The organism is Xanthomonas sp. NCPPB 1068 (assembly GCF_041479385.2).
GTDB classification, from domain to species: domain Bacteria; phylum Pseudomonadota; class Gammaproteobacteria; order Xanthomonadales; family Xanthomonadaceae; genus Xanthomonas; species Xanthomonas cannabis.
Map to the genome: position 1 here is coordinate 2,865,103 of NZ_CM192986.1, position 57,671 is coordinate 2,922,773.

At 59.8% G+C, this 57,671-nt stretch carries 41 protein-coding genes, 2 tRNA genes and 3 pseudogenes (2 of these 46 only partly in view); 5 read left to right on the forward strand and 41 right to left on the reverse strand.

The window, feature by feature from the left end:
• Together infC and thrS are read right to left on the reverse strand one after the other, a co-directional pair.
• Nucleotides 1-478 carry the 5' portion of a translation initiation factor IF-3 gene (gene infC / locus ACCQ12_RS12160; protein WP_070690874.1) on the reverse strand. 65 nt of this gene lie to the left of the window's left edge, so the window shows 478 of its 543 coding nt (coding positions 1-478); its start codon is at nucleotides 476-478; its stop codon lies off the left edge, out of view.
• A 48-nt stretch (nucleotides 479-526) separates the two neighbouring features.
• Nucleotides 527-2,431, reverse strand: coding sequence for a threonine--tRNA ligase (gene thrS / locus ACCQ12_RS12165; RefSeq protein WP_228333674.1), 1,905 nt, complete (start codon nucleotides 2,429-2,431; stop codon nucleotides 527-529).
• A gap of 322 nt (nucleotides 2,432-2,753) precedes the next feature.
• On the opposite strand from thrS, the gene ACCQ12_RS12170 reads away from it, so the two are divergent.
• Entirely contained in the window at nucleotides 2,754-3,875 is a 1,122-nt protein-coding gene (locus ACCQ12_RS12170; protein ID WP_166748838.1) for a LacI family DNA-binding transcriptional regulator, read from the forward strand.
• A 151-nt stretch (nucleotides 3,876-4,026) separates the two neighbouring features.
• On the opposite strand, the gene ACCQ12_RS12175 is transcribed toward ACCQ12_RS12170, so the two are convergent.
• The 3 genes from ACCQ12_RS12175 to ACCQ12_RS12185 are packed head-to-tail and all read right to left on the reverse strand — an operon-like array spanning nucleotide 4,027 to nucleotide 9,364.
• Nucleotides 4,027-5,652 carry an alpha-amylase family glycosyl hydrolase gene (locus ACCQ12_RS12175; protein WP_372383607.1) on the reverse strand — a complete coding sequence of 542 codons (1,626 nt, stop codon included), beginning with the start codon at nucleotides 5,650-5,652 and terminating at the stop codon, nucleotides 4,027-4,029.
• 47 nt (nucleotides 5,653-5,699) lie between these two features.
• A complete protein-coding gene (locus tag ACCQ12_RS12180; protein ID WP_372381823.1) occupies nucleotides 5,700-7,181 on the reverse strand; it encodes an MFS transporter in 1,482 nt (493 codons plus the stop codon).
• Entirely contained in the window at nucleotides 7,178-9,364 is a 2,187-nt protein-coding gene (locus tag ACCQ12_RS12185; protein ID WP_372381824.1) for a glucosidase family protein, read from the reverse strand. Before ACCQ12_RS12185 ends, ACCQ12_RS12180 begins: the two co-directional genes overlap by 4 nt.
• 242 nt (nucleotides 9,365-9,606) lie before the next feature.
• Between ACCQ12_RS12185 and ACCQ12_RS12190 the strand changes: the two genes are divergently transcribed.
• Together ACCQ12_RS12190 and ACCQ12_RS12195 are read left to right on the forward strand one after the other, a co-directional pair.
• On the forward strand, nucleotides 9,607-11,688 hold the full coding sequence (locus ACCQ12_RS12190) for a glycoside hydrolase family 97 protein (protein WP_372381825.1): 2,082 nt from the start codon (nucleotides 9,607-9,609) through the stop codon (nucleotides 11,686-11,688).
• A 309-nt stretch (nucleotides 11,689-11,997) separates the two neighbouring features.
• The gene (locus ACCQ12_RS12195; RefSeq protein ID WP_372381826.1) at nucleotides 11,998-14,772 is read left to right on the forward strand and encodes a TonB-dependent receptor; all 2,775 of its coding nucleotides are present in this window, start codon (nucleotides 11,998-12,000) and stop codon (nucleotides 14,770-14,772) included.
• Between the two features lie 854 nt (nucleotides 14,773-15,626).
• Here ACCQ12_RS12195 and ACCQ12_RS12200 read toward each other — a convergent pair.
• Nucleotides 15,627-17,243 (reverse strand): alpha-glucosidase, encoded by a 1,617-nt coding sequence (locus tag ACCQ12_RS12200; RefSeq protein ID WP_372381827.1) that lies wholly within the window; start codon nucleotides 17,241-17,243, stop codon nucleotides 15,627-15,629.
• Nucleotides 17,244-17,558: 315 nt separating this feature from the next.
• A pseudogene (locus ACCQ12_RS12205) lies at nucleotides 17,559-18,233 on the reverse strand (XVIPCD domain-containing protein); the annotation flags it as partial.
• A 119-nt stretch (nucleotides 18,234-18,352) separates the two neighbouring features.
• Here ACCQ12_RS12205 and ACCQ12_RS12210 point away from each other — a divergent pair.
• Nucleotides 18,353-19,440, forward strand: a protein-coding gene (locus tag ACCQ12_RS12210; RefSeq protein ID WP_372381828.1) for an IS3-like element ISXcd1 family transposase whose coding sequence is annotated in 2 segments (ribosomal slippage) — nucleotides 18,353-18,605 and nucleotides 18,605-19,440 — 1,089 coding nt in all. Because the reading frame shifts where the segments join, the coding sequence is not laid out codon by codon here.
• Nucleotides 19,441-19,504: 64 nt separating this feature from the next.
• Here ACCQ12_RS12210 and ACCQ12_RS12215 read toward each other — a convergent pair.
• From ACCQ12_RS12215 to uvrB, 25 genes and pseudogenes are all read right to left on the reverse strand, one after another.
• Nucleotides 19,505-19,942, reverse strand: a pseudogene (locus ACCQ12_RS12215) (VirB4 family type IV secretion/conjugal transfer ATPase); the annotation flags it as partial.
• 66 nt (nucleotides 19,943-20,008) lie between these two features.
• Entirely contained in the window at nucleotides 20,009-21,352 is a 1,344-nt protein-coding gene (locus ACCQ12_RS12220; protein WP_372381829.1) for a VgrG-related protein, read from the reverse strand.
• A 28-nt stretch (nucleotides 21,353-21,380) separates the two neighbouring features.
• Nucleotides 21,381-22,016 (reverse strand): lysozyme inhibitor LprI family protein, encoded by a 636-nt coding sequence (locus tag ACCQ12_RS12225; RefSeq protein WP_372381830.1) that lies wholly within the window; start codon nucleotides 22,014-22,016, stop codon nucleotides 21,381-21,383.
• Nucleotides 22,017-22,053: 37 nt separating this feature from the next.
• Nucleotides 22,054-22,455 (reverse strand): DUF4189 domain-containing protein, encoded by a 402-nt coding sequence (locus ACCQ12_RS12230; protein WP_372381831.1) that lies wholly within the window; start codon nucleotides 22,453-22,455, stop codon nucleotides 22,054-22,056.
• A gap of 117 nt (nucleotides 22,456-22,572) precedes the next feature.
• Nucleotides 22,573-23,652: a TrbL/VirB6 family protein gene (locus ACCQ12_RS12235; RefSeq protein ID WP_372381832.1), complete on the reverse strand. Its 1,080-nt coding sequence runs from the start codon at nucleotides 23,650-23,652 to the stop codon at nucleotides 22,573-22,575.
• 95 nt (nucleotides 23,653-23,747) lie between these two features.
• The gene (locus ACCQ12_RS12240; RefSeq protein WP_218841662.1) at nucleotides 23,748-24,572 is read right to left on the reverse strand and encodes a hypothetical protein; all 825 of its coding nucleotides are present in this window, start codon (nucleotides 24,570-24,572) and stop codon (nucleotides 23,748-23,750) included.
• Nucleotides 24,565-26,511: pseudogene (locus ACCQ12_RS12245) on the reverse strand (VirB4 family type IV secretion/conjugal transfer ATPase); the annotation flags it as partial. The pseudogene ACCQ12_RS12245 and the gene ACCQ12_RS12240, both read right to left, overlap by 8 nt.
• A gap of 127 nt (nucleotides 26,512-26,638) precedes the next feature.
• On the reverse strand, nucleotides 26,639-27,952 hold the full coding sequence (locus ACCQ12_RS12250) for an XVIPCD domain-containing protein (protein ID WP_372381833.1): 1,314 nt from the start codon (nucleotides 27,950-27,952) through the stop codon (nucleotides 26,639-26,641).
• A 104-nt stretch (nucleotides 27,953-28,056) separates the two neighbouring features.
• Nucleotides 28,057-28,860: an XAC2610-related protein gene (locus ACCQ12_RS12255; RefSeq protein WP_372381834.1), complete on the reverse strand. Its 804-nt coding sequence runs from the start codon at nucleotides 28,858-28,860 to the stop codon at nucleotides 28,057-28,059.
• A 108-nt stretch (nucleotides 28,861-28,968) separates the two neighbouring features.
• Nucleotides 28,969-29,457 carry a DUF4189 domain-containing protein gene (locus ACCQ12_RS12260; RefSeq protein WP_372381835.1) on the reverse strand — a complete coding sequence of 163 codons (489 nt, stop codon included), beginning with the start codon at nucleotides 29,455-29,457 and terminating at the stop codon, nucleotides 28,969-28,971.
• Nucleotide 29,458: 1 nt separating this feature from the next.
• Nucleotides 29,459-30,538: a TrbL/VirB6 family protein gene (locus ACCQ12_RS12265; protein WP_372381836.1), complete on the reverse strand. Its 1,080-nt coding sequence runs from the start codon at nucleotides 30,536-30,538 to the stop codon at nucleotides 29,459-29,461.
• Between the two features lie 88 nt (nucleotides 30,539-30,626).
• On the reverse strand, nucleotides 30,627-31,376 hold the full coding sequence (locus tag ACCQ12_RS12270) for a hypothetical protein (RefSeq protein ID WP_372381837.1): 750 nt from the start codon (nucleotides 31,374-31,376) through the stop codon (nucleotides 30,627-30,629).
• A 64-nt stretch (nucleotides 31,377-31,440) separates the two neighbouring features.
• The gene (locus tag ACCQ12_RS12275; RefSeq protein WP_372381838.1) at nucleotides 31,441-33,894 is read right to left on the reverse strand and encodes a VirB4 family type IV secretion/conjugal transfer ATPase; all 2,454 of its coding nucleotides are present in this window, start codon (nucleotides 33,892-33,894) and stop codon (nucleotides 31,441-31,443) included.
• Between the two features lie 98 nt (nucleotides 33,895-33,992).
• A complete protein-coding gene (locus tag ACCQ12_RS12280; RefSeq protein WP_052076964.1) occupies nucleotides 33,993-34,304 on the reverse strand; it encodes a VirB3 family type IV secretion system protein in 312 nt (103 codons plus the stop codon).
• On the reverse strand, nucleotides 34,297-34,707 hold the full coding sequence (locus ACCQ12_RS12285; protein WP_104580450.1) for a TrbC/VirB2 family protein: 411 nt from the start codon (nucleotides 34,705-34,707) through the stop codon (nucleotides 34,297-34,299). The genes ACCQ12_RS12280 and ACCQ12_RS12285 overlap by 8 nt, the downstream gene beginning before the upstream one ends.
• Nucleotides 34,708-34,765: 58 nt before the next feature.
• Nucleotides 34,766-35,590: a lytic transglycosylase domain-containing protein gene (locus ACCQ12_RS12290; protein ID WP_372383608.1), complete on the reverse strand. Its 825-nt coding sequence runs from the start codon at nucleotides 35,588-35,590 to the stop codon at nucleotides 34,766-34,768.
• Between the two features lie 60 nt (nucleotides 35,591-35,650).
• The gene (gene virB11, locus ACCQ12_RS12295; protein WP_040942284.1) at nucleotides 35,651-36,691 is read right to left on the reverse strand and encodes a P-type DNA transfer ATPase VirB11; all 1,041 of its coding nucleotides are present in this window, start codon (nucleotides 36,689-36,691) and stop codon (nucleotides 35,651-35,653) included.
• A 14-nt stretch (nucleotides 36,692-36,705) separates the two neighbouring features.
• Nucleotides 36,706-37,875 carry a TraB/TrbI/VirB10 family type IV secretion system protein gene (locus tag ACCQ12_RS12300; RefSeq protein ID WP_372381839.1) on the reverse strand — a complete coding sequence of 390 codons (1,170 nt, stop codon included), beginning with the start codon at nucleotides 37,873-37,875 and terminating at the stop codon, nucleotides 36,706-36,708.
• Nucleotides 37,872-38,639 (reverse strand): TrbG/VirB9 family P-type conjugative transfer protein, encoded by a 768-nt coding sequence (locus tag ACCQ12_RS12305; protein WP_047693135.1) that lies wholly within the window; start codon nucleotides 38,637-38,639, stop codon nucleotides 37,872-37,874. The genes ACCQ12_RS12300 and ACCQ12_RS12305 overlap by 4 nt, the downstream gene beginning before the upstream one ends.
• Nucleotides 38,636-39,655: a VirB8 family type IV secretion system protein gene (locus ACCQ12_RS12310; protein ID WP_372381840.1), complete on the reverse strand. Its 1,020-nt coding sequence runs from the start codon at nucleotides 39,653-39,655 to the stop codon at nucleotides 38,636-38,638. The genes ACCQ12_RS12305 and ACCQ12_RS12310 overlap by 4 nt, the downstream gene beginning before the upstream one ends.
• 125 nt (nucleotides 39,656-39,780) lie before the next feature.
• Entirely contained in the window at nucleotides 39,781-40,191 is a 411-nt protein-coding gene (locus ACCQ12_RS12315) for a TcpQ domain-containing protein (RefSeq protein WP_047693136.1), read from the reverse strand.
• A gap of 332 nt (nucleotides 40,192-40,523) precedes the next feature.
• Nucleotides 40,524-42,197 carry a type IV secretory system conjugative DNA transfer family protein gene (locus ACCQ12_RS12320; protein ID WP_372381841.1) on the reverse strand — a complete coding sequence of 558 codons (1,674 nt, stop codon included), beginning with the start codon at nucleotides 42,195-42,197 and terminating at the stop codon, nucleotides 40,524-40,526.
• A 34-nt stretch (nucleotides 42,198-42,231) separates the two neighbouring features.
• Nucleotides 42,232-42,474, reverse strand: a complete 243-nt coding sequence (locus ACCQ12_RS12325; RefSeq protein ID WP_372381842.1) for a hypothetical protein — start codon at nucleotides 42,472-42,474, stop codon at nucleotides 42,232-42,234.
• A 625-nt stretch (nucleotides 42,475-43,099) separates the two neighbouring features.
• Nucleotides 43,100-43,174, reverse strand: a tRNA-Val gene (locus ACCQ12_RS12330).
• Between the two features lie 95 nt (nucleotides 43,175-43,269).
• Nucleotides 43,270-45,291, reverse strand: coding sequence for an excinuclease ABC subunit UvrB (gene uvrB, locus ACCQ12_RS12335; protein WP_166745151.1), 2,022 nt, complete (start codon nucleotides 45,289-45,291; stop codon nucleotides 43,270-43,272).
• Between the two features lie 182 nt (nucleotides 45,292-45,473).
• Between uvrB and ACCQ12_RS12340 the strand changes: the two genes are divergently transcribed.
• Nucleotides 45,474-45,974: a GspH/FimT family pseudopilin gene (locus tag ACCQ12_RS12340; protein ID WP_372381843.1), complete on the forward strand. Its 501-nt coding sequence runs from the start codon at nucleotides 45,474-45,476 to the stop codon at nucleotides 45,972-45,974.
• Between the two features lie 47 nt (nucleotides 45,975-46,021).
• On the opposite strand, the gene ACCQ12_RS12345 is transcribed toward ACCQ12_RS12340, so the two are convergent.
• The 9 genes from ACCQ12_RS12345 to ACCQ12_RS12385 form a co-directional block, all read right to left on the reverse strand.
• Nucleotides 46,022-46,098, reverse strand: a tRNA-Asn gene (locus ACCQ12_RS12345).
• A gap of 59 nt (nucleotides 46,099-46,157) precedes the next feature.
• The gene (locus ACCQ12_RS12350) at nucleotides 46,158-46,589 is read right to left on the reverse strand and encodes a type IV pilin protein (RefSeq protein WP_372381844.1); all 432 of its coding nucleotides are present in this window, start codon (nucleotides 46,587-46,589) and stop codon (nucleotides 46,158-46,160) included.
• Nucleotides 46,590-46,594: 5 nt separating this feature from the next.
• Nucleotides 46,595-51,622, reverse strand: a complete 5,028-nt coding sequence (locus ACCQ12_RS12355; RefSeq protein WP_372381845.1) for a PilC/PilY family type IV pilus protein — start codon at nucleotides 51,620-51,622, stop codon at nucleotides 46,595-46,597.
• A 2-nt stretch (nucleotides 51,623-51,624) separates the two neighbouring features.
• Nucleotides 51,625-52,098: a pilus assembly PilX family protein gene (locus tag ACCQ12_RS12360; RefSeq protein WP_047693142.1), complete on the reverse strand. Its 474-nt coding sequence runs from the start codon at nucleotides 52,096-52,098 to the stop codon at nucleotides 51,625-51,627.
• A 2-nt stretch (nucleotides 52,099-52,100) separates the two neighbouring features.
• Complete coding sequence (locus tag ACCQ12_RS12365) at nucleotides 52,101-53,357, reverse strand: PilW family protein (protein ID WP_372381847.1); 1,257 nt, start codon at nucleotides 53,355-53,357, stop codon at nucleotides 52,101-52,103.
• Nucleotides 53,354-53,833, reverse strand: a complete 480-nt coding sequence (gene pilV / locus ACCQ12_RS12370; protein WP_372381848.1) for a type IV pilus modification protein PilV — start codon at nucleotides 53,831-53,833, stop codon at nucleotides 53,354-53,356. Before pilV ends, ACCQ12_RS12365 begins: the two co-directional genes overlap by 4 nt.
• Nucleotides 53,833-54,348, reverse strand: coding sequence for a GspH/FimT family pseudopilin (locus tag ACCQ12_RS12375; protein ID WP_047693146.1), 516 nt, complete (start codon nucleotides 54,346-54,348; stop codon nucleotides 53,833-53,835). Before ACCQ12_RS12375 ends, pilV begins: the two co-directional genes overlap by 1 nt.
• A gap of 289 nt (nucleotides 54,349-54,637) precedes the next feature.
• A complete protein-coding gene (gene ppnN, locus ACCQ12_RS12380) occupies nucleotides 54,638-56,023 on the reverse strand; it encodes a nucleotide 5'-monophosphate nucleosidase PpnN (protein WP_372381849.1) in 1,386 nt (461 codons plus the stop codon).
• Nucleotides 56,024-56,129: 106 nt separating this feature from the next.
• On the reverse strand, nucleotides 56,130-57,671 hold the 3' portion of the coding sequence (locus ACCQ12_RS12385) for a TonB-dependent receptor (protein ID WP_166745160.1). It continues 1,704 nt past the right edge of the window; the window shows 1,542 of its 3,246 coding nt (coding positions 1,705-3,246); the start codon falls outside the window, past its right edge — the gene reads right to left on this strand; its stop codon occupies nucleotides 56,130-56,132.

The window sequence follows — 57,671 nt, forward strand, 5'->3', positions numbered from 1 at the left end:
CGATGACGATGTCTTCGCCCAGGTCGGCCTCGATCCGCGCCGCCATCTCGCGGCCGAGCTCCTGGTGGCTCATTTCGCGGCCACGGAAGCGGATGTTGACCTTGACCTTGTCGCCCTCTTCCAGGAAGCGACGCATGTTGCGCAGCTTGATCTGGTAGTCGCCCTCGTCGGTGACCGGACGGAACTTGAGTTCCTTGATCTCGACCTGCTTGGTCTTCTTCTTGGCCTCGTTGGCCTTTTTCTGCTGCTCGAACTTGAACTTGCCGAAATCCATGATCTTGCAGACCGGCGGATCGGCCTGCGGCTGGATTTCGACCAGATCCAGGCCTTCTTCTTCGGCCTTGGCGAGCGCTTCGTCGCGCGACAACACGCCGACCATCTCACCGTCGCTGCCGATCACGCGAACGCGCGGCACACGGATTTCTTGGTTCTTGCGGTTCTGTTTGTTGTCAGGGGTACTGATATTGCAATCTCCCAGAGGAATCGAACCGGCGCATCCGGATCATCCAGACCGGCCGGGGTTGGCTCACGCTGCCTGCTCTGCCTGCAGGCGTTCGATAAAGGCCGAGACCGTCATGGTCCCGAGGTCCTCTCCCGAACGCGTCCGCACGGCGACAGCGCCATTTTCCTTCTCACGGTCGCCGACCACGAGCAGATATGGCACGCGTTGCAGCGTATGCTCGCGAATCTTATAACCGATCTTCTCGTTACGCAAATCGGCGCTGACACGGAAGCCTTGATTTGCAAGGGTTTTCCTAACCGAGTCGACATATTCAGCCTGAGCGTCGGTGATGTTGGCGACAACGACCTGCACCGGGGCCAGCCAGGACGGGAAGGCGCCGGCATGGTGTTCGATCAAAATGCCGATAAACCGCTCCATCGAGCCGACGATGGCCCGGTGCAGCATGACCGGATGCTTCTTCTGGCTGTTTTCGTCCACATACTCGGCGCCGAGGCGGCCCGGCATCATGAAATCGACCTGCATGGTGCCCAGCTGCCAGGTGCGGCCGATGGCGTCCTTGAGGTGGTACTCGATCTTGGGGCCATAGAAGGCGCCCTCGCCCGGCAGCTCCTGCCATTCCACTCCGCAGACGCCCAGCGCGCTGCGCAGCGCGGCTTCGGCCTTGTCCCAGGTGGCGTCGTCGCCCAGGCGCTTTTCCGGACGCAGCGCGATCTTGATCTGGATGTCGTCGAAGCCGAACGCGGCGTAGACCGCCAGCGCCTGCTGGTGGAAGGCGGTCACTTCGGATTCGATCTGCGATTCCAGGCAGAACACGTGGCCGTCGTCCTGGGTGAAGCCGCGCACGCGCAGGATGCCGTGCAACGCGCCGGAGGGTTCGTTGCGGTGGCAGGCGCCGAACTCGCCGTAGCGGATCGGCAGGTCGCGGTAGCTGTGCAGGCCCTGGTTGAACACCTGCACGTGGCCGGGGCAGTTCATCGGCTTGACCGCGTAGGTGCGCTTCTCCGATTCGGTGAAGAACATCGCGTCCTGGTAGTTGTCCCAGTGGCCGGATTTCTGCCACAGCGAGACATCCAGGATCTGCGGGCAACGCACTTCGCCGTAGCCGCTGTCGCGGTAGACCTTGCGCATGTACTGCTCGACCACCTGCCACAGCGACCAGCCCTTGGGGTGCCAGAACACCAGGCCGGGCGCTTCTTCCTGCAGGTGGAACAGGTCCTGCGCCTTGCCGATGCGGCGGTGGTCGCGCTTGTCGGCTTCTTCCATGCGCAGGATGTAGGCGTCCAGCTGCTTCTTGTCGGCCCAGGCGGTGCCGTAGATGCGCTGCAGCTGCTCGTTCTTGGCATCGCCGCGCCAGTAGGCGCCGGAAATGCGGGTCAGCTTGAACGCCTTGAGGAAGCGCGTATTGGGCACGTGCGGGCCGCGGCACATGTCCACGTATTCCTGGTGGTAGTACAGGCCCATCGCGGTGATGTCCTCGGACATGTCCTCGATCAGGCGCAGCTTGTACTCCTCGCCGCGCTGGGCGAACACCTCGATCACCTCGGCGCGCGGGGTGACCTTCTTGATGACGTCGTAGTCCTGCGCGATCAATTCCTGCATGCGCTGCTCGATCGCCGCCATGTCTTCGGGCGTGAACGGGCGCTCGCTGTAGATGTCGTAATAGAAGCCTTCGGCGATGACCGGACCGATCACCATCTTGACCTCGGGGTAGAGCTGCTTGACCGCATGCCCGACCAGATGCGCGCAGGAGTGGCGGATGATCTCCACGCCCTCGGCATCCTTGGCGGTGATGATGCGCAGGCTGGCGTCATGGTCGATGACGTCGCTGGCATCGACCAGCTGGCCGTCGACCTGGCCGGCGATGGTGGCCTTGGCCAAGCCGGCGCCGATCGACTGGGCGACCTGCATCACCGAGACGGGGGATTCGAATTCGCGGCGGCTGCCGTCGGGGAGCGTGATGTTGATCATGGGCAAGAATGAGGTCTGGTCTGGCTGCAGCGGTCGGCTGCCATGGGAGATCTGGCCATTGCTGGGCAGGCTCGGGGAGAAGCAGGAAAGGTCATGCGAAAGACCGCGTCGCGTGCGCCACGGAAATGGGCGCCGGTCGGGATCAACGGTGGGCGGTGGTAGTGCTCATGTCGCACGCTGGGCCGGCGCTGGGCGCGGGCCACCTTCTCGCAAGGGGTCTTGGGCGTGAATGGTAAACCAATCAGCCGGCCGTTGCGTGCGGCGGCACGGCACCGGCGGGCGCATGGCATGATGCCGGCCACTTGTCCTGCCGTTGCCGACCATGACCATCAAGGGTAAAGCCACCTCGCTGGATATCGCCTACCTGGCCGGCGTCTCGCAGCCGACCGTGTCGCGCGCCCTGCGCGGCAGCCCGATGGTCAACGAGGAAACCCGCCAACGCATCCTGCGCATTGCCCGCGAGCTGAACTACAAGGTCGACAAGAACGCGTCTTCGCTGCGGCTGCGCAATGCGGGCACGCTGGCACTGCTGTTCTTCGAAGACCCCACCGCCGACGATTCGCTGATCAACCCGTTCTTTCATTCCATGCTGGGCTCGATCACCCGTGCCTGCGCGCTGCAGGGCTACGACCTGCTGGTGTCGTTCCAGCAGTTGTCCAAGGACTGGCAGGCCGACTACGAAGACAGCAACAAGGCCGATGGCATCATCCTGCTGGGCTATGGCGACTACCAGGAGTCGCGGCAGCGGCTGCAGTTGCTGGTGGAGCAAGGCACGCACTTCGTGCGCTGGGGTGCTGCATTGCCGGGGCAGCCGGGCATCTCGATCGGCAGCGACAACTATCAGGGCGGACTGGACATCACCGAGCATTTATTGGCTCAGGGCTGCCGGCGCATTGCGTTTCTGGGCCATGCCTCCAATCACTACCCCGAATTCGAGGAACGCTACCGCGGCCACGTTGCCGCACTGGCGCAGCAGGGTCTGGTTGCCGATGCAGCGCTGCAGTTCGATGCGATCACCACCGAATCGTCCGGCCACGCCGCCTGCCTGGCCTTGCTCGACAGCGGCAAGGCGTTCGATGCGGTGTGCGCAGCCAGCGACCTGATCGCCATCGGCGCGATGCGCGCACTGCGCGAACGCGGCCTGCGCGTGCCGCAGGACGTGGCGGTCAGCGGCTTCGACGACATCGCGCTGGCCGCATCGGTGGCGCCGGCGTTGTCCACCGTGCAACAGGACACCAAGCAGGCCGGCACGTTGCTGGTGGAAAGCCTGGTGGCGCTGATCCGCGGCGAAGCGGCGCAGAGCCGTACGATTCCGGTGCGGCTGGCGTTACGCGACTCGTCGCGGAGCAGCGGCTTGCAGCCGCCGCTGGGGTGGACCCCGTCCGGCGCAGACACTGGCGAGGCGGTGGCGGGCCGGGCGGCGGAAGGGGCCGTCAGGCGCTGAATCGGGAATCGGGATTCGGGGTCGGGGTTCGATTCGGGACAGCATGCACGTCAGGTTACGAGATCCGCCGCGGCCGCTAAGCGCTGCGTAGGAGCGCACCCGGGCGCGACGGGGCATTACCGGCGATGCCTCATCGTGCCCAGCCACGCTTCTACCTATCGCGGGCGTCGCGTGCGGCTTGTTCGGCCATCTGCGCATCGAGTTGCTTGCGCAATGCCGGATCGGTGACCGGCGCATCCGATAGCAATACCCGCACGCCATGCGCCGGCACCTGTGTCAGTAACCGCCCCCGCACCTGCACCTGCTCGCCGCTGACCGCATCGCGCCACGTGCCAGATTGCAGGAAGCGGCTCACCGTGATCGCGGCTGCCGCATCGCCCTTGTTGAGCAGCACGAGCGCCATCTGGCTGGTTCCGGCGTGCTGGTACACGCGCAGGAAGGCCGCCTGCTCGCCGCGCAGGGCAATATCGACCTGCACGCCACGCTGCAGCGCCGGCGTGTCGCGGCGTACACGTGCGATCTGTTGCAGCGGGCCGAAGATGGGGCTCTGCGGTGCATCGCGGATGCGCTCGATGCCGAAGTAGTTGCGATTGCCGGCGTGCTCGGCGCGCCCACGCATGAAGCCGATCTCCGAGCCGTAGTAGATCACCGGAATGCCGCGCGCAGTGAACAACCAGTTGTGCGCATCGATAAAGCCGGTATCGCTGGCATCCAGCCGCGCCATGTCGTGGTTGTCGTAAAAGCTCATCAGCTCGTAGGGGTTCGCATACGGCCCCTGACGCAGGAACAGCGGCGTGGCGAGCGTCTCGAAGCCGGCCTGCGCATGACCGAAAACCGCGGAAAGCTGCTGCTTCAGCGGAAAATCCAGCACGCTGACGCCGGCATTGCGCGCCCAGGTATGCCCGGCAATCTTGTTGGCGTCGTAATCGAAGGCTTCACCGAACATGAAAAAGCCCGGGCGCCGCTCACGGATGCGCGCAACAAACGCATGCCAAAAGCGATCGGGCATCCAACCGATCGTATCGATACGGAAGGCATCGGCGCCCTGCTCCATCCATTGCAGATATGCGCCCGTCAGGTAGTCGAGCACCGCCGGATTGTTTTCGTTGAGGTCGGACAGTTCCGCCAGGCCACCCCCGGTGTTGTAGAACGCATGCAACGGGTTGTGCTGCGGGTCCAGCTGGGCCGGCGACAGGTTCTGGTGATCGGCCACCAAGCGCCCCTGTGCGTCGTAGAGCTTGCCGAAACCCGGCTGCGCCACCGGCATGGTGTAGGCGGGTGAGCCGTGGTTGCCCACGATGTCCAGCACGACCTTCAATTTGTTGGCGTGCATGGCGCGGGTGAAGCCGGCAAAATCCAGGCCCGGGCTGGGAAGATGCTCGTCGAGCTTGTAGAAGTTGACGCCCCAGTAGCCGTGATACCCGGTCTTGCCGTGGTCACTGAGCGTGCTGCCGCAGGTGATCGGCTTGCCGCCGGTAAACGCCTGATCGGGGTTGTCGACGATCGGGGTGATCCACACCGCACCGAACCCCAGGCCGCGAATGTAGTCGGCATGCTCGACGATGCCTTTGAAGTCGCCACCCAGGTAACCGATGTTGTCCTCGCTGCCATCGGCGCACGGTGTTGGCACGTCGAACGTGCGATGCGCCCCGCCCTGGTCGCGATGATCGTTGCCGGTGTCGCCGTTGACGAAGCGGTCGGTGACCACGAAATACACCGCATCCGCAGCGAACGGTTCCAGGGTGCCGTAATAGTCCTTGGCAGCAGGCGCCGCGATTGCCGCGCCTGCGTACATCGTCAACGCCACATACATCGCACTGCGCATCACTGCCCTCCCGAGGCCACTGGAACCCGCACCACGCACACGCCTGCAATCAACAGGCTGAGCCCGCCGATGGCCAGCGCGTAGATCGGTTGGCCGCCCAGCCATGCGCGAAGCACGAAGCCCAATGCGCTGGCCGCCACCAATTGCGGAATCACGATAAAGAAATTGAAGATGCCCATGTACACGCCCATCTTGGCGGCGGGCACGCTGTCGGACAGCAAGGCGTACGGCAGCGACAGAATCGAGGCCCAGGCAAAACCGATGCCCAGCATCGACAGCAACAACCATTGCGGATCGCGGATCACCAGCATCGACAGCAGCCCTGCAGCGCCCAGCCACAGATTGCACAGGTGACTCCAACGCAGGCCGATCGCCCGTACCAGCAACGGAATGACCAAGGCGGCCAGCGCAGCAAACCCGTTGTAGGCACCGAACAGCACGCCCACCCAGTTGGCGCCTTCGTTGTAGGCGGCCGATGCGGTGTCGTCACCGGCACCGAAGTGCACCTGGGTGACTGCGGCGGTGGTGTAGATCCACATCGCAAACAGCGCAAACCACGAGAAGAACTGCACCCACGCCAACCGCCGCATCGTTGTCGGCATGCTGCGCACGTCCTGCACGATGACCACCAGCATGTTGGTCGACGGCAAGGCACGTGCCAGCGCGAGCAGTGCGCCATAGGCGATGCACAGGCCGGCCAGGACGTACAGCATACGATCGCCATGCTGCCAGGCAATGGCTGCGGCAAGCAGCACGCCGGCGACACACCACCGGGCGCTCGCTAGACGCGAGGGCAGGATGCCGGTATTAGCCGGAGTCGCGGCAGGCGCATGTGCGTCATCGAACGCGGCCATCTGCGCGGGGCTGTATTCGCGCGTGCGCAACACCGTCCAGGCGATCGAAAGGAACAGCACCGCCGCGCCGAGATAAAACGCGTACCGCACGCTGTCGGGCAGCTGGCCCGGCGCGGCGGTATTGGCAACGCCCCAATGCGTCAGCAGCCATGGCAGAAAGCTCGCCACGATCGCCCCGACACCGATGAAGAAGCTCTGCATCGCATAGCCGGTCGGCCGCTGCGAGGGTGGCAACTGATCGCCGACCAGGGCACGGAACGGCTCCATCGAAATATTGATCGAGGCATCCAGCACCCACAGCGTGCCGGCGGCGATCCACAGCAGTGGTGCGTTCGGCATCACCACCAGTGCAAGCGTGGTGAACAGCGCGCCCACCATGAAATACGGACGCCTGCGGCCCCAGGGGGTCCAGGTGCGGTCGGACAGGTACCCGATGATGGGCTGCACGATCAGCCCGGTCAGCGGCGCAGCAATCCACAGCCCTGGCACGTCATCGACCTGCGCACCCAGGGTCTGGAAGATGCGGCTGGCATTGGCGTTCTGCAGTGCGAACCCGAACTGGATGCCCAGAAAACCGAAGCACATGTTCCAGATGTGCCAGAAGCTCAAGCGCGGTTTGGCCGTCATTGCACGCCCTCCGCCGCTGCGGCGGGGCCGATCAGCAACGCACTCACCTGCGCGTTGTTGACCACACCGTCGCGGCCACCCCGGCCGCCGTTGTACTGCGCGAAGTGCGCCAGCGCACTCATGTTGAAGCCATCCTCCAGCCGCAACGTACACGACTGCCCGGCCACCACATCGAAGCTCACTTGCGTGGACAGCTGCTCGCCCACGCTATGCGGCATGACGATGACCTGCGACTGCATGGGCTTGCCCGGGCAGTCGAGCAGCAACCGTTTCACTGCCGCAGTGACACCGGTGTTGATCGGGCCAGTGTCGTTGCGATAGCGCAGCGCGACGCGATGCTGGCCGGTGCGTTGGGACCGCCACTGCCAGGACTGCTCGCCTTGCAGTTCCTGCACCGGCCCAAGCGTCAGTGCAGGACTGTGCAGTGATTCGAGCCCATTCCTGCGTCGGGTCAGGCTGAGCACGTGCAGCAGGCCATCATCGGGCAGATCCCAGGCCCCGGTCGCCTCCAGCGCGCGGCCATCCAGATGCAGCGTGGTGCCGGCCGGAATGCCGATGCGAGACCCATTGCCGCGACGTTGCGCAATCGGAGCAGCCGGGGTTTCCGGTGCGAACACCTGGCTGGGTTGCGGCGGAGCGGTCGGATCGGCCTTGCGTCCAACCAGCTGCACGTGGGTGGTCTGGCCGTGCCGGGTGACCGTACCGGCGACCAGCAACTCGCCGTCTGCACCAGCCGGGCGCTGCAGCACATACCGCTGTGCGCCCTGCTCCAGCACGATCTGTTGGCGCTCGCCAAACACCAACGGCATCAGGCGACGCGGCAACTTGGGGGCCACGCTGCCATCGGCCGCAACGCCAAACACGCCGTCCAGTATCGCAGACAGATAGCCTGCAACCGACCACAGCTGGCGTGGCGAATTGACCACCGGGCCGCTGCGTGCGCCCTCCTCCAGATGCACCGCCAGGCTCTGCATCTCGTAGTTTTCCATGTTGGACCCTGCCAGTGCAGCGCCGCGCATCAACGACTGCAGTTCCATCGCAATACGCGGTGCGTCGTCCAGCGCGCGTGCCGCACGCAAGGCATAGGCACTGACGAATGGCCAGACAGCGCGGTTGTGGTAGATCGGCTGCGCAGCCTCCTGCGGCCACACCACCGGGCTGCCACCGGCCACCATGGGGTAGTTGCGCAATGCCAGGCGTGCCCGCTCGGTGGGAAAGACATCGGCCAGCACCCCCAGCGACACGCCCAGCAGATCGACCTTGGCATAGCGCACCGGATGCGCCGCATTGCCGAGATAGCTCACGTACTGGTTGCTGCCCGCATCCCAGAAGCGCGCATCGATGGATTGGCGCAGCGCATCGGCCCATTGCGCGTAGTGCGCGGCGCGTGCATCGCCATGCTGGCGTGCGAGCTGTTCGGCCAGGCGTAGCGCCTGGTAATGCAGCACATTGGTGGAGAGCGCGAAGGATTCGGCGATGAAGCGCACGTCCTGGCGCGTCCACTCCGGGTAGGTCTGCTCGCGCCAATCCAGAAACGAGGTTTCGCCGCGATACAGACCGATGCGCGCATCGAACACTGCAGTGCGATCCTGCGCGATCGTTGCCTGCAATGCCTGCCAGACCTGGTCGGCAAACGGTTGGTCGTCCAGCAGCCCACGCGCGGCCAGAAACCACACCACCCGGTCGCTGCTGACCGGCCAGCTACCGCCGGAGCCGGTGTCCTGCGCAACGAACAGGCCGGGCGTGCGGCCGTCGCGCGCGCTCGACAGCTTGAACCGCAAGGCATTGCGCGTGCGTTCCGGCTCCAGCCGCGCCAATGCCAGATCGGCGGCGAAACTGACATCGCGGGTCCATACGTAGGGCCAGCGTTCGCCGGTCTCGAAGCACCGGCAGGGCACCGGCTTGCCGTCGTTGAATGCCGGATCGCGGATTGCATCGACGCGGTCGTCGGCCATTTCCTGCTGCGCCAGCGCAAACAAGGCGTCGAACATCGGGCTGGCGGTGTGCGAGCGCATCGGTTGTGCAGCGATGCGGCGCTCGCCTTGCGGCCAACGCAACACGAAACCACCATCGTCCAGCGCCTGCGCTTGTGCCCGGCGCCCCTGAAATTCCAGCACGTCGGCCAATGCCGGCGAGCTTGCCGCCACGCCAAGCGTGGCGGCCATGCAGATCATCTTCAGCATCGATGCGGCAAGACGGCTCGCACCGTCGGCCTTCCTCCCTCGTTGCACGCGTTATGGTGCGCGGCACTGTCGTGCCACGGGCGCGGACCCTCCCAGGTGCCGTGGCGCCATGGTAGACGCGCGCCCTGCCCCGACGCATCACTGCATACGTATTCATGGCTATCGACAGCACGCAGCGCGGCCCAGCAGCTGCAGGCGGCTGCATAGTCGCCACTTGTGCAACGGTTGCCTTGGGAGGGGATATGCCGCTGTCTTCACGTCGAGCACGCTCGACACTTGGCTCCGCCTGGATCGCGCGGTTGCTGGTGCTGAGCTGCCTTGGCAGTCTTGCGCCATTGGCCCACGCCGAGGTGACTGCCATTGAGGTGCACTCACCCGGCAACGTCTTGCAGGTCAGCCTGGAGCTGGACGGCGGCACGCCGTACTACCGCGTGCAACGCCTCGGCCAGCCGGTGCTGCAGCGCTCGCGGCTGGGCTTCAACCTGCGCGACGGGCGCCTGGACCGCGGATTGGTGGTGCTCTCGCAGGCACGTCAGGATCACGACGACACCTGGGAACAACCCTGGGGCGAAACGCGCCTGATCCGCAACCACTACGCCGAATTGCGCGTTCGGCTGGGCGAGCGCGACGGTGCTCGGCGCCGCTTCGATGTGATCTTTCGCGTCTACGACGATGGCGTCGGCTTGCGCTATCACTTTCCGCAACAAGCGGGATGGCGCGAAGCGATCATCGACGACGAACTGACCGAGTTCGCCATCGCGCAGCCGGCCCAGGCGTGGTGGATTCCGGCAGGCGAACCGATCCACTACGAATACCTGTACAACCGCACGCCGCTGAACCAGCTCACCCTGGCGCATACGCCGATGACGTTGCGCACCGACAGCGGGTTGCACATTGCGCTGCACGAAGCCGCCCTGGTGGACTACGCCGGGATGTGGCTGCGTCGAACCGACGATCAGCGCCTGCGCGCGCAACTATCGCCGGCCGCCGAAGGCTGGAAGGTACGGCGCAGCCTGCCCTTCGACACGCCGTGGCGCACGCTGCAGATCGCCGATCAGGCCACCGGCCTGGTGGAATCGAATCTGATCCTCAACCTCAACGAACCCAATGCGTTGGGGGCCGTGGACTGGGTCAAGCCGTCGAAGTACGTCGGGGTGTGGTGGTCGATGCATCTCAACCAGCAGACCTGGGCCACCGGCCCCACGCATGCCGCCACCACCGCCACCACCCGGCGCTACATCGATTTTGCCGCCGCGCACGGATTTCGCGGCGTGCTGGTCGAAGGCTGGAACCCGGGCTGGGACGGCGAATGGTTCGGCAATGGCGGCAGTTTCGATTTCACCCGGCCAACGCCGGATTTCGACCTTCCCGCACTGAGCAAGTACGCCGCGACCAAGGGCGTGCATCTGATCGGCCATCACGAAACGGGGTGCGCAGTGGACCATTACGAAGACCAGATCGCCGAGGCGATGGACCTGTATGCACGCTTCGGCGTGGACTCGGTGAAGACCGGTTATGTCTGCGACGACGGCCAGGTGGAGCGCCGCAATCCTGCCGGCGGCACGCCGCTGCGCGAATGGCACGACGGCCAATGGATGGCGCGCCACCATCTGCACGTGGTGCAGGAAGCAGCGCAGCGCCATATCGCCGTCAACGCACACGAGCCGATCAAGGACACCGGCTTGCGCCGCACCTACCCGAACTGGATCTCGCGCGAAGGCGCGCGCGGCATGGAATACAACGCCTGGGGCCAGCCGCCCAATCCACCCGAACACGAGGTCAACCTGGTGTTCACCCGGCTGCTCGCCGGGCCGATGGACTACACGCCCGGCATCGTCAGCCTGAAGGGCCGCAACGGCCAGGCCATCCCCAGCACGCTGGCGCGGCAGTTGGCGCTGTACGTGACGCTGTATAGCCCGATCCAGATGGCCGCCGACCTGCCCGAGCATTACCTGCAGCACCGCGAGGCGTTCCGCTTCATCGAAGACGTGGCGGTGGACTGGGATCAGACCCGGGCGCTGAATGGCGAGGTGGGCGATTACGTCACCATTGCACGCAAGGACCGACATAGCCGCGACTGGTTCCTGGGCAGCATCACCGACGAGCATGGCCGCCTGCTGCAGGTGCCGCTGGGCTTCCTGGAACCCGGCGTGCGCTACACCGCGCAGATCTATCGCGATGGCGACGACGCGGATTACGTCAGCAAGCCGTTCGCCTTCGTGCGCGAAGAGCGCCTGGTGAGCAGCAGCGACACCCTGGAGCTGCGTCTGGCGCCGGGCGGCGGCCAGGCGATTCGCTTTGTTCCGCTGGAGGCCAAGCGCTGAGCGATACCGCTACGGGGCTGCCGCCAGCGCCTGCAAGGCCAACGCGCGCACCACAGCGGCGCCGCGACGGCGTGAGCGCCGCGCCCGCATGGCGGATCGGCAGCCACCGCGGCGCATTGCGTGAACAGCGTGCGTGGAATCGATTTCATCGCCATCAGCACGGTTGAATACGTATGCAGCCCGCGTTTGCACACGGGCTCGGTGTCTACCATACGTTGCCGTCGTGACGTCCGTCCGGGCGTGCGACGCATGACATCCAGGCTCTGCCGGATCAAAAATCAAAGAACAACATGTACCTGGGAGGGGAAAATGTTGAAGCACAAGCGCTCCGCGCTGAGTATCGCCCTGGCCGTTGCCATGGCACCGACGTTGGCTGCCGCGCAATCGGCAACGCCAGCACAGACCGGCAGCACCGAACAATCCGCTACCGAACAACCCGCCGGCGCCGTCACCGAATTGGACAAGGTCCAGGTCACCGGCCTGCGCCGCGCCATCGAGGGTGCCATTTCGGTCAAGCGCGACTCCACCTCGATCGTGGAAGCCATTTCGGCCGAAGACATCGGCCGCCTGCCGGACGTGAGCATCGCAGAATCGCTGGCACGCCTGCCCGGCCTGGCTGCGCAACGCGTTGCCGGCCGTGCGCAGGTCATCAGCGTGCGCGGCCTGTCACCGGACTTTTCCACCACGCTGCTCAACGGTCGCGAAGTGGTCAGCACCGGCGACAACCGCAGCGTGGAATTCGACCAATACCCGTCCGAGCTGGTCAGCGGCGTCACCGTCTACAAGACGCCCGACGCCGGCTTGGTCGGCCAGGGCCTTTCCGGCACCGTCGACATGCAGACCGCACGCCCGCTCAGTTACAACGAGCGTGTGATCGCCATCGGTGGCCGCTATCAGCGCAATTCGCTGGGCAAGGCCGCCAACGTCGACCCGTACGGCAACCGCTTCAACGTCAGCTATATCGACCAGTTCGCCGACCGCACCATCGGTCTGACCATCGGCTACGCGCACACCGACATGCCGATCCAGGAAAACCAGGTGGGTCTGTACGAACCCTGGCAGCAGGTCAACGCGCAACGTCAACGCCCCGGCGTGGCCGATGGCGTGTATTTCTCCGATGGCATCAAGGCGTTGCGGCGTACCGGCAACCAGAAGCGCGACGGCGTGATGGCCACGCTGCAGTACCGCCCTTCCAACGCCTGGACCAGCACGTTCGATGCGTTTCATACCGAAGCCGAGCAAATCGACACCGCCAACCAGTTCGAGCTCAACCTGAGCAACTACAACGGCGGCTACACGCCGGGCTTGAACATCACCGACGTGCGCGTCAACGATAACGGCAGCTTCGTCGGCGGCACCGCCAGCGGCGTCTATCCGCTGGTCCGCGGCATGTACAACAAGCGCGAAGACAAGATCGAGGCCTTCGGCTGGAACAACGAAATCACCGCCGGCGCGGTCAAGATCATCGCCGACCTGAACTACTCCAAGGCCACCCGCGACGAGTTGAACCTGGAGAACAATCTCCAGCGTGCCCCCATGCCGCAGTTGGACACCGTGGGCGTGTCGGTCGTCGGCAACGGCTTCTCGCAGCTGTCGCCGGGCATGAATTATTCCAATCCCGATGAGCTGTTCCTCACCAACACCATCTACGGCTCCGGCTACGGCAAGGTGCCGCGCGTGGAAGACGTGCTCAAGGGCGCTCGCCTGCAGGCCAGCTTCCCGATGCCCGAGGCGCTGAGCTGGTTCTCGGACCTGGATGTCGGCGTCAATTACGCCAACCGCGAAAAGCAGAAGACCCAGCCGGAAGGCAACATCACCCTTGGCGCACAGGGCGAAGCCACCGTCGGTGCGGACCTGCAATATGCTCCGGTCAATCTCGGCTTTGCCGGTCTCGGCTCGCTGCCTGCATGGAATGTACCGGCGGCCGTGTCGCGCTACATGCTGTTCAATCCCAGCGACGATGCCTCGTTCTTGGTCTCCAAGGCCTGGACGGTCGAAGAAAAGATCACCACCGCCTGGCTGCGCGCCAACATCGATACCGAATGGGGCCAGGTGGGCGTGCGCGGCAATATCGGCGTGCAGCTGCAAAGCGCCGACCAATCGTCACAGGCCAATTATTGGGATGCCTCGCAGCCGGCTGGCAGCGAAGTGCGGCCCATCGACGATGGCAAGACCTACCGCGACTGGCTGCCCAGCCTGAACCTGGCCTTCCAGTTCCCGTACGAGCAGACCCTGCGTTTTGCGATGGCCAAGCAGGTCGCACGCCCGCGCGTGGATCAACTGCGTGCCTCGCTGGAATTCGGCGTCGACACTTCCACCGGCCGCCCCGGCGCCAGCGGCGGCAACCCGATGCTCGACCCGTGGCGTGCCAACGCCCTGGATATTTCCTACGAGAAATATTTTGCCGATCGCGCGTATGTAGCCGCGGCGTTCTTCTACAAGGACCTGAAGAGCTACATCTACACCCAGAGCCGCGACAACTACGACTTCTCTGCACTGGTCGCCGGCTACGTGCCGCCACCGGGCTCTGCGCCGGTGCTGACCACCGGCACCTTCAGCGCCCCGTTCAACGGCAAGGGCGGCACCCTGCGCGGCGCCGAACTCACCGCCTCATTGCCGCTGGACCTGATCTTCGCCCCGCTGGAAGGCTTCGGCATCCAGGCCAGCGCCACCTTCAACGACAGCGACGTCAAGATCCGCGACCCGGAAAGCGCCTCCAGCGTGGGCGACGGTGAAATCAGCCTGCCCGGCCTGTCCAAGCGCGTCTACAACCTGACCGCCTACTACGAGCACAAGGGCTTCGAAGCGCGTGTGAGCCAGCGCCGGCGCTCGGACTTCATCGGCGAGATCGGCAACTTCAACGGCAACCGCACGTTGCGCTACGTGGTCGGCGAAAACATCACCGACGCGCAAATCAGCTACAACTTCAGCGAAGCCAGCAGCCTGTCCGGCCTGACCCTGCTGCTGCAGGCCAGCAACCTCAGCAACTCGCCGTATCGCACCTACGCAGAAACCAAGGACCGCCCGCTGGAATACATCGAATGGGGCCGCACCTTTGTGTTGGGTGTGAACTACAAGTTCTGACGTGAAGTGAACCGGAAGTTTCGATGTGAAGTGAACTGGAAGTTCTGATGTGAAGTGAACTGGAAATTTTGATGTGACGTGAACTGGCAGTTCTGATGTAACGCGGACTGGAAGTTCTGATGTAATGCGGACTGGAAGTTCTGATGTAATGCGAACTGGAAGTTCTGCACCGATTGACCAGTGAACCACTGACCAGCGATGCACTACTTCCCTGACGTCACCCCTCGCCACTCGAGGCGCCAAAGCCCCTCTCCCACCGGGAGAGGGGTTGGGGTGAGGGTACGGCGTCCAATGAAACAGAATCATCGCCCTAGATGCACTGCGTCACCCGCCTGTAATATCTCGGCAGGAGCATTGAACTACTAATGCAATGCAATCATGGGCGCATCGGCCCAGACGTTGAAAATTTCGTTCTAAGAAAAGCCGCCGTTTAGAAAACGGCGGCTTTTCTTTGCGAGAGCAACATCGCAATTCGGGCAAACGGGATCGCCACAGGCCAGACGGACTCAGCGCCAAGCAGACATGTGTATGTCCCACTACCTGTCACCTAAACGCAAAACAGGCTGCAAGACAGGAGTCACTGCGCTGACTGGCAGGGCCGCCAGTTGCAGTCAGCTTGATCGGGCAACCATTTGAAGCACTTTGATCAGGCCAAAATTAGACCGGTTCAACAGAGATGCATCACCGTCGCCTGCAACAGCAGCGGCATGTGACGCATCTTGAACCACTTGCCACGCAAGCAGCCCTGCGTGCGCGCCGTTTCGCAACCTGACGACCCATAAACGAAGCGAGGCATCCCAATGGAATGCCTCGCTGGTATCACTCAATCGCGTCCACACCTGCACGCGATGGCGTCACTCCCCGCCCGTCGCGCAAACCACCGCATGCCCAGGCAAGCCCATGCGGCCATGCTCGATCACGCCGCGCTCCACCCCCGGCACATCGATCTGGCTCCACGCACCTGCAGGCAGCGCAAGCTCGGCAACGTCGGAAGACAAGTTGAAAGCCAACAGCATGACCTGCCCTGCATGCTCACGCCGGAACATCAGCACCGGCTCTGCCGTGTCGTAAAACGTGATCGCGCCTTCGCGCAGCGCTGGCAAGCGCTTACGCCAGGCAAGGAACGCCTGCACGGCGCTCAGCACGGAGTGTGCATCGTCCTGCTGCACGCTCACCGCCGCGAGCCGATGCGGCTCGGACAACGGCAGCCACGGCTTGCCGCTGGTGAAGCCCGCAGACGGCGCGTCGGTCCACGGCATCGGCGTACGGCACCCATCGCGCCCCTTGAAGGTCGGCCAGAACGTGATGCCGTAAGGATCCTGCAGATCCTCGAACGCCACGTCCGCCTCGCCCAACCCCAGCTCCTCGCCTTGATAAAGACAGATTGAACCACGCAGCGAACACAGCAACGCCACCACCATCCGCGCAAAGACCGGCGACGCATCGGCGCCGCCCCACCGCGTCACAGCGCGCACCACATCGTGATTGGAAATCGCCCAGCACGGCCACCCTTCCAGCATGGTCGCCTCGAGCCGGCTCACCGTCTCGCGGATGTAGGCCGCACTGTAATCCTGCACCAACAATTCGAAGCTGTAGCCCATGTGCAAGCGGCCGTGGGCGGTGTACTCCGCCGTGGTCGCGAGTGAATCTTCGGAAGAGATCTCGCCCAGGCTCACCGCATTCGGGTAGCGATCGAGCAACGCGCGAAGACGCTCCAGGAACACCAGATTCTCCGGCTGCGTGTTGTTGAAGTAGTGATACTGGTACGCGTACGGATTGTCCGCACTGAAACCACGCCCTACCCGCTTGTCCGCCGGCTTGGCCGGGTTGTCGCGCAGCTGCGCATCATGGAAGCAGAAGTTGATCGCATCCAGCCGGAAACCATCCACTCCGCGATCCAGCCAGAACCGCACATTGTCCAGGGTCGCCTGCTGCACCTCGGCATTGTGGAAATTGAGATCGGGCTGATTCACCAGGAAATTGTGCAGATAGTACTGCTCGCGCCGCGGCTCCCACTGCCACGCCACACCGCCGAACAGCGACAGCCAGTTATTGGGCGGCGTACCGTCCTCACGCGGATCGGCCCACACGTACCAATCCGCCTTCGCGTTGGTTTTATCCTGACGGCTTTCCTGAAACCACGCGTGTTCGATCGAGGTGTGGCTCAGCACCTGGTCGATCATCACTTTCAGCCCGAGCGCATGCGCCTTGTCGAGCAGGCGATCAAAGTCCTCCAGCGTGCCGAACAACGGGTCCACCGCGCGATAGTCCGCGATGTCGTAACCGAAATCGGCCATCGGCGACTTGAAGAACGGTGAGATCCAGATCGCATCCACACCTAGCCCAGCGATGTAGTCGAGCTTGGCAATGATGCCAGGCAGGTCGCCTACCCCATCACCGTTGGAATCCAGAAAACTACGCGGATAGATCTGATAGATGACGGCCCCGCGCCACCATGGTGTCTGCAACATGCACGCCCCTCCCGGGCAAATGCGGGCGCTGGAATAAGCACCCGGCCAAGGCCATTAGCGTAGCTGCGCTACCGACACCGGGCGTAACCGTGCATACGTATTCATGGGCAGACGTTCGTCACACGGGCGCAGGTTTCCTTGCCATCCAGGATCTTCCAGAACCCGTCCATCACATAGATCAGCGGACGGCTGTTGATCAAAGTCTCCAGGCAATGCCCACAAGAAAAACCCTGGCAATGCCAGGGCCATTGATGTCGCCCCACACATAAATGGCACCGGCAACGCCAGAGCCATCGATTCCGCACTATCTCGCCCTTACATCGTTGGGCCGCGCGTCTCGGTGTGCTGCTGTGTCTGCGCCTGTTGCTGCACCTGACGCTGACTCTCCTCAGCCACTTGCCGGCTGCTCTGTTCCAAGGGCTGGTTTTGCGCCTGGGCGCGATCCACGAAAACCCGCTGCATCGCCGGGTCGGTCATCTCGCCCTGCACCGCGAAGAAGCCGTCGCCACTTTTGTTGGGCACCACGTGGTCGATGCGGTGTAGACCGCTAACCTTGGACTCAAACACGATTTGCCCGGCTGCCTGCTCAAGTTCTTTGCGGCTGGCAAAGCCGCCACGCTCGCCTAACGCTTCCAGCTTGCTGACTGCGCCGTTGTACATCGCGTTATCTGGATGGAGGGAATCGGATAGCAATGGGCTGGATGTCTGCACCGGCGCTGCCGGAGTAACCGTCTGCTCGGCCTGCTTGGCAGTGTGCTGCGCCAATGCCTGGCCTAATGCAGCTTGCGTCTGCCGTCCCACCACGCCATCGACCTGCAGTCCATGCTCGCGCTGGAATTGCTCGACCGCATATTTGGTATTGCCACCAAAATCGCCATCGGCATGGAGCGGCTTGCCGTCACGGCCGGTGGCACCGAGTTGGGCAAGTTGGTCTTGTACCTGCTTCACTTGCTCGCCGCGCTCGCCTTGTTCTAGCCGGCTGTCGTGCGACTTCGCGGCATGATGGGAGGTCGAGCTCGGTGCCACGCTGGCTTTAAGATGGTAATCCCCCCACAGGTTAGCTGACGCCAGAAGTGGAATTTTCTCGTACCCTTTTCCGAAGAGGTTCCATGAAGACATCCCGCTTCACCGACAGCCAGATCATTGCCGTCCTCAAGCAGGCCGAGGCCGGCACGCCCGTGCCGGAGTTGTGCCGGGAACACGGCATCAGCTCGGCGACGTTCTACAAGTGGCGCAGCAAGTTCGGCGGCATGGACGCATCGCTGATGTCCCAGCTCAGGGAGCTGCAGGACGAGAACCGGCGCCTGAAGAAGATGTACGCCGATGCCCAGCTCAGCGCCGACCTGCTGAAGGAGGCGATGGCAAAAAAATGGTGAGGCCATCTCAACGCCGGGAGATGGCCCGATGGGCCGTAGATGGTGGCCACACGAACATCCGGCATGCCTGCCGGACCTTTGCGGTGAGCGAGACCTGCTTTCGCTATCAAGCCAAGGCCAGCGAGGAGAACGCCCGGATTGCCGATTGGCTGGTGCGGTTGACCACAACCTATCGTGATTGGGGGTTCGGCCTGTGCTTTCTGCACCTGCGCAACGTGAAGGGCTTTGGCTGGAATCACAAGCGGGTGTACCGCATCTATCGGGAGCTGGAGTTGAACCTGCGGATCAAGCCAAAGAAGCGGCTGGTGCGCGAGCGGCCAGAGCCGTTGGCGGTGCCGGAGACGACCAACCAGGTCTGGTCGATGGATTTCATGCACGACCAGCTGGCCGACGGCCGCAGCTTCCGGTTGTTCAATGTGCTCGATGACTTCAACCGTGAGGGTCTGGGCATCGAGGTCGACTTATCGCTGCCATCGGCCCGGGTGATCCGCTCGTTGGAACAGATCATTGACTGGCGCGGCAAGCCAAACGCCATTCGCTGCGACAACGGCCCGGAGTACATCAGCGGCGCGCTGCTAGCTTGGGCACAGCAGCGCGGGATTCGGATCGAGCACATCCAGCCAGGCAAGCCGCAGCAGAATGCCTATGTCGAACGTTACAACCGCACCGTCCGCTACGCCTGGCTGGCCACAACGTTGTTCGACACCATCGAGCAGGTTCAGGACAAGGCCACGCGCTGGCTATGGACGTACAACCATGAGCGCCCCAACATGGCGCTCGGCGGTATCACGCCAGCAATGAAATTGGCGATGGCCGCCTAGCTCCACTTTTGGCGAACGCTCAAAGCGGGGGGATTACCGAAACTGCTGCGATCGCGTGCGCCGGTTATGCACCTTCGACCTCCTTGTCCTCGGCCGACTTGCGCTTACCGGAACCCTTGCGGTTGGCATAGAAATCAGCCAACCACTGCTCCGGCGTCAGTTGGTCCACGGTGACACCGAGCTTGCCAGCCTTGCCCGCCAGAATTTGGTGCATGATTTCGATATTGTCGGTGGACGAGGAAATCACCGACAGCGCGTCATCCATCCCGCGCAGGTTGAGCTGGCACACCGCCGAGGCATGCCCCTGATTGACCAGGAAACAGCGCGAGCGCTCATCCAGCGACACCACCACCTGGTATTCGGCGTCGGTGAGCTTGAGCCCTTCGATGTAATCGTCACGGCTGGCATTCGGGTTCGGCAACAGGATCATGGTGGCCGTCTGCTCGATCAAAGCGGCGGCAATGTCGCTGGCCAGCGCGTCTTCGGGGCTCTGCGTGGCGAAGCGCAAGTGCACGCAAAAAGATGGCCCCGGTCAGTGCCGGGGCCATCCATCAAACGTTATCTGCCTTTACAGGCTAGGACCGCTACGCGTCTCGGCGTGTTGCTGCGCCTGATGTGCATTCTGCTGAACCTGACGCTGGCTTTCCTCAGCCGCCTGATGGCTACTCTGTTCCAGTGGCTGGTTCTGTGCCTGATCGCGATCCACAAATACACGCCGCATTGCTGGGTCGGTCATCTCGCCCTGCACTGCGAAGAAGCCGTCGCCACTCTTGTTCGGCACTACATGGTCGATGCGCTGCAGACCACTTACCTTGGCCTCGAACACGATCTGCCCAGCCGCTTGCTCAAGCTCCTTGCGGTTTGAAAAACCCCCACGTTCACCCAAGGCTTCCAGCTTGCCCACCGCGCCGTTGTACATCGCGTTGTCTGGATGGCGCGGGTCGGACAGCAGCGGGCTGGCGGACTGTGCCGGCGCGGCGGGAGCTACTGCCTGCTCGGTCTGCTTGGCGGTGTGCTGCGAGAGCGCTTGACCCAATGCCGCCTGCGTCTGCCGGCCCACCACGCCATCCACGTGCAAGCCATGCTCGCGCTGGAATTGCTCGACGGCATATTTGGTGTTGCCACCGAAATTGCCCTCGGCGTGCAGCGACTTGCCATCGCGGCCGGTGGCGCCGAGTTGTGCTAGCTGGCTTTGCAGGTGCTTCACTGACTCGCCACGCTCGCCTTGTTCTAACTTACCATCATTGGATGAGGGTCCAGCCCTGTGTCTGGATGCTGAGGGATGAGTCGGCAACCGGCCTTCCGCAAGCTCCATCAGGTCATGCTTCTCATTTAAAGCACGATCACGAAGCTGGTTCCATGAGCCAGGAGACCTCTTGAACAATGTTTCGGTATGAGAATATTTATAATCTTGAACCGCCTCGACTATCTGCTTATCAGAAAGATCAGAGAGTCGATAACCCTCACCAAACTTCTCCGATAACCCTTTTTGAAATATCCCTGGCGTTAAATTACGAAACTGTACCGAGGCACTCCAAAGTGCATCCTGTACCGCAGGCCCTCGATCATTTAAATCCATTCCAACTGCAGTAAGGCGTGCAACCTGCTTATCGTAATGAGTCTCGCGAATAAAGTCATGCTGATCCTGCGCGAACGCGGGGTCCTTATTGGCAAGCGACTTCCATTTTTCATCGAATGCATCAGTTTTGGGGACGAGACCAGAAAACTGAGAGCCATAGCGCGACTGATCTAGGTATTCCTGCAATGTCCCTTGGGATGTAGACAATTGATAGGTCCCATATGAGACGCCGCCATGATCATTTTTTCCAGTTGAGATAGTACCGGCACCCCGACCGCCACTTTCGTAGCTAGATGAGGTCCTTCCAATATGCCAACCCGTTATCTCCGCCATTTTCGACTCCCTTCATTTAGAAAGACATTCACTTAGATGCCTGTCGCCTTTCCAACTCATCAGCACGCTTCGCTGTAGCATTCAGCCGACAACTACTCTCTTCAATTTCTTCTGCCTGTCCACCACCAAGCTGACCGTTCAAATTGCATAGCTGGTCTCTCTTGACTATCCATGCCCTTTCTTCGCTCAGCAACTCCTGCTTTTTTGCAGCATCAAGCTGCGCCATCACAGCGCGGTACACACGATTTAAACGAGAATCCTGATATTCATATTCGTCGCTATCACAATCAAGTAAATTTGGTGTAACACCATGGGATTGCTTTATGCATGAAACATGAGAATCTCGTAACTTGGTAGGTCCTCCAAAGTCCGCCCTCTCAGTATCATGAGGCCCGTTTAGCGCGTTCTCCAATTCATCGTTGTATTGTTGCGCAAGCTGTTTTTGCCTAAGAGCTTCTGCTGACGCAGCGCTATCCTGACCCTCTTTAATGTTTCCGCTTTTCTCGGAAGACAAACCTACAGACATTTGTGTAGATGGCTTTGACAAACGAGCGGAAACGTCATTTTTTTCTAATAATACAGCTACCGATTGCTTAGGCTCGCTTTTACAGCCAGCACTTGCAATGGCGGCAATTAAAAGAGGAATAAAGAAACATAGACGCATGAGTGTCCTCTTTTACGCAATAATTAGAGAGCTGTAATCAATATTTTCTGAAGATTGGCTTTGTACACTCCGAATACATTACTTTACATGAGCCGCTGTCACTCTCCTCGCAGCTTTTTTGTGCCAAATTAATAGCACGCGCCTCGGTTGGAGATGCCTGGAAGAAAGTCTGTGAAATCGAAGAAACTAAAGCAGAACATTGATTTTGATAAGTCAATTTAACTTTGCAGTCGGCTGCTCCACCTACAGCACATTGACGAAGAGCTGCCTGCCTTGCTTCATTTTCAGATAATTTTCCTACAGTGGTGCCTGCCTCTCCCGTAGAACTTGAATTAGCAATTGCACCCCAAGTTTTTATCCATTCACCTTTCGGCCCGGAAGGCTCCGCTTGCTGACCCTGCATATCCGGCGTATCAGGAATGCACTGGATACTCCCCATCTGAGTACCTATCGGGCATCTAGTTTGTCCAAAGCCTGGGCCTGACTGGACAAAAACTAGCATTCCTATAGAAAATATCCAGAATCGAATCATAAAATCACCATAAAGCTAGTTAAATTATTTCTGCGCAAGACCACGACTGCCAGTACTAGGTTCTGAAGATGAAGTTGCATCTCTATTAATAGTTTTAGTGGCTGCAGTTCTATCCCGATCAGAAGTATCGCCAGCATTCGTAGGCGGGGCACTCATCTGCGCATTCGGCCCCTGCCTATTAGCGTTAGACGCCGCATCCGACGAGCCCAACGAGCCAACCGCCGAGTACGGGACGAACTGGCCCAGCGTGCCCTGGAAGAAGGCTGCTGCCATTGGTGGTGCGGTTAGGATCAACGTCGTCAAAACCAACCCAATTCCTCCCTGCTGTAGCGCCATGCTGCTGATACCCTCGCCGTTGCCGCCGCTGACCGCCCATTTGGCCAGGAACGCCACGCCTACCGCACCCACGACCTTGGTCGCCAAGCTCACTGTAAACGTCAGCACCGACAGAGAGAACATGGTGCCCAACCCATATAGCAGCCACTTGCTGAACAACGACTTCGTGGCCTGGAACAGCAAGCACAGAATGAACAACGGGCCAAACCCGACCACCATCGCCATCGCCAGCTTGTTCAATAGCAGCATCGAGCCTGCAACGACTCCTGGGCCTGCCATGCCGATGCCGGTGAACCAGCGCGCACGGTTCTTGGCGTCTTCGCTTTCTTTATCGCCGCCGGTCTTGATCTGATCCAGCCCAGCCAGCGCCATCTGCATCGGCATCAGGTTCTGGTCGATCGACTTGTAGGGGCTATCGGAGTCACCTGTCACTGTCTTGGTGATCGCCGAACTGATGCCGTCAGTGAGGGTCCAATACAGTTGCGGCGAACCCTTGGCCATGCTCGTCGCCAGCCCGATGATCAGCGCGGCACGCAGCGCCGTCACCACCAACCCCATCGCCGCTTCGCGGGACTGGCCGGTCACGATGCGATAGCCCTGTATGAAGATCCAAAGCGTCAACACCGTCAATGACACCATCCCCACCCAGGCCGTCGTTCGCTGCAACAACTCCCATTGAAAGGTGGAAATTTCGTCGCGAAGGTAATCGTTGATGAGACGAAAAAATTCGTAGTTGGCGATGTTAGTTAGCAAATCACTGAGATTCATATGTCACCACGTTCACTGAGACGGCTGCGCCGTAGGCAACTGCTAGCCGATGTTGAGTCCATTGCAATACAGGCTTCCACCACAGTGAGTGCGCCTTAATCCTTATCAATCATCAGTGGCTTGTAGCCGTCAGGCTCCTTGCTCCTGATGGCCTCAATCGCACCCTTCATCGCCAAACCAGCAACGGCTGTCTTGCCAAGGCTCATCAGGTCGCCGGTAATCTGGGACCACCAGGAGGACTCGCCGTCGGGATCGGGCGGCTTGGTGCCGCTCATCGCCGCTAATGCCGCTCCCGTCTGCTTGTCGGTGAGATACGCGAGGCGCTTGTCGTAAGCGAACATGGCCGACTCCATTTGTTGGCGGTCGATATCCATCATTGCCTTCAGCGCTAGCAACTTATTGGTATTGCTCTCAAGCTCGCCGATTTTCTGATCGCCGATCTTCTTGCGCTCTTCTTCGATCGTGCGCAGGCGTTCCAGACGTTTGGTGGTGATCTCGTTCATCGCCACCATATAGTTGTACTGGGCATTGCGTGTGCGTTGGGTCATCTCGCAGATCTGCTTCTGCACACTGGACACCGGCGTGCCTGACGTGGACGACGAGCACGCGCTCACACCGAAGTCGTCGGGGATCTTCGTCAGCGCCTCTTTCGGCTTCTCGACTTCCTTGCCACTGGATTCCTTGCCATCGCCATTTTTGATGGTCTGATTCTTGCGAATCTGCTCCACCTTTTCGATCAACTTGTTGTCAATTACCTCCCACTGCGCACTGGCCGCTCCCGCCATGCTGAGCAGCACCAGTCCCATGAAGAGCTGGGAAAAATGTCTGAACGTGGTTGCCATGGTGTTCTTCGCCTCCTGTGACACAGATGAAGTTGGTGCGGAATGAAACGACTGCGGATGAGTGGATTGCCTATGCATCTTCAACTTCCTTGTCCTTGACCGCCTTGCGCTTGCCCGAGCCCTTGCGGTTGGCGTAGAAATCGCTCAACCACTGCTCGGGCGTCAGCTGATCGACGCTGACGCCCAGCTTGCTGGCCTTGCCGGCCAGGACCTGATGCATGATCTCGATGTTGTCGGTCGAGGACGAAATCACCGACAGCGCGTCGTCCATGCCGCGCAGGTTGAGCTGGCACACCGCCGAGGCGTGGCCTTGCTTGACCAGGAAACAGCGCGAGCGCTCATCCAGCGACACCACTACCTGGCACTCGGCATCGGTCAGCTTGAGCCCTTCGATGTAGTCGTCGCGGCTGGCGTTAGGGTTGGGCAGCAACACCATCGTGGCCGTCTGCTCGATCAAGGCGGCGGCGATGTCGCTGGCCAGGGCATCTTCCGGACTCTGCGTGGCGAAGATGCCAAGACCATTCTGCTTACGGATGGTCTTTTGCTTGTTCTTGGCGAATTCCTTCAATCCCCCCTTGCCGTCCAAGATCTTCCAGAACTCGTCCATCACATAGATCAGCGGGCGGCCATCGATCAACGCTTCCAGGCGATGCAGCAGGTAGTTGATCACCGGCACGCGCACTTCGGCGTTGTCGATCACATCGGTGTAGTCAAAGCCGATGATCGAGGCACGGGTCAGATCGATCGTGTCGACCGGGTTATCGAACACCCACTCTAGCGAATTGCCGGCGGTCCAGCGGCGCAGACGCGCATACAGGCCATCGTCGCCCATATTGGGAAGGCTCTTACGGAAGTTACTCATGCTGCGCAGATGCATGGGGGTGTCCAGCATGCCCTCTACTGCGCGATAGATGTCCTCTTCCTCGCGGGCGCTGTATTCTGCCTTGCCGCCAAGCACCTTTATCAACTCGGCCAGAAACTGCGTGTTGGCCTCGTTGCGCTCGCACTGGAACGGGTTGAAGCCGGTCGGCACGCCGTTTTCCAGCGCCAGATAGTTACCACCGCAGGCACGCACGAAGATCTCCGCACCGCGGTCCTTGTCGAAGAAGAAGATCGTCGGGATCGGATCGAACTTCTGCACCTGGCTCAGCAGGAAGTTGATCAGCGCCGTCTTACCGGTACCGGATTTACCGATCACCATGGTGTTGCCGATCGCCTTTTCGCCCAGCGAATTCTCCGCCGGATGCGTGGCGTGGAAATTGAAGTAGTACGGCTGGCCGTTGGTGGTCTGCAGCGTGGTGACGCAATCACCCCACGGGTTGTTGTGCTGCTTGCCCTGGGCGAAATTATGCAACGGCGACAAGCCGAGGAAGTTGAGCGAGCTTAGATTGGCGATGCGCGTGCGGAAGCGCCAGTTGCCCGGCAGCTGCGCATAGAACGAGGAGGCGATTGCCAGATCTTCCTTGGCCGAGACGAAACCGGCGTTGGAGAGCTCGGCACGGGTGGTGGCGATCTGCCTGGCCAGTTTCTCCTGGCTGTCGGCGTATACCGCTAACGTAAAGTGGTACTCGCCCAGGACAAAGTTGCCCGACGCCACGTCATCCATTGCGATGTCGAGATCGCGAATCTGGGTGGACGACTTGTCGCCCGAGGAAATCATCATGCCTTTGGTGCGTTCCAGCACCTTCAGCGCATCATGACGTCCAACCGGGCTGAACGAATGCGTCATGACGTATTCGAAATCGAGGTACTTCAGACCATTGAGGATGCCGGGGTAGGTCCCGTCGGCATATTCCTTGATATTGAGGATCGCGCCGAAGTGATTGACGCCATCCGGCGTACGGATGACAAAGTCGCCCGTCTTGTTGGCAAACATGTGCTTGCTGACAGGCAGGTACGCGGGCACGGGAGCCTGCAATACCGGCACCGGCTCATCGATACGGTTGAGCAGATAGCCTAGAAATTCGAGGGTCTCGGAAAACACGACGCCGTTCTTGGCTTCGTACCCGACCAAGCGCCGCCCTGTCAGAATTCACCGATAGACTATGAACTAATGATTAATACAGAAATCCAGACTCTACTCTGCCGCCCCAAAAAAATGGCCCCGGCAATGCCGGGGCCATCAATTCTGCACTCCCTTACCTTTACATCGTCGGGCCGCGCGTTTCTGTTTGCTGCTGTGTCTGCACCTGTGTCTGCACCTGTTGCTGCACCTGACGCAGACCTTCCTCGGCCGCTTGCCGGCTGCTGTGTTCCAACGGCTGATGCTGCGCCTGTGCACGATCCACAAACACGCGTTGCATTGCCGGGTCGGTCATCTCACCCTGCACCGCAAAGAAGCCGTCGCCGCTCTTATTGGGAAGGATGTGGTCAATGCGTTGCAGACCACTGACTTTGGATTCGAACACGATCTGTCCAGCCGCTTGCTCAAGTTCCTTGCGGTTAGAAAAACCACCGCGCTCACCCAAGGCTTCCAGCTTGCCGACTGCGCCGGTATACATCGCATTGTCTGGATGACGAGGGTCGGACAGCAAAGGGCTGGATGCTGCCTGTGCCGGCGCAGCGGGAGCGGAAGTCTGCTCGGCTTGCTTGGCCTTTTGTTGCGACAGCGCCTGTGCCAAGGCCGCCTGCGTCTGGTTACCCACCACACCATCGACCTGCAAGCCATGTCCGCGCTGGAATTGCTCGACCGCGTATTTGGTGTTGCCGCCGAAGTCGCCGTCCGCCTGTAGTGGCTTGCCGTCGCGGCCGGTGGCACCTAGCTGGGCAAGTTGGCCTTGCAGCTGTTTCACTTGCTCCCCGCGCTCTCCTTGTTCCAGCTTACCGTCATGGGACTTCGAGGGTTGAGGGGAAGTCGAAGCGGGCGTCACGCTATGTTTGAGATCGACACCATCGCGCTTGACGCTTTCGATCAAATCGGGAACCCGACGCTCCCAGTTATTCGCGTACTCCTCGCATTCTTTTGCGGCCTTCACGCTCCAGGGTTTGCTAGGAGTGACTCCGTTAACCACGCGCCGGGCGTTGTAGACGTCATGGCTGTCACTATCGATGTAGCGATCAAGAGGCTTTCCAGTAAATAAGCCGTCACGCATACCGACAACTAATACCTTGGCGGCGATTTCTGGCTGCTTGGCCATGTCCGGATTGCGGACCATTTCGCCGTTAAGTCCTAGCAACTTGTCGAACTTCGCATAGTTGTAATCGTGGGTAAGATGCACGTAACCACGACCATAAAATTCTTCACCGCCGCTATATCCAAGTTTGCGCGCCTGGCTGCGCCCGAAATCTTCCTCAGGTGCCTGGAAGTTACGCGTTTCATGCTGAGCCGTCGCCAGCATGTACGATATTTGCTTTGGATCTGTCACACCGTTCTCAAGAGCGGTTTTGACGATCAACCTAGCGGAAGATTCCCGATCCACACCAAAGCCTTCGGTGCTCCGGCCATGTCCATCACTCATAGTATTCTCCGTACGTGCATATCATTAGAATTTGTTGTTGCATCATCGGCATTACAGACCCCGAGATGCGTTGCATGTACTTACTCAAAGCCACCAATCACTTCCTAGTTAGCCACCTCCTTCGTTTCACCGTTTTGTAGCCGCTCTATTTTTTTCTTCGGGTTTGCCGGATCATTCGTGTCTTCGGTTACCCGCTCTATCAACACTGGCTCGTTCTTCTTGATTTCGTAGGTATCAAAAACATGGATACAGCATCCATCCCCCGAACTGGAAGTCAGCAAATTCCCTTTCACGGAGAAAAGACCATTAGCCATCACCGTGATATCGGACAGCGACTGATTGAAAACGAGACGTTGTTGGGCGGCGTCAAATAAATAGACGCTGTAAGAGGGGCCGCCATAATTACCCTCCTTACCAGACCAAAGCACTAAATCCTCGTGTCCATCACCATTGATATCGGCCAGAATAATTGAGTGGCGATTTTTCTTGTAAGTGTCGTCTAGTGGGCCATGATAGAACGTGGAATTACTATCCAAATACAGTGATTCAGGCTCAAGAGCAATTGACTTGATTCCTGGAAATGCCACCTCAACAACCGGCGAACGGTTGCATAGCATGATCCCTGGACTATCTTCACTGCAGCCCTGCGACTTGATTGAAATAGCAATGCCACCGATATCTGCGTTTACCTCGCCTTGGTCGTTGAGCTTGGCATTGACAGCAGATGGCATTTTCAAGTCCTTTTGCGGAGAGGATTCATGCTTTTTGCCAGTTTGATCTTGAGCGGATAATTTCGCTCCGTCAGCCTCTGCGGACGGAGTATTGCCTGGAGTGCACGCTGTGATCGAGATGACGCAAGCTAAATACAGCGCCCCCACGACCGCTCTTACTAGTGTACGTTCCACCATAGAAAATCCTTCCAATTCAAATCAATATTTCTCAAATACCGGCTCCGAACAAATTGTGTCCGCCTCTCGGTTCACGACACTTTGCTAGCGGCACCTATGACAGAAAAATCAGAACTTCCTAAAGATGGGATCGCTGCAAGTTGACATTGCAATTTTACAATCCCCTCCCGAATTCTTCTCGCAATTTTTAGTTGCTCTGGATTCCACATCATTCAAAGATGGGCCTCCAGTTATCGCCCCCTTACCACGACTAGAAGCAGGCGACGCGATGGCAGCACACTGATTATGAAAAGTCAACGCGATAGTACATTGCACGCCAGCCAATTTTTGGCAGTTTTGCAGGGCGGCATCTTCAGCCTCTTTGCTAGTGAGACGCCCTTTAGTGTAACCAGCATCACCATTGTCGGCGATGGCAATGGCACCCCATGTTTTTATCCACTCACCCGTAGGCCGCGGCGGCGGAGCAGGAATGTCTCCTCTTGACGTCCCAGAATCAGGCCCGCATTGTGGACTGCCAGGCGCAACACCAACTGGACACGCCGTTTGCGCAAACGCGAATACAGGAATAACCGCCAATAATAAAATAATTTTAAGCATTTTAGCCCCGCTGCCTGTCGACGTTATTAGCGTTGCCCATTTTACCGCTTGCGGTCTGGCTAGAGTTGGACTCATCGCCCGAAACTCGGCCACTCACTTGAGGGACAGGAGTAATTTCAGAACGTTGATTATCCCTAGCCGGCGCTCCAGGTTCATAAGGCCGCCCAGCCCCCGGCGACTGGCCCGCCCGATCCAGCTGCCCCAGCGCCGAGTAGGCCGTGAACTGGCCAAGCGTGCCCTGGAAGAAGGCGGCTGCCATTGGCGGTGCCGTGATGATCAATGTGGTCAAGACCAAGCCCAATCCTCCCTGCTGCAGCGCCATGCTGCTGATACCTTCGCCCGTAAACCCGTTCATGGCCCACTTCGCCACAAAGGCGGCGCCTACTGCGCCAACAACCTTGGTGGCCAAGCTCACCGTGAACGTCAGCACAGACAGTGAAAATACAGTACCCAGTCCGTATAGCAGCCATTTGCTGAACAACGACTTCGTGGCTTGGAATAGCAGACACAGGATGAACAGAGGCCCGAAGCCCACCACTAAGGCCATCGCCAGCTTGTTCAGCAGCAACATCGAACCTGCGACGACACCTGGTCCGGCCATGCCAATGCCGGTGAACCAACGTGCTCTGTCTTTTGCATCCTTGCTTTCCTCATCACCGCCCGTCTTGATCTGATCCAGTGCCGACATCGCCACCTGCATCAACATCAAATTCTTGTCGATTGCCTCATATGGGCTCTTTGAACTGCCCGTCACCGTCTTGGTGATCGCCTGGCTGATTCCATCGGTCAGCGTCCAATACAAACGCGGCGAGCCTTGCGCCATGCTGGTCGCCAACCCAATGATCAGCGCAGCGCGCAGCGCCGTGACCACCAGGCCCATCGCCGCCTCACGCGACTGGCCGGTCACAATGCGGTAGCCCTGGATAAAAATCCACAGCGTCAGCACCGTCAATGACACCATCCCCACCCATGCCGTCGTGCGCTGCAGCAACTCCCACTGGAAGATCGCAATCTCATCGCGCAGGTAGTTGTTGATTAGACGAAAAAATTCGTATTGGGCGATGTTCGTCAAAAAATCCATATGTCACCACATCCACTAGACGGCTGCGCCGTGGGGCAGTCGCTGCCCCGGGGTTGAATACGTTGCCTAAACAGGTGATCCGGCTCAATCAATCTTTGTCGATCTCCAATCTATCCATGCCAGCAGGCGTATCCGATTTAACAGCCTGAAGCGCACCTTTCATCACTGCGCCTGCCACCAGCGTCTTACCGATACTCAACAGATCAGCCGGAACCCACGACGGCAGCCATGAATCTTTGCCATCTCCCTTAGGCGGTTCCTTACCCGCCATCGCGGCTTTTGCTGCTCCAGTCTGCTGCTCGGCCAGAAATGCGATACGCTTGTCGTAGGCGAACATCGCCGACTCCATCTGCTGGCGATCAATATCCATCATCGCCTTAAGCGCCAATAGCTTGTTGGTATTGCTCTCCAGCTCGCCGATCTTTTGGTCGCCGATTTTCTTGCGCTCTTCCTCGATCGTGCGCAAACGTTCCAAGCGTTTGGTGGTGATCTCGTACATGGCTACCATGTAATTGAACTGGGAATTGCGCGTACGCTGGAGCAGCTCACAAGACTGTTTCTGCGAATCAGAGACAGGTGTGCCGGAGGTGGACGCTGAACACGCCGCCACACCTTGATCATCAGGAATCTTTCCGATCTTTTCTTTGGGCTTCTCGACCTCCTTGCCGCTGGATTCCTTACCATCGCCATTCTTGATGGTTTGGTTCTTGCGAATCTGCTCCACCTTCTCATTCAACTTCTTGTCTTCCACCTCCCACTGCGCGCTGGCCGCTCCCGCCATGCTGAGCAGCATCAGTCCCATCAAGACTCGGGAAACATGTCTGAACGTGGTTGCCATGGTGTTTTTGCCTCCTGACACAGAAGAAATTGATGCGTTAAAAGTGGTCTGACGATGGTGGGGACTATGCATCTTCAACCTCCTTGTCCTTCGCTGATTTGCGCTTGCCCGAACCCTTGCGGTTGGTATAGAAATCGCTTAACCACTGCTCGGGGGTGAGCTGATCGACCGTGACGCCCAGCTTGCTGGCCTTGCCGGCCAGGACCTGATGCATGATCTCGATGTTGTCGGTCGAGGACGAAATCACCGACAGCGCGTCGTCCATGCCGCGCAGGTTGAGCTGGCACACCGCCGAGGCGTGGCCTTGCTTGACCAGGAAACAGCGCGAGCGCTCATCCAGCGACACCACTACCTGGTACTCGGCATCGGTCAGCTTGAGGCCTTCGATGTAGTCGTCGCGGCTCGCGTTGGGGTTCGGCAGCAGCACCATCGTGGCGGTCTGCTCGATCAAGGCGGCGGCGATGTCGCTGGCCAGCGCATCTTCCGGGCTCTGCGTGGCGAAGATGCCAAGACCATTTTGCTTACGGATGGTCTTTTGCTTGTTCTTGGCGAATTCCTTCAATCCCCCCTTGCCGTCCAGGATCTTCCAGAACTCGTCCATCACATAGATCAGCGGGCGGCCGTCGATCAACGCTTCCAGGCGATGCAGCAAGTAGTTGATCACCGGCACGCGCACTTCGGCGTTGTCGATCACATCGGTGTAGTCGAAGCCGATGATCGAGGCACGGGTCAGATCGATCGTGTCGACCGGGTTATCGAACACCCACCCCAACGAATTGCCGGCGGTCCAGCGGCGCAGGCGCGCATACAGGCCATCGTCGCCCATATTGGGAAGGCTCTTACGGAAGTTGCTCATGCTGCGCAGATGCATGGGGGTGTCCAGCATGCCCTCCACTGCGCGATAGATGTCTTCTTCCTCGCGGGCACTGTATTCGGCCTTGCCGCCAAGCACCTTGATCAACTCGGCCAGAAACTGCGTGTTGGCCTCGTTGCGCTCGCACTGAAACGGGTTGAAACCGGTCGGCACACCGTTTTCCAGCGCCAGATAGTTACCGCCGCAGGCACGCACGAAGATTTCTGCGCCACGGTCCTTGTCGAAGAAGAAGATAGTGGGGATCGGATCGAACTTCTGCACCTGGCTCAGCAGGAAATTGATCAGCGCCGTCTTACCGGTACCGGACTTACCGATCACCATGGTGTTGCCGATCGCCTTTTCGCCCAGCGAATTCTCGGCCGGATGCGTGGCGTGGAAATTGAAGTAGTAAGGCTGGCCGTTGGTGGTCTGCAGCGTGGTGACGCAATCACCCCACGGATTGTTGTGCTGCTTGCCCTGGGCGAAGTTATGCAACGGCGACAAGCCGAGGAAGTTGAGTGAGCTTAGATTGGCGATGCGCGTGCGGAAGCGCCAGTTGCCCGGCAGCTGCGCATAGAACGATGAAGCGATCGCCAGATCTTCCTTGGCCGAAACGAAACCGGCGTTGGAGAGCTCGGCACGGGTGGTGGCGATCTGCCTGGCCAGTTTCTCCTGGCTGTCGGCGTATACCGCTAACGTAAAGTGGTACTCGCCCAGGACAAAGTTGCCCGACGCCACGTCATCCATTGCGATGTCGAGATCGCGAATCTGGGTGGACGACTTGTCACCCGAGGAAATCATCATGCCTTTGGTGCGTTCCAGCACCTTCAGCGCATCATGACGTCCAACCGGGCTGAACGAATGCGTCATGACGTATTCGAAATCGAGGTACTTCAGACCATTGAGGATGCCGGGGTAGGTCCCGTCGGCATATTCCTTGATATTGAGGATCGCGCCGAAGTGATTGACGCCATCCGGCGTACGGATGACAAAGTCGCCCGTCTTGTTGGCAAACATGTGCTTGCTGACAGGCAGGTACGCGGGCACAGGAGCCTGCAATACCGGCACCGGCTCATCGATACGGTTGAGTAGATACCCGAGGAATTCGAGAGTCTCGGAAAAAACGATGCCGTTCTTGGCCTCATACATGCCCAGCCGATAAGGCGAATAGTCCTTGAGGACCGCCTCCACATTGGTGGCAAGCTCGACGACCTTGGCGACTGCCTGCTCTTCCTCGGCACGGATCCTGTCTGGATTTGCCGACTTTTCGACCAAGCGCCGCCCGGTCACGACCGGCCGATAGATCATGCTGAAGTACAGCTCGTTCTGCATGATTTTTTGCGAGGACAACGCGGCGTAGTACGCGTCCGAGAGATTTTGATTGAAGGACTGCCTGAAACGCCCGCCACTGCCAATCTTTCGACGACGACGTACGTCATGGACCCAAAACGCGACATTGGCAAAATCGGGTGCGCGCAGGGTTTGCAACAGGCGATTGAAGGTGTTGTGCCGTTGCTCAAGCTCGAACTCGTCCCGCCCCACGAACGGCAGGCCAGCCAGATGCCAGATCAACAGGTAGTCGCCGGCGGTCGTCTTGACGACAGATGGCGCGACGTGTGTCGAAATGGAAACAAATTCGCTGATTGGACTGTCTGGGCTGAACATGGTCTTACCGAGTTAAGAAGGAAGCATCACACCAGGGATTATCGAAAGCACCAACCCCACGCGGGTTTGCGCGTGGGGTTGGTGAACGATTCACTTGATTACCGCGACTTTCCCGGGGGGCTCTTGCGGTATTCGTTAGGGCTGAACACCCACATTCCCGAATAACGCTGGAGATTTCGGGCGCGCATTCGAAACAGCCAGCGCAATCCGAGCAACCTGAAGATCATCTCGTCTCGCTTGGCCATCTGCTGCATGGCGAAAATGATGACGGGGATGGTGAGCAGGTACCAAAGATTGATGTACATCCCCAACAGCAGGCCACCGCCGGCACCGATGAAGAAGGGGATGTAAGGCACCCCCAGAAACATCGCCGGGCGGGTGCAGCCGCGGAAGAGGACGTCTTTATGCATAGTACTGAGCGATCTGCACCAACGAACCTGTGATCGTGGAGCATTCGCCTGAATCCGATCCATTGTTCTGCAGGATCATGTTGGCAATCTGGCCAGCAGCACCGATCAGAACGCCACCAATGAGGATCGGGGAGACCTCGGAAATGCGCTTATGTGCGAAGGCGATCTGATATCCGGCCACGATAACTGCAATGGTGACCACTGCAATCGAACCCATGTTCAGCAACTTAGTCACATTGTTCAAAAAGCCACAGACTCGGGTATCAGTATCCGCAAGACCATTGCCGTCTGCTGCTGCGCTACCGGCAACCATCAGCAGCGAGATGAATGCCAGCGCCTTCACGGCCTGGGTGCCAACCATCTTGGCGTCTGCCATTGTTTTCTTGTCGATTTCAAACTTCATGTCTAACTCCTTGGGAACAGAGGGGGTCCAGCAGCCAACTCCTTGGCGATCTTCCATCCTAAAAAACAAATGCACTATCTACTTGCGGCGCCGTCTGTGGTGCACGTGGCATAGAGACGGGACTTACGGATTGGTCGGCCTGCGTCGAGGTCTTTGGTGCGGCGGCGGGCAACGCCACCCCACGCCCCTGGCCTGTCGGCTTTATCACATACAACTCGTTCTCCGCCGCAGGAACCACAGGGGTGGCCCGGCTCGGCAGAGAGTAAGGTGCTGACGGTGCAGGTAGCATAGGCCCTGCCGGTGAAGCCACCGTGTTGCCCGCTCCTGCTAGATCCTGAATGCGACGCGCGACAATTGCGTCCGCCAATTCAGCGGCCGCCTGCTTGAGCGGATTGGCAGGCCGCAACTGCACTTGCCGCGTCGGCACGACCGCAATGGGCTCTGCTCCAGATGATGCTACCGACTGACGAATGGACGCATAGATCTTCTGGACGTAACCGTGTTTGAAGCCGGTCTCGAAGTTGCCGGAGTAGTAACAGCTGAAAGACTTGCCCCAATTAGCGCCTGAGCGCGAATGGCACTCCGCCAAAATCCTTGAGGCAGCGACAAGATTGGGGCATTTGTCGAATGCCATCTCGTAACTGGTCAGCCCGTATTTTTGAAGGTTGTAGCGATTGACCTGGCCTAACCCGAGGGAGAAGTTGTAACCCTTCTGTTCCAGCATTTTGGCAGTGGCGACCGCCTCAGCCAAGCCGCGTGGCTCACGCACCAAACGACCACCAACGACTCCGATGGCGTACGGATTGCGCGACGACTCGACACGGACAACGTGCTGCATTACCTCGCCAGGAACAGCAAGTCCAGTGCACCCCATCAATTCCATGCCAGGCAACATGTCATTACTCCTTGCAAAACCAAACCAGCCCCACTTTAGAATTTACCTTCAACCGCCGCGCAAGGTTCTCAAAGGATCGAAGTCGATGCCCGTGATGAACCGGCGCCCCGCGTGTGCCTTGATATGGACCACAATGTCGATGGTCATTCTCAGCAAACGCTTGATCACCTCGAACTCCAGGCCAGAGCCTTCATTCGATGCCTTCACCATCAAGGCCAACTGGTCCCAGGTCTGCTCGACACTACCGGCGTGGCAACTGGTGATGGACCCCGGATGCCCTGAAGCGCAGTTACGGATGAAGTAGAACGATTCGTCACCGCGCAACTCTGCCAGGATGATGCGATCAGGCTTCATGCGCAGGCAGGCTTCCATGCAACTTTTGGCGGTCACATTGCTGGCGCTCTGCCCGCCCTTCGAATACAGCAGATGCACGGAATTAGGCTGACTGATGAACAGCTCTCTAGCATCCTCGATGGTTACCAGGCGCTCTTCGTTCGGAATGTGATTCACCAAGGCCTTCATGAAGGTGGTCTTGCCGCTGCCAGTGGCTCCAGCAACAACCACGTTCTTCTTGTACAACACGCACTTTTTGAAGAACTCGGCGTAGTCACGCTTGCGGCGAAGCTCCAGCAACTCCTGATCGTGGTCGCTGACATCTGCCGATTGCTCCAGCACCTCGTCGAAGAACCCATCGTGCTTGTACTGCTCCAGGGACTTGGTGTGCTTGGAAGGAAGCCGGATCGTGATGGATACCTTGCCGGCATCGCATGCTGGCGGCATCACGAACTGCGCGCGCTGCCCCGTCGGAAAGGTGAGTGATACGACCGGGTCAGCGTCGGTAATACGCTGCCCGGTGTTGCTCTCATTGACGACCGCCGTACAAAACTGGCGAGCACGGTCGTAAGTGAGGGACGGCACATCAACCCGCTGCCACCCATGAATGGTCTCGAGATACAACTCACCCGGGCGATTGATGCAGATTTCGGTCACGTCAGGCGAATTTAGATAATCCAGGATTCCCAGCACAGAGTACTGGTAATCCAAGAAGTCGTTCGAAATACGCGCCGTTGGTGAATCGTCGATCGTCATGGCAGCTACTTCATTCACTTCGGCAGGACCGCCGAGAAATCGACGTCCTTGGCAACATAAACGTTCAACACCGTGCCCTGATTGATCGTCAGGGTTGCCGGACGGCGCCCAGACTTTTCGACTGCCTGCTCGGCAAGCTGTTGCATGCTTCGTGCCGTATTACTCTCGAAGGGCTGCTGGGTGACGGTGCCGGTGCCAACGCCGATTGTGGTCGTTTCTGGACCATATTCGGCAGCCGCGTACTTGAAGGCATCGCTCAGCATGCTGATGAACAGCGCTGATGCAATCTTGTTGCCCCAGTGCGCGTTGTAATTGCCTGGATGGCCTGCACTACCCAACGTATCAATGCCGGGCCCCTCAAGCGTGACATCCAGTCCCGTAGGCGTCGTAACACGATCCCAGACCACCTGCAGACGGCGTGTCGTTGGTTCTCCGGCGCCATACTGGCCAAGCATCTTGGAACCCTTCGGTAGGAGCAGGTTATGTCCATTGATGGAATACACCGGCTCGGTCACGATGCAAGATGTGTAGCCACCGAAATCGGAAATGATCCGGGTCTCGAGAATGCAGCGAATGTAGGTACCACGCACCAATAAACCATCTGGGTTGCTGATGGGCTTCGCTAGCGTGACCGCAGTGTCTTCCTCTCCGGGTGCAGTTGGCTGACCGGGCTGACCTGGCATGCCTGCGCCGTTGACAGCGGATTCGGCAAGGATTCGACGTTCCAACAATGTGGGACCGCGCTGACGTTCCGGCGCAGAGCTCGCCTCCTCGCTATCATCGGTCGGCATCGGCGGCAGTGGCGGCAGACTGGGCTGCTGTGCGAGCGGAACGGGTGCCTCTTCGACGGGCGCAGTCATGTTCTGGGGCAGCGCAGGCGCTACAACTGTCTCGGCTCGCGGCTTCGGCGGCGGAGAATCGTCACCACTTTGCGTCGCCAGCCAGAAGATGACGAGAATCAACAGAGCTGCGATGGCAGCCAGAAATACAAGCGCCTTACGATTCAGGCGTTTGATGTCGCTGGAACGCAGCACTGGCTCATTGGCATCCAGGTCAGGCGCGGCACTGGCCTGTTGACGCGCAAAGTACGGATTATTGCGCTCATCATACTCGCCGTTTTTCAACTCTTCTCCGCGGTTGTTCGGAGAGCGATCATCTGGGCCGTTTGGAATATTCGAGTTCACTTTTGCTTGTTCCTTCGCAGACCGAGAACGTTATCGCCGTGGCGAACCACCAGGAAAGGATAGGTTCCATGCACGATCAGGGTGTTGCCTTCCACCGTCGTATTGACGAGAAAATCCTCGGAGTGTTCTTTCTCGCGAGCGAAAACCGCCGGAAAATTCCCGGTCGGAAACCGCGTCAAATCCATATTGATATAGGTGAACTTTCCGTCGTCGTAGACCCGGCTAGGAATCAGCCAGGACTTTTTGGTGCGTGTCGAGTAATCATAATCGTAGTAATAACGACGATCCTTCAGGATCTTGGCGTTCAACAACGGGCCTTTTTTCGATGCATCTGCATCTTCGACGTTTTGAAAACTTGTGTCTTTCGGATACGTGAACACAACCTTGTATTGAACACCCGCTTGCTTTGCCTGCTCCAGGCGCTGCCAATCCGTTGCAACCACCTTGAGTTCGAGAATATAAGAATGCGTCGCCGTACGAATCATCATATTCGTATCGACATCGACATTTTTCGGCTTGAGATAAAAGACATTCTCACGCCGCGTGAGTTCCCACCCACCGGTAAAGCCGGTGCTGTAGTCCAGAATCTTTTCGTTAGGACTTAGCTCAACCTGCGTGGTGATCCCTAGACCAGTGCGCACCTGATAGATACGGTCAGGCGCATACTCGTATTCCTGGACTACCTGGGCCGCTGCGGAAAAAGCACATAGCGCAAGTGGCAGCGCTGAAAATAATGCAGCCCTGTACCGATTAAAAAGTTTCATCGACCGCTTGCTCCATTGACATTATTCGGCATCCCTTGGGGTTGAATCGCGGGCTGCACCCCAGACTGACCTGGCGACTGCACCTGATCGGGAAACGCTGGCTGTGCTTGTTGTTGCGGCGCGCCCCCCTGGGGTACGGCCCCTTGCTGGAGCGGAACGCCTCCGGGCTGGACCGCACCAGAGACATTTGCAGCATTGGGGTCGACAATGCCCGCGCCAGGCTGCGTCAGCGCTGCTTGAGGCTGCGCGTTTATGACGGCACCGCCTGCAGGAGCAACGGGAAGCGAAGAGTAATCGTTGTCAACCCGATAATCCGTAACCCGAAACCCCAGGGGGTTTTCGACCCGCAAACTATCACTCATCTCCAGATTGTCTTGATAAACAAATCCCATGGTGGCAATCTTGTTGTCGAGCAGCGTGGAGACCGTTGAATTCTTGTCATACACGGTCCGCTGGAAGCGCACGGTTGCACCCTTATAAGGCTGCCCGCTCCCGCCAATCAGCGTGATGCTCAAGATATTGACGCGGACAGCTCGAAGCTTGCCGTATGTATTCAAAGGCCGTAGCGGATTGTTCGCAGAATGCAGCGCACGATATTCGTTTACAACATTTGTCGCCCCCATCGCTGACACGGTGTTCCAGTCGCGCTGACCGATGATCGACAAATCGAATGATTCGCGGGCGATGATGAAGCGCGCGATATTGCTGCGCGCCAATGCCTCGCTGGTGCTGATGGTGCGCCCACCAAAATTTGCTTCAAGCTTGGCGACAGTGCTTGTACCCGAATAGGCGTCTGCCATGACCAGATACGGCACTTTCTCCTTCAGCGGCAACATGTAGTAGTAGCCGCCCGCTGTCATGACGGTGACCACCATCGACAAGGTCGCCACGATCCAGGCGCGCTTCTCACTGCGGCGCGCGAGGTCGGCAATGCTGACCTCGTAGTTCACTGCTTTCTGGACGGCAGCACCTACTTGGGCAGAACCATCCTTTTCACTGACCTTCTTACGCAACATGTCTAGATCCGTCACCGTAAGGCCTTGTCAGGCCTGAAACTATTGCCGCAACGCTTCGCGGGCACTTGAGATGGCAGGATTGCCAAGGCTCCATGCCAGGTGGCATGGAGCAGAAGGCAGCCCCCTTAAAGCTTGGCACCCGACGATACCGGCACTGGCTGGACCAGCAGCTTGTTGGCGGAAACCGAGACCGACACACCCTGCGCCGCGTACACCGCGCTCAGCTCGGTCGCAGCCTGCTGGACACTGGTCGTGCTGATACTGGAGACCGGTGCGACCAGCGTGTAATCCGACGGCAGGTTGTAAGAAAGCTGCATGTTCGAGTCTGCGGCCCAGCGCTCCAGCATCGTCTTCAACGTGCCATCCATCGGCGTCGCCTGATAGGTGTAGGACGTATAGAGCGGAATTTCGGTCGGAGACTCGTCAAAGTGATTGACGTGCTTCCACCGCCCGCCGAAATCGGGAGCGGGCTTGGTCGCGCATGCGCCCAGCAAGGTGGCAGCAACCAGCACCAACGACAGCTTGGACACGTACATCGGATTCACTCTGACTTCTCCAACTCATGAAATTTCGGGCTTAAAGCAGACAGCACTAAGCCTCCGCGCACCATCGAGTGCCGGAGGAACCTTGTTATCGATGACCTTCTCGCAGCCCTACAAGCTGCTGAGTCGCCCCAGCCGCGCAGGTGTTCTGCTGAAACAATGAATACGCTGACAAACCATCCATAGCCTTGCTCCAGTACGGCCCCGTCCAGCGCCGCTCCCCTACACCGATACATTTACACTGCAGACTCTTGCTAACTTTGCCCTCAACAGGCAGATCCGTCAAGAATTGCGCGCCTGGCCTCGCACTTAACCAGTGAACTTCATCACACTTTTATCGCAAGCGTTTTCACTTCGGTCTTTGGCAGCAAGCGTGCCGTGAAGTAGCGGTCTTCGTAGTAGCGAATCTTGTCGCACTTCACCGGGTGCGGAATCCCCTCGTACAGGAACACTTCCTTCTCGTTGCCCATCGCCTTGAGCTCCTGCGGCAACATCAGCGCCCGACGCTCCTCTGACACGCTATGCGTGGTCTCCCGCCCCCTGGTGACGTTCTTCTTCTTGATGGTGGTGTAGCCCAGCATCTCGGAGTAGTCGTTGGCGTCCTGCTGTTCGCGTGGTGCGTAGAGGATCTGCAGGGCGTGGTTGGTGATGATGGTGCGCGACAGGTCCTTGCCGTAGGTCGCATCCAGCTGCGCCATGCTCTGGATGATGGGCAGCAGGCGGATGTTGTAGCCGGCCATATAGGCTACGGCAGTGGCGATGATGTCCACCTTGCCGATCGAGGTGAATTCGTCCATGAGCAGCAAGCACTGATACTTGAGCTCCGGGTTGGACTTCGGCAGCTCACGGGTATTGAGGTTGATGATCTGGCTGAAAAGCAGGTTGATGATCAGGCGGCTTTCGGCCAGCTTGTTGGGCTGGATGCCGATGTAGATCGTCATCTTCTTCTTGCGCAGGTCCGTCAGCAGAAAATCGTCGGCGCTGGTAGCAGCGTCCAGCACGGGGTTGATCCACGCGTTGAGCGGTTCTTTCAAGGTGCCCATGATCGAGGCGAAGGTCTCATCCGCCTGTGACAGCATGTTGGCAAAGGCCGACTTGGCGTTACTGCTGAGGAAACGCCGCTCCGACAGCGACTTCAGGTACTTCTTCAGGTCGGTACCGTCGCCCGACGAGAGCCGGTAGATTCCGCCCAGCGTGGGCGCTCCTGCCCCGCCCGGGAAGCCCAGCGACAGCTCTTCGTCCCAGTTCTCGAACAGATACAGGGCAAAAGCCATGAACGCATTGCGCGCCTGGCTGACCCAGAATTTCTGGTCGTCCGAGCCATCCGGATACAGCATCGCGGCGATGCTCATCAGGTCCGAGACGCGGAACGCCGGGTCGTTCGACACGTAGGTCAACGGATTCCAGCGATGCGTGCGCCGGTCTTCGGCGAACGGATTGAACAAGAAGACTTCGTGGCCCTGACTCGCACGCCAACCACTGGTGAGATCGAAGTTTTCCTGCTTGATGTCCAGGACGACGATCGATTCCTGGTACTCGAGCAGGTTGGGGATGACGACACCGACACCCTTGCCCGAGCGCGTCGGCGCCGCAAGGATCACGAATTGCTGCCCGCTCAAACGCACCAGCTTGCCGTTGAACTTGCCGACGACGATGCCGTTCCCGCTGGGCTTGAAAAGACCGTGCCTGGCAAGATCGGCGGCGCCAGCGAAGCGTGCGTCACCATGCAGGGCTCGCGCCTTCGGCTTGAGGATCAATGCAATCGCAATGAGCCACACGATTCCTGGCAGACCGAAGCCAATGACACCGGACATCTTGATCTTGGTGGCGAACGGAGCGACTTGCGGCAAACCCAATGCGCTGAAATAGCGGTAATAGGTATCCCAGCTGTACAGGGCCGTATCAAGCCGCAGCAGGAGCAGCGTGATATAGCCGGACAGCAAGTACCCGGTGAGCACAGCGACCAAGGTGGCAATCGCAATCGTTTTGGGTTTGGACATGCGCCCTTCTCCTTAGGCTTGCACCTGACGACAACTAGCGACGAACGACGGGCTTATGATCGATCAGGCCGGACTTGCGACCCCCGCTCTCACTTTCGACGAGAGAGTCGATCCATACCTTCGCCTGATCCAGGGACAGATCGGGCGTGATGCGCACCCCCGCATCGGTCACGACCGCGTACGCCACAACAGCATCAGGTGCATACATCTCATCGCGCGTAATCGCCACGACGCGATACCCCCCCCTGGTCAGCACGGTGTGCTGATACTCGTCCATCGCCAGCCTTCCTTTCCGTCAGCGCGGGTGGGATGTTAAAGCAGGACGTGTGACGGAGAAAGCGCTTTCGGTGGACTCACGCGACCGTACTGGCCGGACCGCACTGGTCCGGAAGCGGTGCGGGTGAGCCTGGATTGGATCAAACCTTGCGGAGTGGCAGCTAGCCGGGGACATCGACCGATCGTAGAAGCCAGCTGCTTGCATTGGCTACGCGTCCAGGTCGTCGTCCGAAGTAGCGTTCAGTTAGCTGGTCAACCGACCCGCGCAAGGCGACAACCGCGCATAGGCAATAAGAAAGAATGAACTCCACAGCCCTGTCGTAGATCGGGTAGATCGGATGGGGTTGGCCGCAACATCGTCCCGGGGCCGCGGCAACGTGGACTAGCCACATGGGGAGCATCTTGCAGGCTCACCGCCCAACAGACACAACCAACCACCGTTGCGCAAGGCTAGATCCGAGGCATCTTAAACGCAGCGAAGAAGGGTTGAAATCGATCATCGAAGATCCGACCAAGGACAGGCCGAAGCAAGAGAAGCTTCTGAGCAACGTCACTTCTGGAGTCAGTGGCAAACGTCGTTGCCGATCTTGAAGCCACCCAAGCCCTTATGTCGTCTGGACTTGAAGTGGTGGGCGGTACAGGGTTCGAACCTGTGACCCCTACCATGTCAAGGTAGTGCTCTACCGCTGAGCTAACCGCCCGAATCCTGCGCCAGCATTGCGTTGTGCAGGGCGCGCATTCTAGCGCAGGGTTTTGAGGATCACAAGCCCTCATTGCACTTGGGCGACGTCCTGCCCTACCCCAGGCTTGCCGCCTTCAACTTCTGGATCTGGTCACGAATCTGGGCCGCAGCCTCGAACTCCAGATCCTTGGCGTGCTGGTACATCTTCTGCTCCAGGCTCTTGAGCTTGCCGGCGATCTCGGCAGGCTTCATCGCACGATAGTCGGGCGCTTCTTCGGCCACCTGACGCGACTTCGAACGCCCCTTGCCAGCCTTCTTCTCGGCGGCGTCCTCGCGGGCACCCTCCATGATGTCGGAGATCGGGCGCGCCACCGACTTCGGCGTGATGCCATGCTCAAGGTTGTACTCGACCTGCTTTTCGCGACGCCGGTCGGTTTCGTCGATCGCCGCCTGCATCGAGCGTGTCATCTTGTCGGCATACAGGATGGCCTTGCCGCGCAGATTTCGGGCAGCACGACCGATGGTCTGGATCAACGAGCCGGTCGAACGCAGAAAACCCTCCTTGTCCGCGTCCAGAATCGCCACCAGCGACACCTCCGGCATGTCCAGGCCTTCGCGCAGCAGGTTGATGCCGACCAACACATCGAACTTGCCCAGGCGCAGGTCGCGGATGATCTCCACGCGCTCGACCGTGTCGATGTCCGAGTGCAGGTAGCGCACGCGAATGCCGTGCTCTCCCAGGTATTCGGTGAGGTTTTCGGCCATGCGCTTGGTCAGCGTGGTGACCAGCACGCGGTCACCGAGCTTGATGCGCTCGTGCACCTCGGACATCAGGTCGTCGACCTGGGTGCCCACTGGGCGGATCTCTACAACTGGATCGATCAACCCCGTTGGACGCACGACCAGCTCGGTGATTTCGCCGGCGGACTCGCGCAATTCGTAGGGTCCCGGGGTCGCCGACACATAGATGCTGCGCGGAGAGCGCGCTTCCCATTCTTCGAAGCGCAGTGGCCGGTTGTCGAGTGCCGACGGCAGGCGGAAGCCGAATTCCACCAGCGTTTCCTTGCGCGAACGGTCGCCCTTGTACATCGCGCCGATCTGCGGAATGGTCACGTGGGATTCGTCGATGACCAGCAATGCGTCCGGCGGCAAGTAGTCGAACAATGTCGGTGGCGGCTCACCGGGCGCCTTGCCGGTGAGGTGCCGCGAATAGTTCTCGATGCCGTTGCAGAAGCCCACCTCGGCCATCATCTCCAGATCGAACTGGGTGCGTTGCGCCAGGCGCTGCGCTTCCACCAGCTTGTTCTGCGAATACAGCTGTTCCAGCCGTTCCTTCAGCTCTTCCTTGATCGTATCGACGGCGCTGAGCGTGCGCTCGCGCGTGGTTGCGTAGTGCGTCTTTGGATAGACGGTGTATCGCTGTAGCTTGCGCAGGGTCTCGCCGGTCAGCGGGTCGAACAAGGTCAGCTGCTCGACATCGCCGTCGAACAACTCGATCCGCAACGCCTCGGTATCGGACTCGGCCGGAAACACGTCCACCACCTCCCCGCGCACGCGAAACGCACCGCGGGTGAGCTCGAATTCGTTGCGCGTGTATTGCAGATCGGTGAGATGACGGATCAACTGCCGCTGGTCGATGTGCTCGCCGATCGACAGGATCAGGCGCAGCGACAGGTAATCCTCAGGTGCACCCAGGCCATAGATCGCCGAGACGGTGGCGACCACCAGCGAGTCACGACGCGAGAGCAGAGTCTTCGTCGCCGACAGGCGCATCTGTTCGATGTGCTCGTTGATCGAACTGTCCTTCTCGATGAAGGTGTCCGACGAGGGCACGTAGGCCTCGGGCTGGTAATAGTCGTAGTAGCTGACGAAGTACTCGACTGCATTGTTCGGGAAGAACGACTTGAACTCGCCGTACAACTGCGCTGCCAGCGTCTTGTTGGGCGCCATTACCAGGGTCGGCTTCTGCACCTGCTGTACGACGTTGGCGATGGTGTAGGTCTTGCCGGAGCCGGTCACGCCCAACAGGGTCTGCTTGGCCAGGCCCGCCTCGAAGTTGGCCACCAGCTTCTCGATGGCAGCGGGTTGGTCGCCGGCTGGAGAGTACGGGGAGACGAGTTCAAAGCGGTCGGTCATGGAGCGGATCTCGGGGGAGGACGGTACGAAATCTCGTAGGTCGATGCCGGTAAAAGTCTGACGTTCACTTGAGTGAAGCAAGCGTTTCCTGGCATGCGGCCAACACGGAAACTGCTCGCTCGACCTCAAGGAGAAGCGCGATGGGAGCAGTGACTCGTTTGAGCGCGAGAGGGTACACCGCAGTGCAGTTGTTGGTCGTGATGGCAGTCATCGCCATCACGTCAGCCATCGGCCTGCCAAGCTTCCAAAGTGCTCTAGAGTGGCAGCGAACGACGACACGTGTGCATGTCTTGACGACCTATCTTGCGATGGCGCGGAGCCTGGCTGTCGCACAGCGCATGCCCGTGAGCGTGTGCCCATCGGCCGATGGTTCGAGTTGCCGAACGGATGGCGACTGGAGCCGCGGCTGGCTCCTGTTCAAGGACCCGGGCCGCAACGGGCAGCCGGTGGACGCGTCCTCGATCCTCAAGGTCGAACACTACCCGGCAGCCGACGGCATCGAAGCCACGGCCACGCTTGGCAGACCTGTCGTGCGGTTCCTGCCCAGCGGCCTGAGCAGCGGCACCAACATCACCATCAGCCTTTGCAGCAATGCCCGACGGCTGGCCGACGTCGTGGTGAACAACACGGGACGCGCGCGGACCATGAGCTACACCACGCCCTCCAGCTGCCGACCACGCTGAAGCCAAAAACGAAAAAGCCGCGACACGTCGCGGCTTTTTCAACATCTTGGCGCCCGAAGTTGGACTCGAACCAACGACCCCCTGATTAACAGTCAAGTGCTCTAACCGGCTGAGCTATTCGGGCGGGGAGGCGAATTGTACCGACCTTCGCTGAAGCGTGCAACACCCCGCCTGTATTCGGCATTACCAGCAATCGGACTGCGCTCCCGTCTTGCGAGCAGCCTGATCGATAGTCAGCGTCCCACACTTGTCCCTTGCCTGCCCGGCACGCGGGACAGCCTGGATCTTGAACGTCGACCGACCCGGATCACCGTCGAAGGACACCGTGTAGTGAGAGGCTGCTTCGGAAGCTGCTTCCCGCGGCGACCAGGCCTTCGGCAATGCGTAGCCGGCATACGTGTTGTTGACTGTCCTGAAACGCTCGGCCAGCTGCGCATACTCGACAAGGTCGGCCTTCGCCTGCCCTCGCCGAGCCTTGCGCACCTGTTCTTGATAGGACGGATATGCCACCGCTGCCAGGATTGCGATCACCGCAACCACGATCATCAGCTCGATCAAGGTAAATCCCTCGATCGAGCGCTTCCTGAGAGACCACAGCTGCATCTTCTTGAACATTCGCATCACCTCAACTGTCGCCAGGACTGGCGCCCGCAGGCGCGCAACATGGACATCGACTTGGTTGGATCACTGGGATCCAGGATCACTTCGCTGCAGCGTGAATCGGTTGGCGTTCCTGGTGTCGGCGGGAGCGGGCAGCCGGGTGTCCCCGGCGTGCAGTAGGGCGGTGATGGGGGCACCGGACGCGTGATCCCGACTCCTTGGTTGGGCGCGTCGCCGCCGGCAGCGACCGCCCCTGCCCCACTTCCGCCTCTAGAGCTTCCATCAGGAAGCGTGACCGTACCGACCGCCGCACCTCCCGTGGTGGCATCAAGGATGTAAAGCCAGTTCGTGCCGCCGGGGTTGCAGTTGACGCTGACGCCGGGCACATAGGTGGGAAAGAACACACGTCCCCCCTGGATCGACGGGGTACCGATAAAGCGCTCTCCCTTTGGATCCAGCCTGTCCGCGACCAGATCGATGTACCACCCGCGCTTGGTCAGATAGCTCACCGGATTGCGCGTGATATCGCGGCTGGTCGACGTGCTTGAAGTAATTCTCTGCTCGACCAGGTCGGCTCGCCCGGTCACGGCTGTCCCGTTGTCCCAGATGCCATAGAACGTGCCCACGTTGTTGCTGCTGTTATCGCCCACAACGAAGTAGCGCCCCGTTCCAAAATAGACCATGTAGCCAGTGCCGGGCCCAACCGCTACTTCGACGCTGCCCGTGATCGGTTGACGATTGCCGAGGCTATCGCGCGCAACGAACAGCGGACGCCGATTTCCCAATCCATCGGCATAGGCAACCCCCCACCCACTTGCATCGGTGCCGCCAAGATTGAACTTCCACATGTTGCCGTGCAGATCACCGCCATAAACGGTGTCAACCAGCCCATCGCCATTGGTATCGACGACCGCAAGGTTTCCGAGTCCGTTGTAGCCCAGGTTAGTAGTGGTGACCTCGGTCGGATCAGAGTCGCCGACTGCTTCGATCTTCTTGATCACCGCACCGGTCGCCAAATTGACCACGAACAGCACCGCCTTGCCGCTGGCACTGTTGTAACCATTCCCGAAGATGGCAGCCCAAGTGCCGTCCTGCAGCGGAACAATCTGTGGCCGTCCCATGGTGAAGCCCATATCCGCATCACTGGTGCTATTGAACTCCCAGAGAACGTTAGAGGCCGCGAACGTACTAGGGGAAGTGACGTCGAGCGCAAAGATCGAGCGCCCGCCCGCGCCAGTTCCGCCCAATAGAACCGAGCGCCAGCTGTCACCGATGTACGCGTCGCCCAGCGTGAGCTTTCCATCCACGTAATAGCGGTGCTGATAGCTACGATCGGCCAGATACGCCATGCGATTGAGCACGCCATTCGGGATGTAGCTGAACTTCTCGACACCGGTATCGTCGAACGCGTGCAACATGCCGTCGTTCGCGCCGACAAACACATGCTCGCGCGCCGACGATGCAGTGCGGGAATTCACGAACGTGGTATAGCTGCTACGCGCCGTATCCGAGAGTCCGCTGGCAGCCGCCCAGCCGTAGTTGGCGCGGCGCGTGGCGATCACCGGCGACGAATTGATGATGTCGCCCAATGGCCCGCTACGACGGCGGAATGGCGCGGTATTGAGCGTCGTACCCTCCATTGACTTTTCGCCGCGCAGGTAACCGACCAACTGAGCAGGCGTTACCGAGCCGCCGAAATTCGCGGTGACCTGCCCGGCTGTGTAGCCAAGTCGATTGAAAATCTCCGACGCATCCGTTGCCGCGCTTCCACTCGAGGTCGCCACCAAGCGAGACGCTTCGAAGGGCCGCACTGCGGTAGCGCGATTGGTATTGGTCACATTGGAGAGCGCGGTAAAGATCGTCTTCGCAGCGACCCCGGTGCTATCGGTCGGCATCGCAGTACTTGCCGACCACAAGGGATTACCCAGCGTCCCATTCTGACTAACCTGATAGGCAGTCAGGTTACCCACCCAGTCCTGCCCGTCGTTGGTCGTGGAATAGGAGGGAACCACACCGAAGGAACCCGACGAAACACGCGTTCCCGCGATGGCGATGGAGCCACTGCTGCCTGCCTGATTCTGGATGGAGTCGAACGCCTTGCCAAGCTGATTCCTGAGATCGAGCGGATTGCTGACCAGGAAGTAATTGGTCGGATTGCCATCGGCATCAACCGTCACCCCCTGATCATTGCCGTACTTGGCGGCGTACCAGAGTGGATCCCTGAGCAGCGTGGCGCCTGGGGTCGTTCCCACCGAGAATGCACGGGTCGTCGTCGGCGGCAACCCGGTGCAATCGGAAGGCATGGATGCCGTGTTGCAGTAGCCCGGGCGGCGCCCCGGTGGCGTATTGAAGCGATAGGCAGTCTGATTGGCACAGCTACCGCGCGTGCCGTCATTGGCCGTTCCGTCCCGCAAGTCGCAGACCTCGAGATAGACACCATCCTGGGTGGTACCGGAAATGACATAGCCCATGTGCTGATCGTAACTGCCTGCCGCATATTCCGACCTGAGCGTTACCTGCAGTTGATTGGTCGCATCTACTGCCAAGGTGTAGAGCGCGATGGCATCCATGTCATGGTCGGCGCCCTGCTCCACGTCTTCGTAGTTGATCCGGAATTCAGCGTAGGGACGTCCGCCATTGACGCTGGCGTCGTAATCCCTACCGGACGTCCCGGAAGTATTGGCCACGCGCTGTACGTAGAAATCGACGATCTGATCGGTGGGCTGGAAAGCGCCGGTTGCAGAGATCGCACCACCTCCCACGGACTTTGCGAACGGCACCAGGGTCACACGCCCGTTGCCCACCGGAAAGTCGAACTTGGGCAACGGCGACGCCAGCGCCACCGAGTACGTACGAACGCGCTTGTCCCCGCCGATCTTGTTGTTCGCACCGTATCGCGCAACAGCAGCCGAATAATAAGTGCCCTGCTTGCTGGGCTCCTCCGGCGCAAGACCCCGCAACGTGGACATATTGGTAGCGAGCTTCGGCGTGGGCGCGTTGTCGGCCACCCCGTTGGACTCACCAATGAAGACCTGGCGGCTACCGCCCCCTTCCGCTTGCCAGATCGCATCCGCCTCCGTGGACACATTCAGCCCTTGCAGAGACGTCGGATCACCCGCAGCGCTGATGCTGGACCACCGCGATCCAGGCACCTTGAAGTCGTAGGAGGGATTGATGTCGCTCAGCACGGTCATGGTCGGCTGCGCACAGATCGGATAACCGCCACCGCCGTCCGCACTCGCCTTGTAAGGCGAACGCCAGGTTGGATTGGAAAGCTGAAGAGTGGCGAAGTCCTGCGATGCGGTACCAATGTCGTACTCCGGACGGGGCCCATTTGCGCCTCCGAAGTATCGGAGCGTTTCGTACATCATCTCAGCGACCGGATTTCCCCACATCCAGCACTCGCCCGCATTGACCGGACGATCAACAATCCATCCACACCCGTAGGTGTAATTACCGTAATTGAAATCCAGGGTACGGAACGTGCTGATGGTATGCACGATACCCTTGACATCTCCGCCAGCGCAGGCGCCATTGAGGCAGAACTGACCGGTATTTGGATTCACCTCGCGCGAGAAACTCGCCATATTGCTATGCAATATGCCGCCAGCCGTGTTCTTCTGATAAGAACCTGTCAGCAAGCCGAAATACATCCGATCGGTTTCGCCGTAGTCATGCAGGATGCCGGTCGGCTTGTACGACGAATTGTTCGCATAAACCTTGCAGGTTGGATCGCGCAAAGCGGCATCGCTTGGGCAGACCTCCACTTGCAACGGATAGTTAGTCATCGCACTTGAGCCGCCTTGCGAAGTCCGCCTCCAGTAAAGCTGCCAGTTGTCGTCTCCGGCACCTTCCTGGTGGCGGAATCTTACCGTATAGGTGCCACGCGCCAGCGAAATCGATCCGGAATGCGACGTGAGCGCCGCGGGACTGCTGTCCTGCCCATGCCCGCCATACCAGCCGGCAACCACTGTGCCCGCGATCTGGACCTCCACCGCATCGTCGCCATTGACCGCAAACTCGTACGTGCCCGCAGTTGGAATGACGATTTCCCCAGAGAACTGCGTCGAATAATTGTCCTGCCGGCAGCCGTTCTGGTTGGTAACGAACGGATTATTATTGCCACCACTTCTATTGATGACGCTTATCGCACCAGAACCGCAACGTTGACCATTCGGAAGTGCATTGAAATTAGTTGTCATCTCCGCTGCGTTATTGGCAACGGTACTGGAACGCCACGTCGTTATCGTAAGGTTATTATAACTGGACGCCGGAACCAGTTCCCAACTTTCAGTGGAGGCCAGACAATTGACCTTGGTGCTGTTGACAGTGAAACAGTCGTCACCAGCTACGGGTCGCTCAATGGACACCCAATTCCATATCCGGTATGACGAATTGCTGAGGACCCGCATTTGCGGTATGCCGTTATCGCTTAGGGTAGTGACCGCAAACAAGTGGTAACGCCCAGAAGCCGGCTGACTCAGCGGCGCGTAATTAGAGATATCGTAGCCATCACGCTCTACGCTGGCATATTCCTTACCCCAGCTGTGCGCATCCTGGGGAGTAAAGGAAGCCTGCAGAATCGTCTGCGTCGCAGTGTCCGTGACGCGATACCCACCGAACAGCACCTTCCGCAAGGCATCCATGCGCGAGGTAGTGACGTAATTCAGAAAGTCGCCGCTCCACGCGCCAGAGCATTGCTTTCGATTGGTGCCAGTTGCTACCGACACCGGCTGAAAACGGGCGCCGGTCGCTCGGTAGCAGACATTGGAGTTGTAGTAGCCGTAGTAGGTAATCTGGTCCGGTTTGTAACCGACATCCAATACGCGATCGTTATTCAGATCGGACGCATCGTTGTACGCCTCGTAGTACAGCTTGTGATCCCGCCCCATGACCAGCATGTTGAGCGGCGGGATGACGTTGCGCGTGAACAGCGGCGCCTGCGCAATATCCAACGGACCGGGCGCGGAGATGCCGGCCTGGATCAGAAAACCCGCCGCAGCCAGAATGCCGGCCGGGATGAGGTACTTCAGGAAATTGGTTTTCATGATCAAGGCCTAACGAAGATCGTGTCGACAGCTGACAGGGACGAAGAGGCATCCACGGAGTCACGATCGCGACTGAATACCGTGGTTCTGAACATATTGCAGCCGCTTTCCGACTGGTCCACGCCGCTGCCGGCGCTGCACTGCTGGGTGCAGATACTGATATTACGGGTACGGGCAACGAACACCACATCATCTCCCACTGCCTGTGCCCAGGCCGCCGGATCATAGGGAACCTGGCAATTTTCGTAGGTATATTCGGTGCCGCTGTTAATCGTGGCTTCGCGTTCCCGCACTCGACGCTCGGCTTGCTGAAAAGCGGCGTTGGCCGCCAGATAGTTTGCAGACATGCGCTCCTGCATGGTCGCGACCTGCATTCCGACAACGCCAATCAGCGCCAACAGGATCAGCATGATGAGCGCCACGTACAACACGGCACCTCGCTGCGCGGAAACGCTGTTGAAGGTGGGTATCTTCATCACTAATTACCGAATAGTCTGTTGCGAAGTGCGACCGTGGTTTCGTAAACGGACCGATACTGTCCATCGCCAGGGGGCGTGACGGTCACTGCGAGCACCGACGGCGCCACGGCGGCCTGACGGGTGGCCGCCGTCTCGGAACTTGCTCCGCGCACCAGTAAGCCGATCTGCACGGCGCCAACACGACGCCAGCGCGGTGCATTCGTAAGCCCGCCCAGGGTATTGGCGGTGTTGGTGTTGCTGATGTAACCAGATGGTGGACCGGTCAATGGCGCGCTGTCTTCCCCATACGCAAACTGCATCAACTCCACGCCCTCCACCACCTCTTCCACCGTCGTGGTCAGGCTAGTCGCGGCAGGTACCGACGTCCACCTTGCACGGTACAGCGAGGGCGTGTTGGTCTGTGCGTTCAAGGCGATGTAATAGGCAACCGACTCCGCGCGAAATAGCGAGGCATTGCCGGGACGAAATGCAAGCGCGCCATCGTAGGTACCCAGGAAAGCCAGGCTCGTCTTGTTGAGCCCACCGACGGCCACCTGCATCCCCGTAGCCGTGGGTGCCGCACTTGCCTGGAAGACCGTTGCCCCCTTGCAATCCGCGATCGCATAAAGCCCACTGCCGCCGATGGCCACCTTGGTACTACCTGCTGCCGACTCATCGGGATAGGAGATCGTTGGGTTGCTGCCCGGCGCGAATCCGGTCACCATTTCTTCGATTGGCGAAAAGTAACGCAGCACGATGATGTCGCTGCCCTTGATTGGATTCAGACCCCCCAACTCGGTCGGCAATGCCGGGCTCCAGTCGCTGGCCACCCCTGCCACCGGTGTGGCTGGCAAGGTCAAGGTGCCGCCATTTTGAGTTCCGGCAGCTTCGAAGCCCTGGATGGAGACGTCGAATCGCAACGGAAACGGCTGGTTGGCAACGGTATTGCTGTTGCGATCGGCAGCGGTCAGGAACAGCGATCGGATGTTGCCCCCCGTAGGATTGCCGCTGGCATCCGTGCTCAACAGAGATTGGTCATTGACACATCCCGCATGGCCAGCCATACGAATATCCCGCGTGAGGAAATCCATGGCGAAACGGCCATTCTCCTGATTGCGCGCGATTGCCTGGGAAAGCTGATACGCCGTGCGTGACGCCGAGAACACCTGAATCACTCCAAGCAGGAGCAGGGAGCTGATTAACAGCGCGATCATCAGTTCGATAAGCGAAAGGCCGGTGCTTGCCGCGGCTGCCGGCGGTCTTGCGTTGCTCTTCATAGACGGCTCTTCACGCTGAATGCGGTGACTTGTTTGTCGACGTCGGTCAACCAGGTCTGATCGCCCCAGCGCACCGTCACGGTCACTTCACCGTTGGATTCAAGGATGACCTGTGCCTTGCCATCCGGAAGCGCTCGCACTACATCGCATCTCCAGCGGCTCATCGCCTCAGTGGGCGAACTGTCGACCGGTCTGGCGCAGTTGGTGCCACCGATGCCATCGAAACTACCGTAAGTGATCGCGGTGTAGTATCCGACCATGCTGCGCTGAGCGCGCATCAAATCGATCACCTCGTAGGCAAGATTGCTGGCGATCGTCCGTTGCTGCGCGCTTTTGGTGAAACGGACGTTGTTCGTCTGCAGCAGCGCAAAGCCCAGCAGACCGACGCCCAGAATCAACAGCGCGATCAGGACTTCTATGAGCGAAAAGCCGGACATCCGGCGATGCGTAAGCGACCGTGGGTTGGGTCTGATCATCAGCAGTTACTCTTCACGATGCGGGTGTGGCCGGTGCTGGTCACTGTCACCGTTCGCACCAATTCCTGGCCCGAAGGGCAGGTCCCCGGACGCAGGGTCAGCACCTGATCGGCCGACGCGAGGCGACGCGCCCGGGCGTCGAATGCGACAGCGGTAACACCCGTCCCGGTGACGGTGATGTTCGGGTTGACCTTGGTGTAGCGCAGAACCGTCTCGCCCACATCAAGGGCGCCATTTGCGTTGGCATCGGACCAGGCAATCCAGCCACTGGACCATTGACCGCCGCAGGTCGTCCCGTCCGAACTCGGGCAGATTCCACCGCCACGGGTGCTACGGATTGCCTCGCTGCGCGCCAGCGCCAAGGATGCGACCAATTCGTTAGCAGTGGTGGCCGCCTGATTGGAGCGAATGACCCCTCGAAAGGACGGCAATGCAATGGCCGCCAACACGGCCACCACCGCAATCGTGACGAGAAGTTCCACCAGAGTGAAACCCCGGACACGCAGTTGATTCATCTATACGCTCCCCAGCGTTGATTGGCATAGAGTGGGAGACGTTCAGGAAGCTCGCAACCATCCGCTGACGAGCGGCAGGAAACGGCAGACAAACGTCAACGCTTGCAGGCCGTTGGCGTCGCAGTGCAGCCTTTCGTTCACGTCAGACCAGGTGCCCCCCCCTAGATGGCGACCACCAAAGTGAAACTGCGAAGATGCATTTCAACATTGCAGCCTCGGTTATGCACCGCACTCTCGGCCGTTTAGGCCGTTGCCGTGCACTGGCCGCAGCCAGGCACGGCGGCTGTCCTCAGGTCACCACCCGATAACAAGGCCGGTAATCCCCGGAAATCTTCATCCGGCGCTGTTCAACAAAGCCGCGCAGGAGCTCGTCCAGGGCCTGCATGATGTCGGGGTCGCCGTTGATTTCGAACGGGCCGAATTCTTCGATGCGGCGCATGCCGTCTTCCTTCACGTTGCCGGCGACGATGCCGGAGAAGGCGCGGCGTAGGTCGGCGGCTAATGCCGGTGCCGGGCGGCCGTGGTGCAGGTCCAGGGCGGCCATGGCCTCGTGGCTGGGCTCGAACGGTTGCTGGTACTCGAGCGGGATGTGCACCGACCAGTTGAAGTAGTACGAATCCTTCTGGTCCTTGCGGTGCGCGCGCACCTCGTGGATGCCTTCGGCCATGCGGCGCGCCACGGCGACCGGGTCGCCGACGATGATTTCGTAACGGGAGGCGGCGGCATTGCCCAGGGTCAGGCGGATGAAGCGGTCGATCTGCGCGAAGTACGGCGCGGCGATGGTCGGGCCGGTCAGGATCAGCGGGAACGGCAGGCTCGCATTTTCCTCACGCAGCAGAATGCCGAGCAGGTAAAGGATCTCTTCGGCGGTGCCGACACCGCCTGGGAACACCAGGATGCCGTGGCCGATGCGGACGAAGGCCTCCAGGCGCTTCTCGATGTCCGGCATGATCACCAGGTGGTTGACGATCGGGTTGGGCGATTCGGCCGCGATGATGCCGGGCTCGGTCACGCCGATGTAGCGCGTGTGGTGCTTGCGCTGCTTTGCATGGGCAATCGTCGCGCCTTTCATCGGGCCCTTCATCGCGCCCGGTCCGCAGCCCGTGCAGATGTCCAGGCCGCGCAGGCCTAGCTCGTAACCCACCTGCTTGGTGTAGAGATACTCGTCGCGCGAGATGGAATGCCCGCCCCAGCACACGACCAGGTTCGGGTCCGACGGCTGCAGGATGCGCGCGTTACGCAGCTGGCCGAACACCGCATTGGTGATGCCTTCGCTGGTGTCCAGATCGCCGCGCTGGGCCTCAAGCTCGATGGCCATGTAGGCCAGGTCGCGCACGACGGCGAACAGCAGCTCGGCCACGCCGCGAATGATCTCGCCGTCCACGAATGCCATCGCCGGGGCATTGATCAGATCGATGCGGATACCGCGGTCCTGCTGGTTCACCTGGATATCGAAATCCGGATACAGGTCGCGCGCGGCGCGCGGGTCGTCCGAGGCACTGCCACTGGTCAGCACGGCCAGCGCGCAACGGCGCAGCAACTCGTGCATGCCGCCACTGGAGGCATCGCGCAGCCGGGCCACTTCCGCCTTGGACAAGACGTCCAGGCCACCACGCGGGTAGATCCGCGCGTCCACCACCGGCAGCGCCCGTGCTGCCGTACTGCTGAGTTCCATAGCTTGCTCCTGTCGTATCTCAGGAACTTTAGCGTACTCACCCGCCGAAAAGAAAACGGCCGGGTTGCCCCGGCCGTTTCCGCAACACACGACACGCTAACCGCGATCAGAACTGGTAGCGGAAGCCCAGCTGCAGCGCCCAGCGGGAGATGCCGCGATCGTCATAGACCGTGGACTGGTCCGGTGTGTTGAAGCGATACACGTACTTGCCGCTGGCCGCATCGATACCGCCGTATTCCACGACACCACGCATGCCCGGGAAGCCATACTCCTCGACACGGCCCCACTTCTTGTTGAGCAGGTTGCCGACGTTCATGACGTCAAGCCAGAGGGAGGCCTTGTTGTCCTTGAAGAAGCCCGGGATCTCTTGCTCGATATGCAGATCGAACTGGTTGATCCAGGAGTTGCGTGCGCCGTTGCGCTCGGCGACCTGACCACGGCGGGCAGCCAGATACTCGTTGCCTTCGATGTAGTTCCAGAACGCCTGTTCTTCTCGAGCGGTACCGAACAGCACATCGCCGCGACCGGCCGGGATGTACAGCAGGTCGTTCAAGCGACCGTCGCCATTGGCATCGTTATCGAAGGCGTAGCTGTACGGACGACCATTGCGGCCCTGGTAGATCAGGCCCAACTTGGTTTCATAGTCGCCGAAGAACGCATGCTTCCAGTTCAAGGTGCCGAGGATGCTGTTCTTGACCTCATACGCAGCGGTCGAGGCAACATTTTCGTTGGCCTGGAAGACCGCGTTGTTGCCCAGCTGCGAACCCGAGGTCGAACTGGTCAGGCCGCTGACTTCGTCGGCGTCGGTGTAGGTGTAGTACAGGCCCCACGACCAGTCACCGCCATTGAAGGGCTTGTTCAGGCCGACGGTAAAGCTCTCGCTGCCACCCTTGTCGGTGGGACGCGCGATGATCGCATCGTTGAAACGCGGATCACGCGAACCGCGCGCATCGACCACCGAAGCGGTGCCGCGCACACAAGCCGCCGGAGCGCCGGCACCGGTCGGGTTACGGCCGTCCTCCAGCCAGCAGGCCGGATTCAAGCCTGCAGTATTCCAGTACAGGTTACGACCATCCTGACCCACGCGGCTGGTATTGCCCAGATTGAGCTGCTGGTAGTAGATCGCCTCGTTGACCTTGGTTACCACCGCCTCGGCAGATGCCACGATGCCGTACCAGGGCAGTTCGGTATCGAATGCCAGGTTGGCCTTCCACACCGACGGCTGACCCAGCTTGCTGTCGACGAAGTCGACGGACTGCGTAGCGCCATTCAACGAACCATTACCAGTCGGCTGATTGTTGATGTCAGGCGTGAAGCGAATGCCGTTGGTGTTCACCAGCGTCTGGCTGGAGAAGTTGTAATCGGTATACGCCAGGCCGGTGTTGGAGTACGGGTTGGACAACCACACGGTTGCCGCGGCACCCTGGAACAGGCCTACGCCGCCGCGCAACTGGGTGGGGCGATCGCTGTCGAATGTATAGTTGAAACCGAAGCGCGGCTCGAACAATCCGTTGCCATCGATGGTCTGGTCGTTGCGGAAGCCGAACAGCGTCGACGCGGTTGCATTGTAGGCCGGGCTGTTCTTGACCATCGGCTCGTCATAACGCACACCGAACGTCAGCGTCAGGTTGTTGTTGACGGCCCACGT

Bases quoted from the DNA above. Each gene is read 5' to 3' on its own strand.
- thrS (WP_228333674.1), bottom strand. From the start codon at position 2,431: ATGATCAACATCACGCTCCCCGACGGCAGCCGCCGCGAATTCGAATCC.
- ACCQ12_RS12170 (WP_166748838.1), top strand. From the start codon at position 2,754: ATGACCATCAAGGGTAAAGCCACCTCGCTGGATATCGCCTACCTGGCC.
- ACCQ12_RS12180 (WP_372381823.1), bottom strand. From the start codon at position 7,181: ATGACGGCCAAACCGCGCTTGAGCTTCTGGCACATCTGGAACATGTGC.
- ACCQ12_RS12185 (WP_372381824.1), bottom strand. From the start codon at position 9,364: ATGCTGAAGATGATCTGCATGGCCGCCACGCTTGGCGTGGCGGCAAGC.
- ACCQ12_RS12190 (WP_372381825.1), top strand. From the start codon at position 9,607: ATGCCGCTGTCTTCACGTCGAGCACGCTCGACACTTGGCTCCGCCTGG.
- ACCQ12_RS12195 (WP_372381826.1), top strand. From the start codon at position 11,998: ATGTTGAAGCACAAGCGCTCCGCGCTGAGTATCGCCCTGGCCGTTGCC.
- ACCQ12_RS12200 (WP_372381827.1), bottom strand. From the start codon at position 17,243: ATGTTGCAGACACCATGGTGGCGCGGGGCCGTCATCTATCAGATCTAT.
- ACCQ12_RS12220 (WP_372381829.1), bottom strand. From the start codon at position 21,352: ATGGCGGAGATAACGGGTTGGCATATTGGAAGGACCTCATCTAGCTAC.
- ACCQ12_RS12225 (WP_372381830.1), bottom strand. From the start codon at position 22,016: ATGCGTCTATGTTTCTTTATTCCTCTTTTAATTGCCGCCATTGCAAGT.
- ACCQ12_RS12230 (WP_372381831.1), bottom strand. From the start codon at position 22,455: ATGGGGAGTATCCAGTGCATTCCTGATACGCCGGATATGCAGGGTCAG.
- ACCQ12_RS12235 (WP_372381832.1), bottom strand. From the start codon at position 23,652: ATGAATCTCAGTGATTTGCTAACTAACATCGCCAACTACGAATTTTTT.
- ACCQ12_RS12240 (WP_218841662.1), bottom strand. From the start codon at position 24,572: ATGCATAGGCAATCCACTCATCCGCAGTCGTTTCATTCCGCACCAACT.
- ACCQ12_RS12250 (WP_372381833.1), bottom strand. From the start codon at position 27,952: ATGAGTGATGGACATGGCCGGAGCACCGAAGGCTTTGGTGTGGATCGG.
- ACCQ12_RS12255 (WP_372381834.1), bottom strand. From the start codon at position 28,860: ATGGTGGAACGTACACTAGTAAGAGCGGTCGTGGGGGCGCTGTATTTA.
- ACCQ12_RS12260 (WP_372381835.1), bottom strand. From the start codon at position 29,457: ATGCTTAAAATTATTTTATTATTGGCGGTTATTCCTGTATTCGCGTTT.
- ACCQ12_RS12265 (WP_372381836.1), bottom strand. From the start codon at position 30,538: ATGGATTTTTTGACGAACATCGCCCAATACGAATTTTTTCGTCTAATC.
- ACCQ12_RS12270 (WP_372381837.1), bottom strand. From the start codon at position 31,376: ATGGCAACCACGTTCAGACATGTTTCCCGAGTCTTGATGGGACTGATG.
- ACCQ12_RS12275 (WP_372381838.1), bottom strand. From the start codon at position 33,894: ATGTTCAGCCCAGACAGTCCAATCAGCGAATTTGTTTCCATTTCGACA.
- ACCQ12_RS12280 (WP_052076964.1), bottom strand. From the start codon at position 34,304: ATGCATAAAGACGTCCTCTTCCGCGGCTGCACCCGCCCGGCGATGTTT.
- ACCQ12_RS12285 (WP_104580450.1), bottom strand. From the start codon at position 34,707: ATGAAGTTTGAAATCGACAAGAAAACAATGGCAGACGCCAAGATGGTT.
- ACCQ12_RS12290 (WP_372383608.1), bottom strand. From the start codon at position 35,590: ATGGAATTGATGGGGTGCACTGGACTTGCTGTTCCTGGCGAGGTAATG.
- virB11 (WP_040942284.1), bottom strand. From the start codon at position 36,691: ATGACGATCGACGATTCACCAACGGCGCGTATTTCGAACGACTTCTTG.
- ACCQ12_RS12305 (WP_047693135.1), bottom strand. From the start codon at position 38,639: ATGAAACTTTTTAATCGGTACAGGGCTGCATTATTTTCAGCGCTGCCA.
- ACCQ12_RS12310 (WP_372381840.1), bottom strand. From the start codon at position 39,655: ATGTTGCGTAAGAAGGTCAGTGAAAAGGATGGTTCTGCCCAAGTAGGT.
- ACCQ12_RS12315 (WP_047693136.1), bottom strand. From the start codon at position 40,191: ATGTACGTGTCCAAGCTGTCGTTGGTGCTGGTTGCTGCCACCTTGCTG.
- ACCQ12_RS12320 (WP_372381841.1), bottom strand. From the start codon at position 42,197: ATGTCCAAACCCAAAACGATTGCGATTGCCACCTTGGTCGCTGTGCTC.
- ACCQ12_RS12325 (WP_372381842.1), bottom strand. From the start codon at position 42,474: ATGGACGAGTATCAGCACACCGTGCTGACCAGGGGGGGGTATCGCGTC.
- uvrB (WP_166745151.1), bottom strand. From the start codon at position 45,291: ATGACCGACCGCTTTGAACTCGTCTCCCCGTACTCTCCAGCCGGCGAC.
- ACCQ12_RS12350 (WP_372381844.1), bottom strand. From the start codon at position 46,589: ATGTTCAAGAAGATGCAGCTGTGGTCTCTCAGGAAGCGCTCGATCGAG.
- ACCQ12_RS12355 (WP_372381845.1), bottom strand. From the start codon at position 51,622: ATGAAAACCAATTTCCTGAAGTACCTCATCCCGGCCGGCATTCTGGCT.
- ACCQ12_RS12360 (WP_047693142.1), bottom strand. From the start codon at position 52,098: ATGAAGATACCCACCTTCAACAGCGTTTCCGCGCAGCGAGGTGCCGTG.
- ACCQ12_RS12365 (WP_372381847.1), bottom strand. From the start codon at position 53,357: ATGAAGAGCAACGCAAGACCGCCGGCAGCCGCGGCAAGCACCGGCCTT.
- pilV (WP_372381848.1), bottom strand. From the start codon at position 53,833: ATGATCAGACCCAACCCACGGTCGCTTACGCATCGCCGGATGTCCGGC.
- ACCQ12_RS12375 (WP_047693146.1), bottom strand. From the start codon at position 54,348: ATGAATCAACTGCGTGTCCGGGGTTTCACTCTGGTGGAACTTCTCGTC.
- ppnN (WP_372381849.1), bottom strand. From the start codon at position 56,023: ATGGAACTCAGCAGTACGGCAGCACGGGCGCTGCCGGTGGTGGACGCG.